At 61.0% G+C, this 56754-nt stretch carries 49 protein-coding genes and 1 tRNA gene (2 of these 50 running past the window's edge); 15 read left to right on the top strand and 35 right to left on the bottom strand.

The annotated features are described in order from the left end of the window. The 3 genes in view from AC0Z5Z_RS21780 to AC0Z5Z_RS21770 are tightly spaced (each overlapping or abutting the next) and all read right to left on the bottom strand, a layout consistent with a single transcriptional unit that may run on beyond the window. On the bottom strand, positions 1-919 hold the 5' portion of the coding sequence (locus tag AC0Z5Z_RS21780) for an efflux RND transporter permease subunit (protein WP_056787048.1). Its footprint begins 2135 nt before the window's first position; 919 of the gene's 3054 nt are visible here — the first part of the coding sequence; it begins with the start codon at positions 917-919; its stop codon lies beyond the left edge, outside the window. After that, positions 916-1980, bottom strand: a complete 1065-nt coding sequence (locus AC0Z5Z_RS21775) for an efflux RND transporter periplasmic adaptor subunit (protein ID WP_041477460.1) — start codon at positions 1978-1980, stop codon at positions 916-918. Before AC0Z5Z_RS21775 ends, AC0Z5Z_RS21780 begins: the two co-directional genes overlap by 4 nt. Beyond that, on the bottom strand, positions 1977-3080 hold the full coding sequence (locus AC0Z5Z_RS21770) for an efflux RND transporter periplasmic adaptor subunit (RefSeq protein ID WP_056787047.1): 1104 nt from the start codon (positions 3078-3080) through the stop codon (positions 1977-1979). The genes AC0Z5Z_RS21775 and AC0Z5Z_RS21770 overlap by 4 nt, the downstream gene beginning before the upstream one ends. Positions 3081-3226: 146 nt before the next feature. Between AC0Z5Z_RS21770 and AC0Z5Z_RS21765 the strand changes: the two genes are divergently transcribed. Next, positions 3227-4387 (top strand): AAA family ATPase, encoded by a 1161-nt coding sequence (locus AC0Z5Z_RS21765; RefSeq protein ID WP_485611622.1) that lies wholly within the window; start codon positions 3227-3229, stop codon positions 4385-4387. A gap of 830 nt (positions 4388-5217) precedes the next feature. Here AC0Z5Z_RS21765 and AC0Z5Z_RS21760 read toward each other — a convergent pair. The 8 genes from AC0Z5Z_RS21760 to AC0Z5Z_RS21725 form a co-directional block, all read right to left on the bottom strand. After that, on the bottom strand, positions 5218-6015 hold the full coding sequence (locus AC0Z5Z_RS21760; RefSeq protein WP_041477458.1) for a MetQ/NlpA family ABC transporter substrate-binding protein: 798 nt from the start codon (positions 6013-6015) through the stop codon (positions 5218-5220). Positions 6016-6182: 167 nt separating this feature from the next. Next, a complete protein-coding gene (locus AC0Z5Z_RS21755; protein ID WP_423521723.1) occupies positions 6183-7115 on the bottom strand; it encodes a sigma 54-interacting transcriptional regulator in 933 nt (310 codons plus the stop codon). 51 nt (positions 7116-7166) lie between these two features. Further along, positions 7167-7748, bottom strand: a complete 582-nt coding sequence (locus AC0Z5Z_RS21750; protein ID WP_041477456.1) for an alpha/beta hydrolase — start codon at positions 7746-7748, stop codon at positions 7167-7169. A gap of 362 nt (positions 7749-8110) precedes the next feature. Then, the gene (locus tag AC0Z5Z_RS21745; protein WP_015092994.1) at positions 8111-8512 is read right to left on the bottom strand and encodes an ExbD/TolR family protein; all 402 of its coding nucleotides are present in this window, start codon (positions 8510-8512) and stop codon (positions 8111-8113) included. 1 nt (position 8513) lies between these two features. Further along, entirely contained in the window at positions 8514-9239 is a 726-nt protein-coding gene (locus AC0Z5Z_RS21740) for a MotA/TolQ/ExbB proton channel family protein (protein WP_041477454.1), read from the bottom strand. A gap of 45 nt (positions 9240-9284) precedes the next feature. Next, positions 9285-10094, bottom strand: coding sequence for an energy transducer TonB (locus AC0Z5Z_RS21735; protein WP_252879223.1), 810 nt, complete (start codon positions 10092-10094; stop codon positions 9285-9287). Between the two features lie 272 nt (positions 10095-10366). Continuing rightward, positions 10367-11710, bottom strand: a complete 1344-nt coding sequence (locus AC0Z5Z_RS21730; RefSeq protein ID WP_056787033.1) for an aryl-sulfate sulfotransferase — start codon at positions 11708-11710, stop codon at positions 10367-10369. Between the two features lie 22 nt (positions 11711-11732). Next, on the bottom strand, positions 11733-14093 hold the full coding sequence (locus tag AC0Z5Z_RS21725) for a TonB-dependent receptor (RefSeq protein ID WP_485611621.1): 2361 nt from the start codon (positions 14091-14093) through the stop codon (positions 11733-11735). Between the two features lie 165 nt (positions 14094-14258). On the opposite strand from AC0Z5Z_RS21725, the gene AC0Z5Z_RS21720 reads away from it, so the two are divergent. Both AC0Z5Z_RS21720 and AC0Z5Z_RS21715 read left to right on the top strand, forming a co-directional pair. Next, positions 14259-15203 (top strand): LysR family transcriptional regulator, encoded by a 945-nt coding sequence (locus AC0Z5Z_RS21720; protein ID WP_423521732.1) that lies wholly within the window; start codon positions 14259-14261, stop codon positions 15201-15203. A 178-nt stretch (positions 15204-15381) separates the two neighbouring features. Beyond that, on the top strand, positions 15382-16998 hold the full coding sequence (locus AC0Z5Z_RS21715) for an alkaline phosphatase family protein (RefSeq protein WP_485611620.1): 1617 nt from the start codon (positions 15382-15384) through the stop codon (positions 16996-16998). Between the two features lie 198 nt (positions 16999-17196). Here the strand turns inward: AC0Z5Z_RS21715 and AC0Z5Z_RS21710 are convergent, their stop codons facing one another. Next, entirely contained in the window at positions 17197-18105 is a 909-nt protein-coding gene (locus AC0Z5Z_RS21710) for a TauD/TfdA dioxygenase family protein (RefSeq protein WP_056787022.1), read from the bottom strand. Positions 18106-18287: 182 nt separating this feature from the next. Here AC0Z5Z_RS21710 and AC0Z5Z_RS21705 point away from each other — a divergent pair, with 182 nt between their 5' ends. Beyond that, the gene (locus AC0Z5Z_RS21705; protein ID WP_095181123.1) at positions 18288-19208 is read left to right on the top strand and encodes a LysR family transcriptional regulator; all 921 of its coding nucleotides are present in this window, start codon (positions 18288-18290) and stop codon (positions 19206-19208) included. A gap of 101 nt (positions 19209-19309) precedes the next feature. Here AC0Z5Z_RS21705 and AC0Z5Z_RS21700 read toward each other — a convergent pair whose 3' ends face one another. Then, positions 19310-20323 carry an ABC transporter substrate-binding protein gene (locus AC0Z5Z_RS21700; RefSeq protein WP_485611619.1) on the bottom strand — a complete coding sequence of 338 codons (1014 nt, stop codon included), beginning with the start codon at positions 20321-20323 and terminating at the stop codon, positions 19310-19312. A 395-nt stretch (positions 20324-20718) separates the two neighbouring features. On the opposite strand from AC0Z5Z_RS21700, the gene AC0Z5Z_RS21695 reads away from it, so the two are divergent. Genes AC0Z5Z_RS21695 through AC0Z5Z_RS21685 form a run of 3 tightly spaced genes read left to right on the top strand, consistent with a single transcriptional unit; the run spans position 20719 to position 24754 of the window. Continuing rightward, positions 20719-22317 carry an ABC transporter permease gene (locus AC0Z5Z_RS21695; RefSeq protein ID WP_095181124.1) on the top strand — a complete coding sequence of 533 codons (1599 nt, stop codon included), beginning with the start codon at positions 20719-20721 and terminating at the stop codon, positions 22315-22317. Next, positions 22314-23129, top strand: coding sequence for an ABC transporter ATP-binding protein (locus AC0Z5Z_RS21690; RefSeq protein ID WP_264364339.1), 816 nt, complete (start codon positions 22314-22316; stop codon positions 23127-23129). The genes AC0Z5Z_RS21695 and AC0Z5Z_RS21690 overlap by 4 nt, the downstream gene beginning before the upstream one ends. Positions 23130-23143: 14 nt before the next feature. Beyond that, positions 23144-24754: an arylsulfatase gene (locus AC0Z5Z_RS21685; RefSeq protein WP_485611618.1), complete on the top strand. Its 1611-nt coding sequence runs from the start codon at positions 23144-23146 to the stop codon at positions 24752-24754. A 178-nt stretch (positions 24755-24932) separates the two neighbouring features. Here AC0Z5Z_RS21685 and AC0Z5Z_RS21680 read toward each other — a convergent pair whose 3' ends face one another. Beyond that, complete coding sequence (locus AC0Z5Z_RS21680; RefSeq protein WP_485611617.1) at positions 24933-26003, bottom strand: fatty acid desaturase; 1071 nt, start codon at positions 26001-26003, stop codon at positions 24933-24935. A 100-nt stretch (positions 26004-26103) separates the two neighbouring features. Between AC0Z5Z_RS21680 and AC0Z5Z_RS21675 the strand changes: the two genes are divergently transcribed. Beyond that, the gene (locus AC0Z5Z_RS21675; RefSeq protein ID WP_252868593.1) at positions 26104-27108 is read left to right on the top strand and encodes an AraC family transcriptional regulator; all 1005 of its coding nucleotides are present in this window, start codon (positions 26104-26106) and stop codon (positions 27106-27108) included. A gap of 3 nt (positions 27109-27111) precedes the next feature. Here AC0Z5Z_RS21675 and AC0Z5Z_RS21670 read toward each other — a convergent pair whose 3' ends face one another. From AC0Z5Z_RS21670 to AC0Z5Z_RS21655, 4 genes are all read right to left on the bottom strand, one after another. Next, positions 27112-28335, bottom strand: coding sequence for a type II toxin-antitoxin system HipA family toxin (locus AC0Z5Z_RS21670; protein ID WP_252879215.1), 1224 nt, complete (start codon positions 28333-28335; stop codon positions 27112-27114). Next, positions 28328-28576 (bottom strand): helix-turn-helix domain-containing protein, encoded by a 249-nt coding sequence (locus AC0Z5Z_RS21665; RefSeq protein ID WP_016772238.1) that lies wholly within the window; start codon positions 28574-28576, stop codon positions 28328-28330. Before AC0Z5Z_RS21665 ends, AC0Z5Z_RS21670 begins: the two co-directional genes overlap by 8 nt. Positions 28577-28687: 111 nt before the next feature. Next, on the bottom strand, positions 28688-30076 hold the full coding sequence (locus AC0Z5Z_RS21660) for a heavy metal sensor histidine kinase (RefSeq protein ID WP_485611616.1): 1389 nt from the start codon (positions 30074-30076) through the stop codon (positions 28688-28690). After that, positions 30066-30746, bottom strand: coding sequence for a heavy metal response regulator transcription factor (locus AC0Z5Z_RS21655; RefSeq protein ID WP_041477440.1), 681 nt, complete (start codon positions 30744-30746; stop codon positions 30066-30068). Before AC0Z5Z_RS21655 ends, AC0Z5Z_RS21660 begins: the two co-directional genes overlap by 11 nt. A gap of 136 nt (positions 30747-30882) precedes the next feature. Between AC0Z5Z_RS21655 and AC0Z5Z_RS21650 the strand changes: the two genes are divergently transcribed. Continuing rightward, entirely contained in the window at positions 30883-31368 is a 486-nt protein-coding gene (locus AC0Z5Z_RS21650; RefSeq protein WP_041477439.1) for a GlcG/HbpS family heme-binding protein, read from the top strand. Between the two features lie 11 nt (positions 31369-31379). Beyond that, entirely contained in the window at positions 31380-31790 is a 411-nt protein-coding gene (gene uraH / locus AC0Z5Z_RS21645) for a hydroxyisourate hydrolase (protein WP_042610175.1), read from the top strand. Between the two features lie 160 nt (positions 31791-31950). Here uraH and AC0Z5Z_RS21640 read toward each other — a convergent pair whose 3' ends face one another. Continuing rightward, complete coding sequence (locus AC0Z5Z_RS21640) at positions 31951-32628, bottom strand: Crp/Fnr family transcriptional regulator (protein ID WP_258707432.1); 678 nt, start codon at positions 32626-32628, stop codon at positions 31951-31953. An 84-nt stretch (positions 32629-32712) separates the two neighbouring features. Between AC0Z5Z_RS21640 and AC0Z5Z_RS21635 the strand changes: the two genes are divergently transcribed. After that, the gene (locus AC0Z5Z_RS21635) at positions 32713-33237 is read left to right on the top strand and encodes an Mpo1 family 2-hydroxy fatty acid dioxygenase (RefSeq protein WP_236168253.1); all 525 of its coding nucleotides are present in this window, start codon (positions 32713-32715) and stop codon (positions 33235-33237) included. Between the two features lie 82 nt (positions 33238-33319). On the opposite strand, the gene AC0Z5Z_RS21630 is transcribed toward AC0Z5Z_RS21635, so the two are convergent. From AC0Z5Z_RS21630 to dibA, 6 genes are all read right to left on the bottom strand, one after another. Next, positions 33320-34309 (bottom strand): sulfate/molybdate ABC transporter ATP-binding protein, encoded by a 990-nt coding sequence (locus tag AC0Z5Z_RS21630; RefSeq protein WP_056786991.1) that lies wholly within the window; start codon positions 34307-34309, stop codon positions 33320-33322. Positions 34310-34312: 3 nt separating this feature from the next. After that, positions 34313-35185: a sulfate ABC transporter permease subunit CysW gene (gene cysW / locus AC0Z5Z_RS21625; protein ID WP_041477435.1), complete on the bottom strand. Its 873-nt coding sequence runs from the start codon at positions 35183-35185 to the stop codon at positions 34313-34315. 12 nt (positions 35186-35197) lie between these two features. After that, the gene (gene cysT / locus AC0Z5Z_RS21620) at positions 35198-36016 is read right to left on the bottom strand and encodes a sulfate ABC transporter permease subunit CysT (protein WP_016772245.1); all 819 of its coding nucleotides are present in this window, start codon (positions 36014-36016) and stop codon (positions 35198-35200) included. Between the two features lie 126 nt (positions 36017-36142). Then, positions 36143-37156 (bottom strand): sulfate ABC transporter substrate-binding protein, encoded by a 1014-nt coding sequence (locus AC0Z5Z_RS21615; RefSeq protein WP_485611615.1) that lies wholly within the window; start codon positions 37154-37156, stop codon positions 36143-36145. Positions 37157-37295: 139 nt separating this feature from the next. Then, complete coding sequence (oscA, locus tag AC0Z5Z_RS21610) at positions 37296-37478, bottom strand: sulfur starvation response protein OscA (protein WP_007917682.1); 183 nt, start codon at positions 37476-37478, stop codon at positions 37296-37298. Positions 37479-37776: 298 nt separating this feature from the next. Then, positions 37777-39696: a phosphodiesterase DibA gene (gene dibA, locus AC0Z5Z_RS21605; RefSeq protein WP_485611614.1), complete on the bottom strand. Its 1920-nt coding sequence runs from the start codon at positions 39694-39696 to the stop codon at positions 37777-37779. Between the two features lie 147 nt (positions 39697-39843). Between dibA and desA the strand changes: the two genes are divergently transcribed. Continuing rightward, positions 39844-41028 carry a delta-9 fatty acid desaturase DesA gene (gene desA, locus AC0Z5Z_RS21600; protein WP_016772248.1) on the top strand — a complete coding sequence of 395 codons (1185 nt, stop codon included), beginning with the start codon at positions 39844-39846 and terminating at the stop codon, positions 41026-41028. A 195-nt stretch (positions 41029-41223) separates the two neighbouring features. Beyond that, positions 41224-42213: a GGDEF domain-containing protein gene (locus tag AC0Z5Z_RS21595; RefSeq protein ID WP_485611627.1), complete on the top strand. Its 990-nt coding sequence runs from the start codon at positions 41224-41226 to the stop codon at positions 42211-42213. Positions 42214-42349: 136 nt separating this feature from the next. On the opposite strand, the gene AC0Z5Z_RS21590 is transcribed toward AC0Z5Z_RS21595, so the two are convergent. The 3 genes from AC0Z5Z_RS21590 to gabD form a co-directional block, all read right to left on the bottom strand. Beyond that, positions 42350-43561, bottom strand: a complete 1212-nt coding sequence (locus tag AC0Z5Z_RS21590) for an HDOD domain-containing protein (RefSeq protein ID WP_485611613.1) — start codon at positions 43559-43561, stop codon at positions 42350-42352. Positions 43562-43695: 134 nt separating this feature from the next. Further along, entirely contained in the window at positions 43696-44973 is a 1278-nt protein-coding gene (gabT, locus tag AC0Z5Z_RS21585) for a 4-aminobutyrate--2-oxoglutarate transaminase (protein WP_016772251.1), read from the bottom strand. Between the two features lie 185 nt (positions 44974-45158). Continuing rightward, complete coding sequence (gene gabD / locus AC0Z5Z_RS21580; RefSeq protein ID WP_024011131.1) at positions 45159-46601, bottom strand: NADP-dependent succinate-semialdehyde dehydrogenase; 1443 nt, start codon at positions 46599-46601, stop codon at positions 45159-45161. 433 nt (positions 46602-47034) lie between these two features. On the opposite strand from gabD, the gene AC0Z5Z_RS21575 reads away from it, so the two are divergent. Continuing rightward, positions 47035-47111 (top strand) — tRNA-Arg (locus tag AC0Z5Z_RS21575). Positions 47112-47188: 77 nt separating this feature from the next. Here AC0Z5Z_RS21575 and AC0Z5Z_RS21570 read toward each other — a convergent pair. Further along, the gene (locus AC0Z5Z_RS21570) at positions 47189-47458 is read right to left on the bottom strand and encodes a hypothetical protein (protein ID WP_016772252.1); all 270 of its coding nucleotides are present in this window, start codon (positions 47456-47458) and stop codon (positions 47189-47191) included. A 46-nt stretch (positions 47459-47504) separates the two neighbouring features. Beyond that, complete coding sequence (locus AC0Z5Z_RS21565) at positions 47505-48065, bottom strand: YbhB/YbcL family Raf kinase inhibitor-like protein (protein ID WP_016772253.1); 561 nt, start codon at positions 48063-48065, stop codon at positions 47505-47507. 139 nt (positions 48066-48204) lie between these two features. On the opposite strand from AC0Z5Z_RS21565, the gene AC0Z5Z_RS21560 reads away from it, so the two are divergent. Next, positions 48205-49728, top strand: coding sequence for an FAD-dependent oxidoreductase (locus AC0Z5Z_RS21560; protein ID WP_485611612.1), 1524 nt, complete (start codon positions 48205-48207; stop codon positions 49726-49728). Between the two features lie 110 nt (positions 49729-49838). Here AC0Z5Z_RS21560 and pgaD read toward each other — a convergent pair whose 3' ends face one another. From pgaD to AC0Z5Z_RS21535, 5 genes are all read right to left on the bottom strand, one after another. Next, entirely contained in the window at positions 49839-50360 is a 522-nt protein-coding gene (gene pgaD / locus AC0Z5Z_RS21555; protein WP_252885119.1) for a poly-beta-1,6-N-acetyl-D-glucosamine biosynthesis protein PgaD, read from the bottom strand. After that, positions 50357-51712, bottom strand: a complete 1356-nt coding sequence (pgaC, locus tag AC0Z5Z_RS21550; protein ID WP_095181141.1) for a poly-beta-1,6-N-acetyl-D-glucosamine synthase — start codon at positions 51710-51712, stop codon at positions 50357-50359. Before pgaC ends, pgaD begins: the two co-directional genes overlap by 4 nt. A gap of 1 nt (position 51713) precedes the next feature. Next, entirely contained in the window at positions 51714-53711 is a 1998-nt protein-coding gene (gene pgaB / locus AC0Z5Z_RS21545; protein ID WP_485611611.1) for a poly-beta-1,6-N-acetyl-D-glucosamine N-deacetylase PgaB, read from the bottom strand. A 12-nt stretch (positions 53712-53723) separates the two neighbouring features. After that, positions 53724-56204, bottom strand: a complete 2481-nt coding sequence (pgaA, locus tag AC0Z5Z_RS21540; protein WP_485611610.1) for a poly-beta-1,6 N-acetyl-D-glucosamine export porin PgaA — start codon at positions 56202-56204, stop codon at positions 53724-53726. Between the two features lie 237 nt (positions 56205-56441). Continuing rightward, positions 56442-56754: the 3' end of a YdgA family protein gene (locus AC0Z5Z_RS21535; protein WP_016772258.1), read on the bottom strand. 1193 nt of this gene lie beyond the right edge of the window; only the last 313 of its 1506 coding nucleotides appear in the window; its start codon lies off the right edge, out of view — the gene reads right to left on this strand; the stop codon is at positions 56442-56444.

Below are 56754 nucleotides of genomic sequence, written 5' to 3'. Positions count from 1 at the left end.
GCTCGTGCAGCGCTTTACCGAACTCCTGAACGTTGCCACCCTTCTGCATGGCAATCGCCAGGCCGATCGCCGGTTTGCCGTCGAAGCGGAATTCCGGTGTCGCCGGGTCGACGTAGCCACGGCTGATCTCGGCGATGTCGGCCAGACGATAGAAGCGATCGTTGAGCTTGAGATTGACCTCGGCCAGATCTTTCTCCGACTCGAACTGGCCCGAGGTGCGCACGGAAATCCGCTCAGGCCCCGCCTCGATCACCCCGGCCGGAGTCACCGCGTTCTGCGATTGCAGGCTCTGCACCACCTGGCGCTGGTCGATACCTAACGCGGCAAGTTTGCGCGTGGAGAAGTTCAGGTAAATCGTTTCGTCCTGCTGGCCGACCATTTCGATCTTGCCCAGCCCCGGCACGTTGCGGATCTCGGCCCGCGCCTGTTCCACGTAATCGCGCAACTGGCGCATGGTCAGGCCGTCGGCGGTGAAGGCGTAGACCGAGCCGTACACGTCACCGAACTCATCGTTGAACCCCGGCCCCTGAATGCCCTGGGGAAACTGGCCGCGAATGTCGTCGATCTTCTTGCGCACCTGGTACCAGATTTGCGGAATGTCCTCAGCGCTGGTGGTGTCGCGCAGGTACACGTACACCGTCGACTCGCCGGGGCGGGTGTAGCTTTTCACGTAATCGAGGGAATCGAGCTCTTCGAGTTTTTTCTCGATGCGGTCGGTGACCTGCTTGAGGGTTTCTTCCTGGGTCGCGCCCGGCCATTTGGTCTGGATCACCATGGTCTTGATGGTGAATGACGGGTCTTCTTCGCGGCCGAGATTGAAGTAGGAGAACACCCCCATCAGCAGCCCGACGAACATCAGGTACCAGACGAATGACTGGTGCTTCAAGGCCCATTCGGAGAGGTTGAAAGAGCCTTTCATTGACTGTCCTCGTCAAGTTTTACCGATTGTCCGGGTTTGAGACTGTTGACGCCGGCGCTGACCACGCGCTCGCCGTTTTGCACGCCACCGGCCAGCACCACGCTGTTGTCGCCACGGCTGACCACGCTGACGTCGCGCGGGTTGACGGTTTTATTCTGCGTGTCGATGACCCAGATCCGGGTTTTACCGTCGGCTTCCTGCAACGCCGTCACCGGCAGTTCGATGCGCGGCTTGATCGCCGAGCTGAGGGTCACGCTGATCGCGGTGCCGAGGCGGAAACCGTCCGGTGTATCCGACAGGGTCAGGCGCGCGCGGCGGGTGCGCGTGGCGCTTTGCGCCTGGGGTTCGATCTCGCGGATGATCGCCGTGGTATTGATGCTCGGGTCGAGCTGCGCGGCCACCGAGAACACCACGTCGCTGGGCAACTGATCGACCAGCGTATCAGGCAGGTCGATCACCGCTTCCTTGATGTCCGGTTGTGCCAGCGTCACCACTTGTTGCCCAGCGGTCACCACTTGCCCGGCTTCGGCGTTCCACGCGGTGACCACGGCTTTGTGATCGGAGCGCAGCTCGGTGTAGCTCAGTTGATCCTTGCTCTGGCTGACCGCCGCGCGGGCCTGATCGAGCGAGGCCTGAGTGGTTTTCAGATCGGTGTTGGCGACGTCCAGTTGCGCCTGCGCACCGACGCCGCGATCGAACAGCGCTTGCTGACGACGTGCATTGGCCTGGGCGTTGATCAGTTGCGCCTGGATTCTCGCCAGATCGCCCTGGGCCGAGCGCAACTGGTTCTGCTGATCGGACGGATCGAGGGTGGCGAGCAAGGTGCCCTTCTGCACCTCGGCGCCGACATCGACGTTGCGACTGGCGATGCGTCCACCGACGCGGAAACCGGTGTTGCTCTCGTAACGCGCCTGAATGCTGCCGGCAAAGCGTCCGAGGCTTTCTTCGTTGAGCGCTTTGACCGTGACCGACAGCACCGGACGTACCGGTTCCGGCGGGGTTTCCTTTTCCGAGCAGGCGCCCAGCAGCAACGCCATGCACAACAGGCCGAGGCGCTTCATGGCTGCGCTCCCGGTTGCAGATCCTTGTAGGTGTTTTCGGCAATCTCGACTTTCATGCCGGGGTGCAGCAACTGGCCGCCGGCGACAATGACTTTCTCGCCGCCCTTGAGGCCTTCGCTGATGATCACTTTGCCGGTCAGGTAACGACCGACCGTGACCGTATGCAACTGCGCTTCGCCTTTGTCATCGACCAGCCACACCGCCGGGTCGCTGATGTTTTTTGTCAGCGCCGACCAAGGCAGTTCCACAGCCGATTTGCCGGTGCCTTTGGCGGTGGCGCTGACCACCGAACCGAGTTGCATGCCCGGCGGCAGCTTGTCGAGGCTGACCTTGACCTGCACGGTGCCCGATTGCGCCGACACCGACGGCGTGATTTCACGCACGGTGCCGGTGGTCTTGATCTCGGGATTGTCGAGCAGGCTGACCACGATCGAACGATCGGACGGACGCTCGGCCAGCAGCGATTCGTAGACATTGAACACCGCGTCGCGGTCGCCATCGCGGGCTAGACTGAAAATCGGCGCGGTGGCCTGCACCACCTGGCCGACTTCGGCCTGGCGCTCGGTGATCACCCCGGGTGCATCGGCGATCAGCGCGGTGTAGCCGAGCTGGTCCTTGGCGTTCGCCAGTTGCGCCTGCGCCGCGCTCAATGCGCTCTGACTGCTGCGCAGCGCGGCTTGTGCCGAATCGTATTCGCTCTGGCTGGTGTAGCCCTTGGGCAGGAGTTTTTGCTGACGCACGAAAGCGGCTGCCGCTTGCTTCACGCGGGCCTGTTCGGCGACGACCTGGGCCTGAGCGGAATCGACGTTGGTCTGCAGATCTTTCGGATCGAGTTTGGCCAGCACCTGCTTGGCCGTGACGCGGTCGCCGACATCGACCATGCGCTGGATGATCTTGCCGCCGACGCGAAATGACAGCTGGGTCTGCACCCGCGCCTGCACATCACCGGTGAGGGTCACCGCTGCGGCGTAGTTGGCCGGTTCGACCTCTTGCACAAAGACCCGTGGCAAGTATTCCTCAGCAGGCTTCTTGTCGCCGCAAGCGGTGAGCAACGCCATGGCGCTCACGGCCATCAGCACTTTCAATCCGGGACCCGCCATGCACACTCCTTGGCCTTAAATGCTGCTGTCGAGACGATACGACTTCAGAGCTTAGAACAGGGTTCCACGGTTGCGGACGCCAACACCAGATTTATCTCATTAAAGGTATGCTGCCCGCGTATCGCAGTGACCCGGAGAAGGATTTCATGCTCAACACCCTGGCGGTGGCCAATTACCGCTCGATCAACAAACTGGTGATTCCGCTCGGGCGCCTGAACCTGATTACCGGGCCTAATGGCAGCGGCAAGTCCAACCTCTACCGCGCCTTGCGCCTGCTGGCGGAAACCGCCCAGGGCGGTGTGGTCAATGCACTGGCGCGTGAGGGCGGGCTGGAATCGACGTTCTGGGCCGGGCCGGAAACCATCAGCCGACGCATGCGCAACGGTGAAGTGGCGATCGAGCCGACGGTGCGCCAAGGCGTGAAAAGGTTGCGCTTGGGATTCGCCGGCGACGATTTCAGTTACGCCATCGGCCTGGGCCTGCCGGAGCCGAGCACTTCATGCTTTTCCCTCGACCCGGAAATCAAGCGTGAGTGCATCTGGGCCGGCCCGGTGTTTCGCCCGGCGAGCCTGCTGGTCGACCGCAACGGCCCGATGATCCGCGCCCGTGAAGGTCGCGCCTGGGATGTGCTGGCGCAACACATGCCGAACTTCGACAGCCTGTTCGATCAGGTCGGCAATCTGCGCAGCTCGCCGGAAGTGTTTCAGATGCGCGAATTCATCCGGCGCTGGCGCTTTTATGATCACTTTCGCAGCGATGCCGACGCGCCGGTGCGTCAGCCGCAACTGGGCACGCGCACGCCCGTCCTGCACCACGATGGCCGTGATCTGGCGGCGGCCTTGCAGACAATTATCGAGATTGGCGATCCGCAAGCACTGAGCGCGGCGATCAGCGATGCGTTTCCCGGCGCGCGGCTGAATATCGCATTGTTGGCCGGTGGCCGTTTCGCTATCGAGTTTTATCAGGAAGGCTTGTTGCGACCGCTGTCAGCGGCAGAGCTGTCGGACGGCACTTTGCGTTATCTGCTGCTGATCGCCGCCCTGCTGACCCCACGACCGCCATCGCTGATGGTGCTCAACGAACCGGAAACCAGCCTGCACCCGGACCTGCTGCCGGCGCTGGCGCGGCTGATCATTCGCGCTTCGGAGCAGTGTCAGGTGTGGGTGGTGTCACATGCGCGACGATTGATCTCGGCGTTGCAGGAAGACCCGGAATGCAATTGCATCGTGCTGGAGAAGACGCTGGGCCAGACCGGGATTGTCGGGCAGCGGGTGCTGGATGAGCCGGCGTGGCAGTGGCCGGATTGAGGGTGCCAGCGAAAAGCCCCTCACCCTAACCCTCTCCCAGAGGGAGAGGGGACTTCACCGAGTTGTTTGCGAGAGTTACGCCGACCTGAAAGCCTGAAGTCGAACCTGATTTTGAAAAGCCCAGACATCGGCTCCCTCTCCCTTGGGAGAGGGCTGGGGTGAGGGGCGAGCCTCACCGCTGATCCAACGGGCAATCACCCCAACCACTTGCCCCCTTCACCAATCACACTCTCAGGCCGGGTGTCATCACTCAGCTCTTTGCGCACATATTGGGTGACCGAATTTTGCTTAGCCCATCTGGGCTGCCCACATTCATCTCGCTTAAACATTATTCTGCGGGTTTGCCGGGAAGGAATAAGACGGCTATTTTTCCTTGCGCTGTAGGACGGATCTTTTTTTCAGGAAAGACCTCCAAGGACCCACAGCTTTTGGCCAGACTCTCCGGCCCATCCACCACAAGGAAGAACAACATGGACGTAAAAGTGCCGCAGCGGCTGGATCCGCAGGACATTGTGAAATTGCTCAGGGCGTTGCGCCGGGCGTTGAAGACTACAGCGTAAGTCGAAAGCCCCTCACCCCAACCCTCTCCCGAAGGGAGAGGGGGCCGACCGTGGTGTCTTTCGTCGTACATCGACCTGACGAACCGAGTCGATTATGGATTCAGCGACGCACGAACAGGTCGGCGGGCCTCTACAGCATCCCCCAATCGGTCCCCTCTCCCTCTGGGAGAGGGCTAGGGTGAGGGGCTTTTCAAGACACACAAAAACGCCGATGACCATCACTGGCCATCGGCGTTTTCACGTCTGAAGCGGATTCACTCAAGCGTCAGATCAGAACGCCGGCAATACCGCGCCGCTGTACTTCTTCTCGATGAAGGCTTTGACTTCCGGGCTGGTCAGGGCCTTGGCCAGTTTCTGGATCGCGTCACTGTTCTTGTTGTCCTCACGGGCCACCAGGAAGTTCACGTATGGCGAGTCAGCGCCTTCAATCACCAGCGCATCTTTCTGCGGGTTGAGCTTGGCTTCCAGCGCGTAGTTGGTATTGATCATGTCCAGATCAACTTCTTTCAGCACGCGCGGCAGCAGCGCCGATTCCAGTTCCTTGAACTTGAAGTTGTGCGGGTTCTTGGCGATGTCTTTCGGCGTTGCCAGAGCGTTTTTCGGATCTTTCAGTTCGATCAGACCGGCCTTCTGCAGCAGGATCAGCGCACGGCCGCTGTTGCTGCCTTCGTTCGGGATGGCGATGGTGGCGCCATCCGGCAGTTCAGCCAAGGTTTTGTACTTGCTCGAGTAGCCACCGAACGGTTCAACGTGTACGCCCTGCACGGTCACCAGGTACTTGGATTTGTCATCCTTGTATTTGCCCTGGTTGAAGCTGTCCAGATACGGCTTGGTCTGGAAGTAGTTGGCGTCCAGACGCTTCTCGCCAACCTGTACGTTCGGCTGCACGTAGTCGGTGAAGACCTTGATTTCCAGATCGACGCCTTCTTTGGCCAGGGTCGGTTTGATCAGCTCAAGGATTTCAGCGTGGGGCACCGGCGTTGCGGCAACCACCAGTTTCTCGCCGGCGTTGGCGAAAGAAGCCGTCAGCGCAGCCGCCAATGCGGTAAACAACAGAACCTTTTTCATGCAGTGTCCTTATCGAAAATCACGGTCGTCATCGACGACGGCATTTAATACGTGTGCCAGTGAAGTGATATCGCTGGCGTGAGGCGGACAATACCCGGATTTTTTATTCCCGGACAATAACGTTTATTCAGCTTCATATTCCATTTTGTTCATGCTGAAGAAAATGCTTATACCGCCTCGCTCAAGCGAATCAGCCAATCTTTCAAGGCCTTACGCTCTGCACTGCTACCGCCGATGTGGGTCTGCCTCACCAGACGTTCGATCTGAACCTGCGGCGCAGACGCGTCAGGCAGGTTCAGATGTTCCGGCAGGATCTCGTCGCCGGTGCTGACCAGCAGAGCGAAATGAATGACGTTTTCCAGTTCGCGAGTGTTGCCCGGCCAACTGTGTTGTTCGAGCACATGTTGCGCCGCTTCGCTGATCAGCGGTACGGGCAGGTCAAGACGCTGGCTGTAGATGCCAAGGAAATACTCGGCGAGCGAGAGAATGTCGCCAGTCCGCGCGCGCAACGCCGGCAGCTCCAGATGACCCTCGCTGAGATAGTGATAGAGACGCTCGTGGAATTTCCCGGCGTCCACGGCCTGGGCCAGATCGATGCTGGTCGCCGCCACCAGACGCACATCCACGGGGCTCGGCTGATGCGCACCGACGCGGGTGACTTCGTGATTTTCCAGCGCCGCGAGCAGCTTGACCTGAATCGGCAGCGGCAAATCGCCGATCTCATCCAGGTACAAGGTGCCGCCGTTGGCCGAACCGAACCAGCCGGCGCGGCTGCTGGCCGAACCGCTGTAACTGCCGGCGGCGTAGCCGAACAGCTCGGCGTCGGCGTAGGTCGGGCTGATCGCGCCGCAGTTCACCGAAACGAACAGACCGCTGCGGTCACTGGCGCGATGGATATGCCGGGCGAGCAGCTCTTTACCGGTGCCAGTCTCACCGCGAATCAACACTGAAATCGAACGGGGAGCCAACTGCTCCAACTCCTCGCGCAATTGCCGCGAGCGTGGGTCGACGAACACCAGCGCCTTGGCGCGAATGCTCAGGGGGCTCTTTTCCGCATCGGGAAAGGTCAGCAAGGGCTGACCGAAGGTTTCAAAACTCATGGCAGGCTCCCGCCCAAAACCGCCAGCCGACGGGGGCGTTGAAAAATTAGATCAGGCGCGACGGCGGGCGTGGTCTTCCAGACGGTTTTGCAGGCGATAGAGATAGGCGAAACCCTGCTCCCAACGCTGATGCCCGGACTTGACGTTGATGTGCCCGGCACCGGCAAGAATCCCCGCCTCCGCCCCCCAGTTGCGTGCCAGTTCGAGCGCGCGCGGGGCACTGACGGCGGCGTCGTTGTCGGAGCTGACGACCTGACTGGGAAACGGCAAAAGATCCGTCGGGATCGGCGCGAAATTGCGCAGTGCCGGCGCACAGGCAGGACGCTCGACATCGGCCGGCGCAACCAGCAACGCCCCGCGCACCTGACGCAGGTATTGCAGCGGCGCAGTCGCCGCCCAGTGGGCAACGGTGATGCAGCCGAGGCTGTGAGCGATGAGAATGACCGGCGTGCTGTCGGCGGCAATCGCTTCGGCCAGCGCGGCGACCCAGTCCTCACGACGCGGCGTCAGCCAATCGGCCTGTTCCACCCGTGCGCTGTTCGGCAGGCTGTTCTGCCAATGGCTTTGCCAATGATCTTCTGGCGATCCTTGCCAGCCCGGCACAATCAGGTAGCGGATTGATTCGTTGCGCATGGGGAAGCTCTCCTGCGTCGTGTCTGTTCCGGGTCGAGTATAGGGAGATGAGTTATATTCGTTAAGGAATAAGAAGCTATTTATTAAGACCTGTATCGAATATGTGATCTGTGTAGGGCATGAGATTCTTCCCCCTCACCCCAGCCCTCTCCCCCAAGGAGCGAGGGGGAAAGGGAGCTGATCTTCAGGCTCTTCAAATCTTGAGTTCGACTGGATTTCTCATATCGGTGTATAGCCGCCAGACAACCCGGTCAGTCCCCTCTCCCTCCGGGAGAGGGCTAGGGTGAGGGGCTTTTCAAAAACTGAACGCAAAAAAAGGGCCGCACCCTGCCAAGGAGACGGCCCCGGAAAAACGAAATCTGTCACCGCGCAGTAATCACCGACAACTTGGTAATCCCCGCCCGTTCGATCGAAGCCATGGCTCGCGCCACTTCGCCGTAATTCACCCCGTCATCGGCCTGCAATTGCACGCGCACCTCCGGGTCCTTGGCTTTGGCCGACTTGAGGTTGAGTTCGAGCAAGTCGGGCTGAATCTCGTCCTTGTTGATAAACAGTTTGCCGGCGCCGTCGATGCTCACCACCAGCGGATCCTTCTGCTCGACCGGCGCCACCGCTTCGGTCTTCGGCAGGTTGATCGGGATCGCGTTGGTCAGCAGCGGCGCGGTGACGATAAACACCACCAGCAGCACCAGCATCACGTCTACCAGCGGCGTCACGTTGATTTCACTGAGCACCTCATCCGTGTCTTGCGTGGAGAAGGCCATATCAGGAGGCCTCCTTCACTTTTGCCGCGTTGCCCGACGTTGCCACCTTGTGTGCGGTCGGGTGGATCAGCACGCGGAACGCGCTCTTCTGCGCCAGGCTGTAGAAGTCGTGGGCGAAGTCATCGAGATCCGCGGCGGTCAGTTTCAGCCTTCGCAAAAAATAGTTGTAAACCAGCACCGCCGGCACCGCGACGGCGATCCCCACGCCGGTCGCGACGAGTGCCGCACCGATCGGGCCGGCCACCGTTTCCAGGCTCGCCGAACCGGCGGCGCTGATGCCTTTCAAGGCCTCCATGATTCCCCACACCGTGCCAAACAGACCAATGAACGGCGAGGTGCTGCCGATACTCGCGACAACCGCCAGACCGGTTTCCAGCGAACGCCGTTCGCGGACGATCTGCTGGCGCAAGGCACGCTCGAGGCGATCCTGATGGTTGATCGCCTGGCTCAGATCATTCGCCTGCGGCGCCTCGCCCACCTGGATCGCTGCATAGCCAGCCTGCGCCACTCGCGCTGCGGCGCCGGGCTGGGTTTCGCTCAACTCTGCCGCGGCATCCAGACTCGACGCCGCCCAGAAACGTTTGTGAAAGCGCCGATCCTGCGCTTTCAGACGACCGAACTGCACAGCCTTGAGCAACGCCAGGCCCCAAGTGGCAACGGAAAAAACCACCAGCAGCCAGATCACCGCGCTTTCGATGGATTCCAGTGGAGATGCCAGTAACGTCATGATGTGTTCCCTCGTGTAAACATTTCGCGCGAATTTGGTTGCGGTTTAATGAATCTTGAAATCGATGGGCACGCTGACCCAGCCGTCCTGGGCGACATCACCCTGCTTGGCCGGAACGAAACTCCAGCGCTTGACGGCATTCAGCGCCGCATCGTCGAGCTGTTGCCGACCACTGCTTTTGGCAATCTGGATCTCGCCCGGTTTGCCGCTGGCCAACACATGCACCCGTAACAACACCGTGCCTTCCCAACCGCGCCGCTGGGCCAGCGACGGGTATTCCGGCGCCGGATTTTTCAGATACGCAGCGTTGGCTGAAGCCGGGGTAACGGGCGCCGGTGCCGGTGGCGCAGGAGGCGCTGGCGCGGCGACCGGGGCTGCGGGTTTCGCTGGCGCTGGCGGTTGCTCTACTGCCTTCGGCGCCGGTTTGGGCGGCGGTTTCACCACCGGTTTGGGTTTGGCGATCGGCTTGGGCGGCGGCGGTTTCACCGCCAACTCGTCCTCCACTGGCGGTGGCGGCTCGACCACGGGCGCCGGTGGTGGCGCCACCACAACCGGCGGCGCGGGCGGAGCCGGGCGTGAAAACTCGATGGTCATCGGCGGAATTTCCGGCGGTACCACCGGCAGCACCGGCGTCGGTTTCTGGCTGACCCAATAAATCACCGCACCGTGCACAATCAACGCGAGCACACCGAGCAGAAGGGTTTCGCGCCGACTCAAAATGCCCTTGGGCGCACGCTGCAAACGCAACTGCCCCAACGGCACCCGGTGCGGCCGGCCAAGATCGACCAGTTCGCCACTCGGCGTGTGCCGCCACAGCAATTCCCCTGCGCTGGCGGCGGTCTGGACATTGCCCATTGTTCAACTCCCTGCGGTCTCTTTCCGTTCTACGAGCCAAAGCGATCGTCTCGCCATTCGTGAAGCCCCCACGGCGTAGTCGACGGGGCAATCATTGGGCCTGAACGCTTATCACCGAAAGTAATCTTTGAAGTTATGTATAGATCTGCATGGAATATACGAATCGGTCTTTTTCACCGAGGCCACGCGCTACAAGGGCTGCAGCGATGAGCCGTAAATCGCATGCCTTTGCGGCATGAAAAGTATTCGTCCACGGCATCCATCCGCGCCCTTCAACGGCTGGCATTGGTTTGCTGCACGCCGACAGCGGGCGCGATCACTGCAGTCTCTGAACGCGGTGTACCGGCAGGCACCCAGTCATAGCTCACCGGCAGCGCTCGATACACCCAGTTGCTGATTGCATCGCTGCCCGGCGCTTTGCCCAGATACGGGCTGACGTATTCCCAAACGTTTTCACCACTGGCGGTTACCTGGAAAAACCGTCCGTTCATGCCTTCGTCGATCAACGTGTTGCCGTTGGGCAACCGCCGCGCACTGCTGATGAACGAGCTATAGAACGCCCAGCCCGGCTGCTTCGTATTGGCCGCGCTGTACTGCCAGACGATTTGGTTTTTCTGTGGGTCGATTTCCAGCACCCGCGAGCCGGATATCAACCCAAGGGTGACGTTTGGATAGCCCGCCGAGCCCTGGTTATCGAACACCAGCAGATTGCCGGCGCCGGGCAGCCCGGCGGGGATGATGTGCGCGTCATGCTGGCCGACGAACTGATCGACCGGACGCGGCAGTTTCTGCGCGGTTTTCGGATTGATCAGCGGCAGATTCGGCCCCAGCCGCCAGACCACTCTGCCGCTGCTTTTGTCGATGATGGCGATGAAGTTGGCGTTGCGTGAATCGATCAACAGATTGTCCGGACTGAAGCGCTTGTCACCGGCGTCGAACCACTTGTTCGGCCCGACCAGACTGAGGTTGTTGATGTGCAGGTAATCCGGATTGTCACTGGCGCGCACCAGTTTCAATTGCTCGGCAGTGAAGCCGAATTCGCTCAGATGATCCGAGGCCAGCCACTGCCATTTCACTGCACCGTCGGGGCTGACTTCGTAGATCACATCATCGATTACTTCGGGCGCCTTGAAGCCTGTGACCTTGTGCACCTTGTTCGCCAGCACCACGGTGTTGCCATTGCTCAAGCGCCGCTGATCGTGATGTTGCTGCGCCGCGCCACCGGGAGCCTTGTCGCCCCACTGCCAAACCACTTTGCCGTCCCAGTCGAGTTCGCCGACGCTCTGGTTGCCCAGGCCATTGCCCGCCGAGCCGAGCTTGCCGGGGTCCTTGTCACTCAATTGCAGCAGCACATGGCCGCGTTTACCGCCGACCAGTTGCGGGTCGATGATTGCGGACGGGAAACCTGCCTGCGGCCAGGTCTTCACTTCGTTGCCGTTCATGTCGATCAGGTGCGTCTGTTTGTCGGCACCGCTGAAGATCACGTACTGGTTAAACGCCTTGTCTGGGTCATAACGGGTGACTCCAGTCGGGTACACACTGGGCGCGGCGAAAGCACCGCTGCTCAGGACTGCGCCGGATAGCAGCAGGGGTAAAGCGCTTTTGATGGGCAACATGGTGCAGCTCCTTGAAGGCAAATCAGAAGTCGTAGCGACCGGTAACGCCGAGGGTGCGCGGGGTGCCGAGCAGGCCTTCATAGCCGCCGTTACCGCCGGTCCACAGGGTCGTGTAGTAGGTTTTGTCGAAGGCGTTCTTCAGCCACAGCGAGACATCCCACTGGCCCTGATTGAAATCACCGCGCAGGCCGGTGGAAAGGTTGACCACCGCGTAACTGGGTATCTGCCCGTAATCGGAATCCTCGACCGTGCCCACCGCTTTGGAGCGAAACGCATAGCTGCCGGTGACGTAGGGTTCGAAGCCGTTATCCAGATTCCATTTGTATTCGCCGTTGGCGTTGCCGATCCATTTCGATGCGCCGACCACTTGATGACCGCTGAGGTCGCAGGAGGCCGGTGCGCCTGGGGCCTGGCTGACTTCCGGCGGGCACGGTGCATCCTTGTACGAGAGGTAGCTGACGTCGTTGTACGAACCGTTGAAATTCAGCGTCAGCCCACGCAGCGGCACCACGGTGCTTTCGAACTCGATGCCGCGCGAGCGCACCGAACCGGCGTTGGTCAGGTATTGCACGCGGTTGGCGGCGTCATAGGCATTGGTCTGGTACGCGTTGACCTGGGTCCAGAACACGTTGGCGTTGAGTTGCAGGCGGCGGTCCCACAGGGTGCTTTTGAAGCCGAGTTCGGCGTTGTTGGCGCGCTCGGTGCCGATCAATAGCGAGTCGGCACCTGCGGTCGGAGCAGAGCCGACCGCGAGGTTGACCCCGCCGGATTTTTCGCCATGGGACAGGGTGGCATAACCGAGCACATCATCGGTGATGCGATAGCTCAGGTTGAGCAGTCCCGAGGGGCTGGAGCTGTACTGATTCAAGTCACCGGAATCGTAGGCGCCGGCACGTCCACGGCGCGCAGTGGCTGCCGCGCCCGCCACCGCCACACCGCCGAGCGGCGCGTTGCGGCTGACCGAAGCGTTTTTCTCTTCGTAGGTGCCACGCACCCCGGCGGTGAAATCCAGGCGTTCGCTCAGGTGCCAGGTGCCTTGGGCAAACAGGGCGAAACTGTCGGTCTTGATATGGCCGTTGCCGACGCTGGTGACATTGGCCAGGGCGCCGGCCGGCGTGCCGTTCCAGATGTCGGCCTGCGGGCCGTAATAGGCGAAGGATTTGTTGTCCAGGTCCGAGCCGAAATAGTAGGCACCGACCACGTAATCAAAGAACTCGCCCTTGGGCGAGGCCAGGCGAAATTCCTGTGAATACTGTTTGTCTTCCACCGAAACGCCGGCGTTGTAGCTGGCCGGCACGTTGAGGCCGTCGTCATTGCGCGGGGTGAAATTCCAGAAGCGGTAGGAGCTGATCGAAGTCAGGGTGAAATCGCTCGGCAACGTCCAGTTGGCTTCCACCGAAGTGCCGCCCTGATGCACGGTGACGTGCTGGTCATTGTCGAGATTGACCTTGCGATGCCGGCCGTTGACCAGCGTCGCCCCGGCCGCGCTGGCCCGCGATTCATACAGATTGACGCCGTTGATGGTCGGCCCGGTGTTGTACAGCACGCGGGTGCCGGCACTGGAATCTTCTTCGTTGTAATCGCCGATCCAGCGCAGATTGAAATTTTCATTGGGCTTGAACAACAGCTGCGCGCGGAAGCCCTCGCGGGAGCCGCCGTTGAGGTCGTGGCCGTCATATTCGTTCTTGATGTCGCCGTCACTGCGCGTGCGATAGGCGGAAAAACGTCCGGCCAACTCATCATTGAGCGGCCCGGAAATCGTGCCCTTGGTCTGGAAATAACCGTCCTCGCCGACCGATGTTTCGATGCTGCGCTCAGGCGTGAAACTGGGCGCGCGGGTGCTGATATTGATGACCCCGGCGGTGGTGTTCTTGCCGAACAGCGTGCCCTGCGGCCCGCGCAAGACCTCAAGCTGCTCGATATCCATCAAGTCGAACACTGCCATACCCGGACGGCCCAGATAAACGTTGTCGATGTACAGGCCAACGCTGCCTTCCAGGCCATCACTGGCCGGGTTGTTACCGAGGCCACGGATCGACACGCTGGACTGCCGCGCATGCATGTAAGCGACGTTGACGCTGGGCACCAGTTGCTGCAAATCCTGAATCCGGTAAACCCGTTGCGTCTCCAGATTCTGCCCACTGACCACGCTCATTGGCGTCGGCACGTCTTGCGAACTTTCTTCGCGGCGGCGCGTGGTGACGGTCACGGTTTCCAGCTGCGAACCGTTGGCCGCCGCTGTGTCTGCGGGGACGGGCGGAGGGGTTTCGGCTTCGGCGGCATAGCCGTGAGTCCAGCTGGCGCTGCCTGCCAGCAACAGCGCCAAAGGCAGGCGTTTGAGCCGTCGGGGAGATGGGGGTAACGCGAGATTCAACGGACTCATGGCGCGGCTCCTGGTCAAAAAACACACAGACATCTTCAGTGCTGCATATTCTTTTCAGTTATTTATTTATGGATTTACAAATATTTACTGCATAAGAGATTGCCTTTATAAGGAGTCGACCTAATGCATATCCAATGCATTTCCCGGATATTTTTTATGTGAAAAATGCATATCGACTTGCGCCAATTGCGTCACTTCATCGCTCTGGTTGAGCAACGCAGCTTTGTCGCTGGCGCGCAGGCGGTGAACCTGTCGCAGTCGGCATTCAGCCGCAGCATCCAAGCACTGGAACACAGCGTCGGCTGCCAGTTGGTCGACCGTGGGCGCAAGGAATTGCCGCCGACCAAACAGGGCCATGTGCTGCTCGAACATGCGCGGCGACTGGTCAGCGGTGCGCAGCAGATGGCCAATGAGATCAGCCAGTTCAATGGCCTCGAGGCCGGGGAGTTGCGCTTTGGTTGCGGGCCGGCGCCAGCCGCTGGATTGATCCCCCGCGCGATCGGCGCGTTCATCGGCCGCTACCCGAAAGCGCGAGTGCAATTTCAAGTCGATGACTGGCAGAGCCTGAGCAAACGCCTGCTCAGCGAAGAGTTCGAATTCTTCGTCGCCGATACCCGACAATTCGAGGCCGACCCGGATTACCAGACCCACCGCCTGCGGGCGCGCAAATGGCATTTCTGCTGCCGCGCCGGGCATCCGCTGACGGCGTTCGAGCGCATCACCGCCGAGCAGTTGCTGAGTTATCCACTGGCCGTAAGCATTCGCCCGCCGAACCTGCGCAAGGTCATCGTCGACCTCAGCGGCCGCCCTGATTTCACCCCGAATGTGGAATGCGAAAACGGTTCGACGCTGTTGAGCGTGGTGCTGCGTTCGGAGGCGATCGGAATTGTCGGCGCGTATTCCGATGCGCTGCATCTGGCCAAGGGTGAGCTGGTCTGTTTGAAGATCGAAGGCCTGGCGGATGATCTGGAGGAGCTGTACACCCGCTATGGGATTGTCAGCCGCGCGGGGTATCGGTTGTCGCCACTGGCCGAGGCGATGATCGAACAGATCAAGGCGATTGATGCGGAGGATGAGGAGGTGTGTTCGCTGGAGAATTTCGCGGTCTGAGCTGGCCCCTTCGCGAGCAGGCTCGCTCCCACAGGAATACGCATTTCAAATGTGGGAGCGAGCCTGCTCGCGAAGAGGCTGATGCAATCGCTGCATAAAAACCATTCCCCAAATGCACTTGCCGAAAACCCCCACCGACAGCGAAAACCCTCACCTGTCCCACTGACCGGTGAACCCCATGCCCACCCCACCCAACCCCGTGCGCAACGTGCTGTACATCATGTGCGATCAACTGCGCCGCGATTACCTGTCCTGTTACGGCCACCCGCATCTGCACACACCGAACATCGATCGCCTCGCTGCCCAAGGCGTGCGTTTCAGCCGTGCTTACACCCAGGGCACAATCTGCGGCCCGTCGCGGATGTCGGCCTACACCGGGCGCTATGTCAGCAGTCATCAAGTGGCCTGGAACTCGGTGCCGTTGCCGCTGGATGAATTGACGATCGGCGATTACCTGCGACCTCACGGCATCCGCACCGCGCTGGTCGGCAAGACCCATGCGACGGCCAATGTCGACGCCTTGCAGCGGCTGGCGATCAACCCGCAAAGCGCGCAAGCCGAGTTGCTCAATGAGGTCGGCTTCGAACCGTACCTGCGCCACGACGGCATCTACCCCGACGATCCGTCATTCGACGACAAGCGCGAATCCGCGCCCTATACCCAATACCTGCGCGCGCAGGGCTTCGATGGCAAGAATCCCTGGCACGACTGGGCGAATGCCGCCGAAGGCGAGAACGGTGAAATCCTCAGCGGCTGGAAAATGCGTCATGCGAATTTGCCAGCACGAATTCCCGAGCAACACTCAGAGACTGTCTACACTACAACTCGGGCCATCGACTTCATCGCTGAGCAAGGCGATAAATCCTGGTGTTTACACCTCTCGTACATCAAACCACATTGGCCATATATCGTACCGTTGCCATACCACGCCTTGTACAGTACGAAATCGATTCTGCAACCGATCCGCGCGACGCTCTCCGAAGCCAGCAAACACCCCGTATACACTGCCTTTCGCCAACATGAGGAAAGCCGCAACTTCTCCCGCGATTCAGTACGATTGAATGTAATCCCCACCTACATGGGCCTGATCAAGCAAGTGGATGATCAGTTGGGGAGACTGTTCGATTTTCTACAGAGCAACGGGCGCTGGGATGACACGTTGATCGTGTTCACCAGCGATCACGGCGATTTCCTCGGCGATCATTGGCTCGGCGAGAAGGAGTTTTTGCTGGAGCAGGCGGTGGGTGTGCCGTTGATCGTGCGCGATCCTCGGGGGGCGGCGGATGTCACTCGCGGCACTGTCGATGAGCGCTTGGCAGAAACCATCGATGCGCTGCCGACATTTCTTCAAGCACTGGGATTGCCGGCAGCAGAGCATCGGCTTGAAGGGCGTTCATTGATCCCGTTGCTGCACGGGGAAAATCCCGATTGGCGCCGCTATGCAATCAGCGAATACGACTACGCCTTCCAGGCCCCGGCGCGGGAACGTCTCGGCCAGCCGATCGACCGTTGCCGCATGACCATGGTGCGCAGCGAGCGCTGGAAATACCTGGCGTACGACGGGTTTAGACCGCAGCTGTTTGATCTGTTGAATGATCCGCAGGAGCTGAATGATCTGGGTGAGGACCCGGCATACGCGGCGGTGCGCGAGGAGCATGCCGGATATCTGTTTGAGTGGATGAGGGGGTTGAAGCGGCGGACGACGATCAGCCATCCGGAGATCGATTTGCGCGGGCAGCGGTTTCGTTATGGCGAACCGGAAACCGAGAAGGTTGTTCAGATTGGTGTTTGGTAGCGGGAAGAGCCCCTCACCCTAACCCTCTCCCGGAGGGAGAGGGGACTGAATGGGGGATATTTCAGAGGTGCACCGACCTGATCCAGCTTCACCGAATCCATAATCGATTAAGGTCTTTCAGGTCGATGCATAACGCGAGATAACTCGGTCGGCTCCCTCTCCCTCTGGGAGAGGGCTGGGGTGAGGGGCTCTTGATCTTCAATCACGACCTTTGATGGTCTGGCTGCGCTGCCCATTCACCCCCACCGGCACCTCGCCCTTGAGCGTCACCCGGCGCACCACGCGATCCTGGGTGCCGTAATCATCAATCGCGTAATGCTGCGTCGAGCGGTTGTCCCAGATCGCCACATCTCCAGCCTGCCAGCGCCAGCGCACGGTGTTTTCCTGGCGGATCACATGGCTCTGCAGCAAGCCGAACAGGTGTGCCGAATCGGCCTGTGAATAACCTTTGATGCGTTTGACGAAATGCCCCAGCAGCAAGCTCTTCTCGCCGCTGATCGGGTGCACGCGCACCACCGGGTGCTCGGTTTCGTAGACGGTCGAGGTGAAGACTTTGCGATAGCGCTCCAGCTTCTCTGCCGAGACGTCCGGCTTCGCCCCGGCGTAGTCGTACTCGTTGCTGTGCACAGCGGTCAGTTTGTCGGCCAGCTCACGCAGCTCGCTCGGCAAACCGCTGTAAGCGGTCGCGGTGTTGGCCCACAGCGTATCGCCGCCGAATGCCGGCGCAACCACCGAGCGCAGGATCGATGCTTTCGGATAGGCATCAACGAAGGTCACGTCGGTGTGCCAGGAATTGGCGCGCTGGCCCTCGGCGCCGTCCAGCTCCAGAAGGTAGCGAGTGCCTTCACGCACCGGCACGGTCGGGTGCGCCACCGGTTCGCCAAGCAGATGGGCAAAGGCTTCCTGACGCTGATCGTCGAGTTGCGTCTGCTCGCGGAAGAACAGCACTTTGTATTCGACCAAGGCTTGCTGGATGGCTTCGACAGTGGCGGCGTCCAGCTCACCGGACAGGTGAACGCCGCGGATTTCGGCACCGATACGACCGGCCACCGGGTGAATTTCCAGCGCGTGAGAAACGGGTTTTACAGCGAGTGCGGCATTGCTCATGGGAAGACCCTCATCGACGGCTTGCGGTTTTGACGGCAGCGAAACAACGCTCTATCTATATTCCATTTACATCTAATAGATAATCACATGCTTCGTTGACGGAATAAGAGCTTGCATTTAAAACCTCAAGCAACCCTCGTCGCAAATGCCTTCGAGCTATTTTTAGGATGCCGGAAAAGCATATGGATCTTCGCCAGTTGCGCTACTTCATCGCCCTTAACGAACACCGCAGTTTTGTCCGTGCGGCAGACGCCATGGGCATCACTCAACCGGCGTTCAGCCGCAGCATTCAGGGGCTGGAGCAGGAATTCGGTTGCGTGCTGGTCGATCGAGGCAACAAGGATCTGCGCCCTACGCCCGAAGGCCAGGTGGTGCTGCAACACGCCCTGAGCCTGGTGCAGGGCGCAGCTTTGCTCAGCGCCGAAGTGACGCAGATGACCAAGCTCGACGCTGGCGAAGTGCACTTCGGCTGCGGCCCGGCGCCGGCAGTGAAACTGGTGCCGGATGCGGTGGCGCAGTTCATCAATGCGCACCCGAAAGTGCGCACCTGTTTTCAAGTGGATAACTGGGAAAAACTCAGCCGTGCGCTGAGCCGCGAAGAGATCGAATTCTTCATCGCCGACATCCGCCATTTCGAGTCCGACCCGAATTTCCAGACGCAACCGCTGACGCCCAAGCGCGGCGTGTTTTTCTGCCGACCGGGGCATCCGTTGCTGGCCAAGGAAAGCCTGTCGACCAACGACATGTTCGACTACCCGCTGGCCGCCACACTGATCCCGCCGGGCATTCGCAAGCTGCTGGCGAACCTGAGCGGGCGCATCGATTTCTCGCCGACCATCGAGACCGAGCACTTTCCGGCACTGGTCAAAGTGGTGCTGCAATCCAATGCGATAGGTGTCGGTACCGAGGAGGCGTTTGCCGAGGATGTCGCCAAGGGCTCGCTGGTGCTGCTGCACTGGCGCAACCTGCCGCAGAACCTCGAAACGATGAACGCGCGCTGCGGCATCGTCAGCCGCACCGGGTTTCGACTATCACCAGCAGCGAGGGCAATGATCGAGACGTTGATCGCGTTGGATCGGCAGGACGTCAGCGTCGCTGTCTGAAACCCTTTCGCGAGCAGGCTCGCTCCCACATTTGGCTATGAACCCGGTTCCAGTGTGGGAGCGAGCCTGCTCGCGAAGCGGCCAGTGCAGACGCTGGAGATCTAAAGCCTGGCTGCAGAAAGCTCTGGCGCCACCCAATCACTGACCTTGAACGGCTTGCGGATCAGCTTCTGCTGCGCCGCCAGGTCGACCTTGTCCTGCAGGCCGCTCAAGAACACCGGATCCAGTGTCGACGGGAAAATCTCACTGAGATTCTGGTCCTTCAGATCCTGAGCCAGAATCACCGGCGGATAACTGGCCAGCCCTGATACCAGCTGCACATAGGCGTCCTTGTTGCTGTCCTGCGTCAGCCACTCGACCGCTTGCTGCTGCGCCTTGAGCAGTTTCGCAATGACCTCAGGATGGGCGTCGACAAACTTGCCATTACCCAGCAGCACCGCCTGCACGCTGCCAGCGCCGCCAAGGTCCTTGGTGTTGAGCGGCAATTCCGCCAGGCCTTTGGCTTGCAAGGCACTCAGCGCGGAGCTGCCCCACGAGGCATCGATCTGCTTGGCCGCGAGTGCCGAAACCGCCGCGTTGAAATCCAGATTGATGACCTTCAGATCCTTCTCGCTCAGGCCCTGACTGGCCAGCGCCGCATCGAACGACAGCTGCGTCGCCGTCCCGCGAAAGATCGCCACGCGTTTGCCCTTGAGATCCTGCAAGGTCTTGATCCCCGAGCCGGGCACCACGCCGAGGTATTGCTTGACCCCACGCGCCGTCGCGCTGAGCAGGCGCGTGTCCAGACCGTTGGACTTGCCGATGATGGCGGCCAGATCACCGAGATAGGCCAGATCGACATGCCCATTGGCAAACGCCTCATTGATCACCGGCCCGGCGCCCTTGAAGAAACTCCACTGGATCTTGATGCCCTGCTCGGCGAAGGCCTTTTCGAAGATCTGCTGATCGCGCAGCACATCGACGATGCCGCCGCCGCTGTGTTGAGTGCCGGCGCTGAGGTCGGGCACCGCGATGCGGATTTCCTTGAGTTCTTCGGCTTGGGCGCCAAGCGCAAGAAAGCCTGCAAGCGCCGGGGCGGCCAGCAGGCTGATGATTCGTTTGAAGGGAAGGTTCATGGGTGCGGCTCCTTGATCGCTGAGGAGCTGAAAGTAGGCTGACTGGCTACATTCGCTTAAATACTAAAAATTCACATTTTTATATCTTTATGAGCTAAGCAAGGGGTTGTGCGGCGTGCAGCGCGATATGCATTAACAGCATCGAAAATATTCTTCGAATGCATTGGATGCGCGTAAGCAGGCAAGCCTTAAATGGATTCGCTTATCTCCCGATAGCATCGAAAGCAACTTTGTTAGATCAGTTTCATATATGACGAAACCCAGTGTGGGAGCGAGCCTGCTCGCGAATAGGCCATACCAGCCGACATCAGTGCTGCCTGAAACAGCCATTCGCGAGCAGGCTCGCTCCCACATGAAAAGCGGTTCGCCATGCAACCCGACAACGGAGGTCACCCATGGCCCGTCAATCTCTGCTCAGCCTGCCGCTGGCCGCGCCGCCGCTGAAAAGCCGTCGCACCTGGCCGAGCCTGAATCAACGCCTTTTGCCCTGGCTGCTACCCGTCAGCCTGTTCGTCCTGTGGTGGCTGGCCGCGCGCAATCAGTGGATGAGCGAGCAGATCCTGCCGGCGCCATCGCTGGTGTGGAGCAGCGCTGTGGAACTGGCCCAAGGCGAGTTGTGGAGTCATTTGTGGATCAGCCTGCAACGGTTGTTCTGGGGCTTGTTGGCAGGCGTTTCGACCGGCGCGGTGCTTGGCGCCGCACTGGGCTTCAGTCGACGTCTGGAGCGCCTGGTTTTTCCGACATTCGCTGGATTGGCGCAGGTGCCGACGCTGGCGTGGATTCCGCTGTTCATGGTGTTCTTCGGCATCGGCGAAGTGCTGAAACTGGTGGTGCTGATCAAGGCCATTGTGGTGCCGGTGACCTTGCACACACTGGTTGGCGTGCGCGATGCGCAACCGAAACTGCGCGAAGCCGCCGCCGTGTTGCGCCTGCCGCCGCGTCTGCTGATTCGTCGTCTGGTGCTTCCCGCTGCGCTGCCGGCGTTCATGGCTGGCGTGCGCCTGGCACTCGCCGCCGGCTGGACCTCGTTGCTGGCGGTCGAGCTGCTGGCCTCCAGTGAAGGCATCGGCTATCTGATGGTCTGGGCGCGGCAGCTGTTCATGCTCGACATCGTGTTCGTGTGCATCGTGGTCATCGGTCTGATCGGTGTGGCCATGGATCGCGGCATCGGCCTGCTCGACCGCAGACTGGTGCACTGGCCGCACCCGGCCACCGCGCACATCACTCGCGGCCCGCGCTATCAGGGCTGGCAACGCCTGCAACCGTGGCTGTTGCCGCTGGGCTTGTTGGCGCTCTGGCAACACGCCAATGATCAGCAGTGGGTCGACGCGAATATTCTGATCAGCCCTGCGGCTGTGCTGAGCACGACGTGGGACGGACTACTCGACGGCACGCTGGTCAACGGCATGGCGCTGAGCCTGAGCCGCACCCTGGGCGGCTTGCTGATCGGTGGCGGCCTCGGTTTCGCCCTGGGCTTGCTGCTCGGCCTGTCGCGTTTCAGCGAACGCCTGCTCGGCCCGACACTCGCCGCACTGCGGCAGATTGCGATTTTCGCCTGGGTGCCGCTGCTCACCGCGTGGTTCGGCCTCGGCGAACTGGCCAAGTGGGTGTTCGTCGCTCTCGCTGCATTCTTTCCGCTGTTCGTCGCCACCCAGCGCAGCGTCGCCAACCTCTCGCCGCAACTCAACGAAGCCGCGCAAGTGCTGCGCCTGAGGCTCGGCCAGCGCCTGCGTCGACTGGTGCTGCCCGGTGCTGCGCCGGGGATTTTCGCAGGGCTGCGATTGAGCCTGATCTACGCCTGGCTCGGCACCATCGGCGCTGAATATTTCATGCCGTCCAATGGCGGCATCGGCAGCCAGATGATCGGCGCGCAGCAGCTGTTGCGCATGGATCTGATCATGGCCGGCATGCTGCTGGTCGGCCTCACCGGCGCCCTGCTCAACCTGATCGGCCAACGCCTGGAAATTCGCGCGACCCGCTGGAGACACGCATGAACGCACCGATTGTCAGCTTCAACCACGTAGGCAAATCCTTCGCCGTCAACGGTTTCGAACTGGAGGCGATTCGCGAATTCAACCTGGACATTGCCGAGGGCGAATTCGTCGCCATCGTCGGCTCCAGCGGCTGCGGCAAATCCACTTTGCTGCGTTTGCTGGTCGGCCTCGACACCGAGTTTCGCGGACAGATCAGTGTCGATGGCAAGGCCGTCAGCGGCATCGGCGGCGAGCGCGGTATCGTCTTTCAGGAACATCGTCTGTTTCCGTGGCTGACGGTCGCCGACAACATCGGCCTCGGTCTGGTCAATGAACCGCTGAGCGGAGCGCAGAAACAACAACGCATCAAAGACTTTATCGAGCTGGTCGGCCTCAGCGATTTCACCGCGGCCTATCCGCATCAACTCTCCGGCGGCATGGCGCAGCGCGTGGCGATTGCTCGCGGTCTCGTCGCCAGCCCGCGAATCCTGTTGCTCGACGAACCCTTCGGCGCCCTCGACGCACTGACCCGCCAGCAAATGCAGGACGAGCTGCTGGCGATCCGCGAGCGGGCACAGATCACCACGATTCTGGTGACCCACGATGTCGAGGAAGCGATTTTTCTGGCCGATCGCGTGGTGGTGATGGAGCCGCGTCCGGGGCGGATCAAGCAAGTGGTCGACATCGCCCTGCCGCACCCGCGCCAGCGCAGCAGTTACGACTTTCATCAGCTGCGCGAAGAACTGCTGCACGAGCTGACCAGTGATGACCATTACCAACCGAGCGCACCGGTGCAGATCCGCGATCTGCCGCTGACGTTCATTGCCTGCTGAACAGGAGTTTCGCGATGCCGCAACGTCCCAACTTTCTAGTGATTCTGGCCGACGACCTAGGCTTTTCCGACATCGGTGCGTTCGGCGGCGAAATCGCTACGCCGAACCTCGATGCGCTGGCCGAGAACGGCCTGCGCCTGACCGATTTCCACACCGCACCGACCTGCTCGCCGACGCGCTCGATGCTGCTGACCGGCACCGATCACCACATCGCCGGCATCGGCACCATGGCCGAAGCGTTGACCCCGGAACTGATCGGCAAACCTGGCTACGAAGGCTACCTGAATGACCGCGTTGTCGCCCTGCCCGAGCTGCTGCGCGAGGCCGGCTATCAAACCTTGATGAGCGGCAAATGGCACTTGGGTCTGAAGGCTGAACTGGCGCCCCATGCGCGCGGTTTCGAGCGTTCGTTTTCACTGTTGCCGGGCGCTGCCAACCACTATGGTTTCGAGCCGACCTACGATGAGCAAACGCCGGGCCTGCTGAAATCCACCCCGGCGCTGTACATCGAGGACGATCAGTTTATTGACGAGTTGCCAAAGGATTTCTATTCCTCCGACGCCTTCGGCGACAAGCTGCTGCAGTACCTCAAGGAACGCGATCAGACCCGGCCGTTCTTCGCTTACCTGCCCTTCTCCGCGCCGCACTGGCCGCTGCAGGCACCGGCCGAGATCGTCGCGAAATACCGTGGCCGCTATGACGCCGGCCCACAAGTGCTGCGCCTCGAACGCCTGGAAAAACTCAAGGCACTGGGTCTGATCGAGGCAGACGTCGAACCGCACCCGCTGATTCAGCTCAGCGCGCAGTGGGACGCGATGAGCGATGAGCAAAAGCAGATTTCCGCACGAGCCATGGAGGTCTACGCGGCGATGGTCGAGCGCATGGACTGGAACATCGGCCGGGTCGTCGATTACCTGCGCCAGCAAGGCCAGCTCGACAACACCTTCATCCTGTTCATGTCCGACAACGGTGCCGAAGGCGCGCTGCTGGAAGCGTTCCCCAAATTCGGCCCGGAGCTGATGACCTACCTCAACCAGCATTACGACAACAGCCTCGACAACATCGGCCGGGCCAATTCCTACGTCTGGTACGGGCCGAACTGGGCGCAAGTGGCAACCGCGCCGTCACGCTTGTTCAAGGCTTTCACCACCGAGGGCGGGATCCGCGTGCCGGCGCTGCTGCACTATCCACAATTGCCGCTGAAAGGGCAGATCAGCCATGGTTTCGGCACGGTGATGGACATCACCCCGACCATTCTCGATCTGGCTGGCGTGCGGCATCCGGGCAAACAGTGGAAAGGCAAAGCCGTGGCGCCACTGCGCGGCAAGTCGTGGCTGGGCTTCCTGTCCGGCGAGACCGCGCAGGTGCATGACGAGCATACGGTCACCGGTTGGGAATTGTTCGGACGCCGGGCGATTCGCCAGGGCTCGTGGAAAGCGGTATGGATCCCCGGGCCGGTCGGGCCAGCGACCTGGCAGCTTTATGATCTGGCGAATGATCCAGGGGAGATTCATGATCTGGCGTTGAGTCAGCCGCAGAAACTCACTGACCTGATCGGGCATTGGCAGCGGTATGTAGAAGAGACCGGGGTGATCCTCAGTGCTTCGCCGTTTCAGCCGGATTGAACCAAGATCAAAAGCCCCCCTCACCCCAGCCCTCTCCCTGAGGGAGAGGGGGAAAGGGAGCAGATCTTCATGCTTTTCCAACCTGAGGTCGGCTCGAAATTTCAGGTCGATGTATCCAGCATAAACAGCTGGATCAGTCCCCTCTCCCCTGGGAGAGGGTTAGGGTGAGGGGCATCTGTCAGGCCTCCACCGCCTCCCCGGACACCACTTCCTCATCTCCGCGCACAAACCGGTTCGCCCGGCCAAACGTGCCGAAATCATTGAAGCGCACACCCATCTCGCGCATCACCTTGTGCGCCACCGGCACGGTCATCTGACGAATGTAAAACGGCTCCTTGACCACGAAATGATGAATCCCGTGACTGCTGCCGAAGTTGAAGCAGAACGCTTGCAACGGCCACAGCCACCACGGGTTCAGCACCTGGCATTGCTGCAGCACATTGCCCGGTTCGACGTCGCCGTAGTAATGCATGTTCGAGCTGATGAAGTGCAGGCAGAAAGTGCGCAGCACGTTGGGGCCGATGATCACCACGGCGGCGATATCGATCACCTGCATCACCGACAGCGTGGTGGCCGACCATTCGATGGGCGAGCCGAGCAAATGCGCAATGCCATTGGCCGCGTGAAAGCCGAGAAACACATACCACGCGCCCCAATGCAGCAGCGCCAGCGGTGCGTAGACCTTGAGCACGCGTTTGGCGATGCTCCACTTGTGTGCCCAGGTCCTGGCGCGGAGCAGGCGGATAAACGCCGACATGACGTTATCGCCAACCATCAGCAGACGGGCAAACCCCCACGGCTCGCCATTGGTGATTGCGCGCTCTTCCATGTCGGCTTCAGTGCCGGAAACCTTGTGATGGTTGAGGTGCAGATGACGACGGATCCACGGGTTGATCGTGCTCGGTCGCGCCAGCCAGACCAGGCCCATCATCAGGTTGTGCGGCACGCGCTGCTTGCGGAAGTACATGCTGTGGATCAGGTCGTGTTCCAGCTCATGGGTCAGCGAGGCGAAAAACCCGTTGAGCAGCAGGCACACCCACCAGGCCATATGGCCAGTGATGTACAGCGCCGCCGAGCCGATCATCCCGGCCAGCGCCAACGCCAGAATCCCCGCACCGAGGGCATCCTGACGCTGAAGAATCGGGTAGCGCTCACGCAATTGCGCACCCTTGGCCAACACCACTTGGCGAATATGTGCCGAGCGCTGCGCCGCATTCAGTCGTTCAGGGCTTGCAGAAGTACCGTCCATGCTTCCATCCTCGGGTCTAAGATGAATGCATCGTGCCTTGCCGGGGTTCGATCCGCGCTAGCCAAGAACGCCAACCTGTTGACCGGACGCGCCAATCCGCATGAAGGAACCGACCTCCCTCGCCAGCTGGACCCGCGCCTTGCGCAAACAACTCGACGCGCTCGGGCTGGACAGCCTTGCCTTGTGCCAACAGGCCGGGCTCGACCCAACGCTGATGGACGACCCCAATGCGCGCTATCCGCTATCCGGTACCACGCGCCTGTGGGCGCTCGCCGTTGAAGCCAGCGGCGACCCGGCGCTGGGCTTGCGCGTGTCGCGTTTCGTCAGCCCGACCACGTTCCACGCGCTTGGTTATGCGCTGGTGGCGAGCGGCAGCTTGCGCGAAGTGTTCGAACGCATCGTGCGTTATCATCCGGTGGTCAGCGATGCGCTGGAGCTGGAGCTGAGCCGTAGCAATGACCGTTATCAATTTCGCCTGAAAATTCCGCCCGGCAACCCGGCGCCGGCCTTCGAAGCCATCGACGCATTTACGGCGATCTACGTGCGCACCTGCCGCAATCGCCTCGGCCGTGACTACGCACCGCTGGCGGTGTACTTGCGCCGCCCCGAACCGAGCGATGCCCAGCAATGGCACAAAGTCTTCCGCGCGCCGGTGTATTTTTCCGCCGCCGAGGACCGCCTGGAATTCGCCCTCAGCGACTTCGACAGCCACCTCGACGACGCCAACCCGGAACTGGCCGAGCACAACGAAGCCGTACTCAAACGCACCCTCGCCCAGCTCAAACCGCTGACCTGGGAGCGCAAGGTGCGCGATGCCATTGAAGAACAACTGCCCGAAGGCGAACCGAGCGCCGAGCGCATCGCCCAGGCCTTGCACCTGAGCCTGCGCAGCCTGCAGCGGCATCTGGCGGATGAGGGCTGTCGCTTCGACACCCTGCTCAACGAAAGCCGCGAAAACCTCGCGCTGCTGCACCTGCGTGACCCGCAGTGTTCCTTGAGTGAAGTCAGCTATCTGCTGGGATTCGCCGACACGAGCAGCTTCAGCCGCGCGTTCAAGCGCTGGACCGGGATGACGCCGGGGCAGTTTCGGGATCAGTTGCGCTGAGTTTCAACTGTTGCGCAGGCTGCGCGCCAGACCGGCCGACCATTGTTCGATCATTGCAGCGCCCACCTCTGCGAAGGCAGGATGATTTGCGCTGTACTCCGCCATTTCGCCCAGCGCTTGCTGTACACCCTGCGCGACCATTTGCAATAACTGGTTGCAACGCGCTTCACTTAGATTGCAGGCCGTACGACCAAACCTGGTAAGCATTTTATGCTTGGGCCACGCCTTCGAACCGCCCAACAGCAGTGCCATGCTATCGCTCTTGATGTACACCGACGTGGTGATGATGTCGTACGCCGGAGCCAGCCTGACCAATGCGCGCTCGCCACAATCCTCATAGAGCACGCCAAAGTTTTTCAGGTGGGCATCGCCGTTTTTCAATGCTGCCGATAAAGCGACAATCTTGAAGAAAGCTTCCAGTGCGTGCTTGAGTAATGAGGGCGAAACAAACGCCTTGATCTGCCGTGCGACTCCTTCGTAAGAGCCATCGTATTTGGCCTTCGACGGCCAGCCGTTGAGCACGCAAAAGTCTTCGAAACCGAGGTATCCGGTGTCGCTCAAGTCAAAACGCTCGATGACGAGAAACTTGCCATGCTCGCTGAGTTCGAAATGCGGCACGTCGAGGCCACAAAGTTGCGCAGCGCGCAGGCAGAAATATTCGTTGGTTGCCAGCTCGGGATACTCTTCGGCACGGAAGGCTTTGACCAGATGAGTCGAGCCTCGGTGCGTCAGTCGGTCTATTGCAGCGGCACTGTCACGCACCAACACTTTGGGCTGCACGCCTGAAACTCCGGAATACTGCCCGTAAGTCTGCAAAAGATCCTCGAACAAACCTTGCGCACCGTCATGAACCAACAATTCAGCCAGCGAGGTTTCAGGTGGACGATCAGTTGTCGATGCGCTCGCGATCGAAAGACGCCCGAGTTGATGCGGGCCGACGATACTTAGTAAAGCGAAGTCATCGAAGCCGCGCACGGCTTTGCTGAAACGCCGGACCAACTCATCGCGCAACGCACCTTCAGGAAGATTCATCTCGAATATCGGATGAATGCCGCGTTCATAACCATAACTTTCCAGGCGTGTCGGCATGGTCAGCGAAACGGCATTTTCATCAATCGCATCGTCCCGATAGCTGAACACGCTGTCGACACCTGCGTGCCCGCGCCCCAATCTTCCAACCTCATGGCCGCCGACGCAGACCTGCAAGCGGTCCAATGCCTCAGTCATGGAAGTTCACCTTGCGCAGCGTGTCGAGTGTCGGCCGTCGAGAGGCGCGGGGGATTGCGGCCAATTCGTAGCCGAATCCGTTAAGAATCGCTTCGACTTTACGCAGACCGATTTCCGAGATTGTGTTGTTTTCAATCCCCGAGATTGTTGCGCGGCTCATGCCGTATTGCTGCGCCAAAGCTTGCTGGGACAGCTTTTCAGCCTTACGCAAGCTTCTGATCAACTCGCCAATTTTTTCCATCACCGCCCCAGATGCATTGTTTACAATGCAAATCCACTAAAAAAAATTAACTGCATCATAAGCAATGCAATTAATTGAGCTTAGCGTAGATGGTCAGCCATCGCTAACGTCTTAACACCGCCCCGCAAACCCTAACTCAAACAAAGTCCCCCCCACATCACTCCTCACCCGCACCTGCCCGCCATGCAACTGCATGATCGACTGCACGATCGCCAAACCCAGCCCACCCGAATCTCCCGGTTCCGCACGTGAAGGATCGACGCGGTAGAAACGGTCGAACAGTTTGCCCAGATGCTCAGGCGCGATGACCGGGCCGTGGTTGTGCACTTGCAGCCAGCACATACCCGGTTCATCGCGGCGTTGCAGGCTGATCAGGCTGCCGGGGTCGGCGTGGCGTACGGCATTGGCCAGCAGATTGCCGAGGGCGCGTTGCAGCAGTTGCTGGTCGGCGAGCAATTCGCCGTGCATGCGGTTTTGCAGTTGGAGGTCGCGGTCATCGGCCAGGGCTTCGAAGTAATCGCAGAGCTCGTCGCCGACGTTGCGCAAGTCCAGTGTGTGCAGATTGAGCGCACGTTCGGCCTGTTCGGCGCGGGCGAGGAACATCAGGTTCTCGGCCATGCGCTTGAGCCGTTCGAACTCTTCCATGTTCGAGGCCAGCACTTCCTGATATTCGGCCGTGCTGCGCGGATGGTTCAGGGCCTGGCCGTTGCTGGCGAGCAAGGTGTGCAGAGGGGTGCGGATTTCGTGGGCGAGGTCGGCGGAGAACTGCGACAGGCGCTGCACGCTGTCGTCCAGCCGCGCCAGCATGGTGTTGAGCGCGTGCACCGGCTCGCGCAGTTCGCTCGGCGTGCCCTCGGTAGGCAGGCGTCGATCGAGGCTGCGCAGATCGATACTGCGCACCGCTTCGCTCAACTGTTGCAAGGGCTGCAAGCCACGCCGCAGCAATAACAGGCCCAGAGCAAACGCGAGCACCGCGCCGAGGCCGACGGACAGGTACAGACGCAGGCGATAACTGCCGAGCATCTGCTCACGCTCGCTGAGCACTTTGCCGGCGATCACCGTGAGGGTTTCACCGTTGGGGCCTTGGGCCTGGCCGGACAGCAAGGCCAATTCGGCGCCGTCGCTGGCCTGCCAGGTGAGCACGTCACGGCGCTGCGGCATTTGCTCTCGCGCTAATGCATTGAGCGCGGGCAGTTCACGCTGACGCGGGTTGATCGCGATCACGCTGGAGCCGTCGGCCCGGCGCACCAGCAGCAGACTGTCGAGATTACCGAGCATGTTCTGATACAACCGTGGCCGTGCCTGCAAGGCGTCGAGGCTGTCGCTGTCGGCGAGCAAGGCGCGCACTTGCTCGAGGCGACCGAGCAAGGCCATGTCGTCACGAAAGGCCAATTCCGAGGCCAGCGAGCGGTAGAGGAACACGCCGATTGCGCTCAGCACCAGCGCGCAGACCATGGCGAAGGCCAGCGCCAATCGCCAGGCGATCGACTTACTCCACATCGTCCGGCGCTTCCAGTTGATAACCGACGCCGCGCACGGTGTGGATAAGTTTCGGCATGTACGGATCATCAACCTTGGCGCGCAGACGCCGGACGGCGACTTCGACCATGTTGGTGTCGCTGTCGAAATTCAGGTTCCACACTTGCGAGGCGATCAGCGTGCGCGAAAGCACTTCGCCCTGGCGGCTGGCGAGCAGCTGCAAGAGGGCGAATTCCTTGTTGGTCAGGGCAATGCGCTGGCCGCCGCGACTGACCCGTCGGCGCAATACGTCGATTTCCAGGTCGGCGATGCTGTACGACTCGGCTTCGCGCATCGGCCCGCGTCGCAGCAGCGTGCGTACGCGCGCGAGCAGCTCGGCGAAGGCGAAGGGTTTGAGCAGGTAGTCATCCGCGCCCAGTTCCAGCCCACGCACGCGGTCTTCGATAGCGTCCTTGGCGGTGAGAAACAGCACCGGTGTGGCGCCGCGCTGGCGAATCAGCTGGAGCAATTGCCAGCCGTTGAGGCCGGGCAGCATCACGTCGAGGATGATCAGGTCGTATTCCTGCTGCTCGATAAAATAGCGGCCGTCGAGGCCATTGAGCGCCACGTCCACGGCGAAACCCGACTCGCCCAGGCCCTTGGCGAGGAAATTGGCGGTTTTGGCTTCATCTTCTACGACCAGCAAACGCATGGCACACCTCAATTGATCAGGTACACAGGCTAGGCGTGTTCGGCGCCGTTGCCCATTACAAACTTGTAATCCGCCTGACGGAGTTCTGACGAAGTGCGCCGGTTAAGGTGCAGACCTTCCCAACCGGAGCCTGCACATGACCGTCAAATACCTTGTCGCCAGCCTGATCCTCGGCCTCAGCGGCGCAGCAAGTGCCACGCCAGAACTGCCGCGCCACGCCGATCTCGACCTGAAAACCGCACGCTGGCTGGCGGACAAGGCGATGAGCAGTTGCACCGGCACGGTGTCGGTGCTCGACCGTGGCGGCAACCTGCTGGTGACTCTGCGTGGTGACGGCGTTGGCCCGCACAACACCGCCGCCAGCCAACGCAAGGCTTACACCGCGCTGTCGACCAAGACGCCGACGCGGCTGTTCGCCGAGCGCGCCCGCAGCAACCCGGAAACCGCCAACCTCAACACCCTCGATGAATTGCTTTTGCTCGGCGGCGGCATTCCGTTGTTCGCCGGCAGCGAACTGGTCGGCGCCATGGGCGTGGCCGGTTCCGGCGGCGGTGAGCAAGACGAAAACTGCGCCCGCGCCGCCGCCGACAAAGCCGGCCTGACCATCACCCGTTCCCACTAAGGAGATCCACCATGACCACCCTGCGCATGACTCTCGCCGCCCTCGGCCTGAGTGCTGTTTCCAGCCTGGCGCTGGCCGCCGGCAATCCGCTGAGCGTGCACGTGCTCAACCTGGAAAACGGCCTGCCGTCACCGGGCATCAACGTCACCCTGGAAAAACACGTCGGCGAAAACTGGCAGCCACTGGCCCAGGGCACCACCAACGAGCAAGGGCGGATCGCCGAGCTGTTCCCGGCCAAACAGCCATTCGAAGCCGGTGAATACCGCGTGGTGTTCAAGACCGGCGAGTACTACCAGAAGATCAAGCACGAGACGTTCTTCCCGGAAATTCCGGTGATCTTCCAGGTCAAGCAGACCGATCAGCACTACCACATACCGCTGCTGCTGAGCCCGTACGGTTTCTCGACCTATCGCGGTTCGTAAAATAAACACAGATCCTTTGTTGGAACTGGTTTCTGTGGCGAGGGGATTTATCCCCGTTGGACTGCGCAGCGGTCCCATTTTTCAGGGCCGCTTCGCGCCCCAGCGGGGATAAATCCCCTCGCCACAGGTGCCAGTTCCGACATTGGATCGGTTTCAGTTTTCAGATCGTGGCCAAGGCACGCAATCTCACCGCATCGAGAATTTCGATTTCGCCGTATGCGAGCCCGATAATCCCCTGCCCCTGCAGATCCTTGAGGATCTGATTGGTGGTCTGCCGCGACAGCGACAGCATCGCCGCCAGCTGCTCCTGCGGCAGTTGCAGCGTCCGGCGTGGTGCGTCGAGTTCGCCGTAGCCTTCGGCAATCATCAGCAGCCGATGGGCGAGACGCGCCGGGGCTGGCAGCAGGCTCAGCTGTTCGAGATTGATGAAGGCCAGGCGCAATTTGTGGCTCATCAACAGCGCCAGATGCCGCCAGTACTGCGGCTGTTCGTCGAGCAATTTGAGCAACGCCGCTTGCGGAACATTCAGCAAGGTGCACGACCCGACTGCATAGGCATCGTGAGTGCGAGGCTGGCCATCGAACAGGCAGATTTCGCCGAACCAGTGCGGCGCCTCCACCAGACTCAACAACGCCTCCTTGCCCTGCTCGCTCACCGCGCCGATGCGCACGGCGCCATCGAGCACTGCATACAGACCGCACGGCGCATCGCCACGCTGGAACAATCGTTGTCCCGCCGTCAGCCGCCGCTCCCGAGCCAGCGCCAGCAGGCTATCCTGAAAAGATGCAGGCAAATGACTGAACCACTGGCCGCTGAGTAACTGTGCACGAATTTGCATAACCACTCCTGGAGTGTCGCCTGCCCGACAGAGCGAACGCGGATCCCGAGGGATGATGCATTCAACCCCACTGGAGGAACAACAATGAAAAGCCTCGTCGACCATCTCAGTCAATACGCCGCCTACCACCGCGACCCGCGCAACATTGCCAGCCACTTTATCGGCATTCCGCTGATCGTGGTGGCGGTGGCTGTCCTGCTGTCACGGCCGCAGTGGGAGCTGGGCGGGCTGTGGATATCTCCAGCCGTTGTGGTGGCGCTGGCCTCGGCGTGGTTTTACCTGCGTCTGGAGTTGAAGCTTGGCGTGTTGATGACAGTACTGATGGGGCTGTCGGTGTGGGCCGGGCATGCACTGGCGCAGCAGAGCACCATGGTCTGGCTGAGCAGCGGCCTGGCGATGTTCGTGATCGGCTGGGTGATCCAGTTTGTCGGGCATCACTATGAAGGGCGCAAACCGGCGTTTGTCGATGACATCAGCGGGCTGATTGTCGGGCCGTTGTTCGTTGTGGCTGAGTTGGCGTTTCTGCTGGGGATACGGCAGGAATTGAAACAAGAGATCGAGTTGCGGGCGGGGATGGTGCGGGTCAATCCGAATCGCGCTGCTGTCTAGATCGTATTCGCGAGCAGGCTCGCTCCCACATTTGGAATGAGTTTTCCCTGTGGGAGCGAGCCTGCTCGCGAAGCTTTTGCCTTTAAATATTGGCGACTTTCTGCCAGACCTTCGGCTTGAAGAACAGGGTTTCACCCTTGGCCAACCCGATCAGGCTGTCGTGGTCTTTCACCACTTCCGCTTCGATCAGATCCGTCTGCCCTTCCACCTTCAGTGTCACCCGCGTCGTCGCACCCAATGGGCGGATATCGCGCACTTCAGCGGCATGGTGATCTTCCAGCTCATGCTTGGACAACGACACTTCGTGCGGGCGGAACAGCACGTGGTTGTCGTCGCTCAACAGCAAGCGGTTCGAATCGCCGAGGAAGTGATAGACGAAATCGCTGGCCGGGTTTTCGTAGACGTCGCCCGGTGAGCCGATCTGCTCGATCACACCCTTGTTCATCACCACGATGCGGTCGGCGACTTCCATCGCTTCTTCCTGGTCGTGGGTCACGAACACCGAAGTCAGGTTGATGTCTTCGTGCAGCCGCGCCAGCCAGCGCCGCAGTTCCTTGCGCACCTTGGCGTCGAGGGCGCCGAACGGTTCGTCGAGCAGCAGCACTTTAGGTTCCACCGCCAGGGCACGGGCCAACGCGATGCGCTGACGCTGGCCACCGGACAACTGCTCCGGGTAGCGATCCGACAACCAGTCCAGTTGCACCATGTTCAGCAGTTCGTGAACCTTGGTGGCGATCTGGCTTTCGCTCGGGCGCTGGTTTTTCGGTTTCATCCGCAGGCCGAACGCGACGTTGTCGAACACTGTCATGTGGCGGAACAAGGCGTAATGCTGGAACACGAAACCGACGTTGCGATCACGCACGTCGTGGCCGGAAACGTCCTCGCCGTGAAAAACGATGTTGCCCTGATCCGGGGTTTCCAGACCGGCAATAATCCGCAGCAAGGTGGTTTTGCCGCAGCCCGACGGGCCAAGCAGCGCGACCAGTTCACCGCTGTGGATATCCAGGCTGATGTTGTCCAGCGCCTTGAACGCGTTGAAATTCTTGCTGACGTTACGCACTTCGATCGACATGAATTATTCCTCCGCGGCGCTGGCGCGCAGGCGGTTGATACGGTTTTCGCTCCACTGCTTGAGCAGCAGGATGAAGAGCGCCAGGATCAGCAACAGGCTCGCCACGGCGAACGCGGCCACGTGGTTGTATTCGTTGTAGAGGATCTCGACGTGCAGCGGCAAGGTGTTGGTCACCCCGCGAATGTGCCCGGAAACCACCGACACCGCACCGAACTCGCCCATGGCCCGCGCGGTACACAGCACCACGCCATAAATCAGGCCCCACTTGATGTTCGGCACGGTGACGTGCCAGAACATCTGCCAGCCATTGGCACCGAGCAGGCGCGCGGCTTCCTCCTCTTGGGTGCCTTGTTCCTGCATCAGCGGAATCAGTTCACGGGCCACGAACGGCACGGTGACGAAAATCGTCGCCAGCACAATGCCCGGCAGGGCGAAGACGATCTGGATGTCGTGATCCTGCAGCCACGGCCCGAAAAGGCCCTGCGCACCGAACATCAGCACGTAGACCAGACCGGCGATCACCGGCGACACCGAGAACGGCAGGTCGATCAGCGTCACCAGCATGCTCTTGCCACGGAACGAGTATTTGCTCACGCACCACGCCGCGCTGACGCCGAACACCAGGTTCAGCGGCACCGAAATCAGCACCGCGAACACGGTGAGTTTCAATGCCGAAAGCGCGTCCGGTTCAAAAATCGCGGTGAAGAACGCGCCGAGACCGTTTTTCAGACCTTGCGATACGACGATGAACAACGGCAGCAGCAGAAACAGGAAAAAGATCAGCCAGCCAAGACCGATCAGGACTCTGCGCGAAGTGGCGCTGCCACGGCGCGCTGCGTTGGCCGAAGAGGCGGCCGCAATGGACGATTGGGACATGTTCGCGCCTCCTTATGGGGTTTCGATGCGCCGCTGCAGCAAGTTGATCAGCAGCAACAGGATGAAGGAAACCACCAGCATCAATACGCCGATGGCGGTAGCGCCGGTGTAATCGTATTGGTCGAGTTTGACCATGATCAGCAGCGGCAGGATCTCGGTTTTCATCGGCATGTTGCCGGCAATGAAAATCACCGAACCGTACTCGCCGACGCCACGCGCGAACGCCAGCGCAAAACCGGTCAGCCAGGCGGGCAGCAGTGCCGGAACCAGAATGTGGCGAAATACCTGCCATGGCTTCGCACCCAGGCACGCCGCCGCTTCTTCGACTTCACGGGGAATATCGGCCAGCACCGGTTGCACCGTGCGCACCACGAACGGCAGCGTGACGAAGGTCAGTGCGAGGGTGATGCCCAGTGGGGTGTAGGCGATCTTGAAACCGAGGTCAGCGGCGAACTGCCCGACCAGCCCGGCCGGCGCGTACAGCGCGGTCAGCGCGATACCGGCCACAGCGGTCGGCAGGGCGAACGGCAGATCGATCATCGCATCGATCACCTTGCGTCCGGGGAAGGTGTAGCGCACCAGCACCCAGGCCAGCAGCGTGCCGATGATGCCGTTGATGATCGCCGCACACAGCGCGGTACCGAAGCTCAGCTTCAACGCCGCCAGCACCCGCGGTGCGGAGATGATCGTCCAGAACTGATCCCAGGTCAGCTGGGCGGCGTGGACGAACATCGCCGCCAGCGGGATAAGCACAATCAGGCTGAGGTACACCAAGGTGTAACCCAGCGTCAGCCCGAAGCCGGGTATGACGGGGGAGATACGACGCGACATAAAAGTCCCTGGTTGAAAACGCATCAATGTGGGAGTGAGCCCTGTGGTGAGGGGATTTATCCCCTCACCACAAAAGCTCGCTCCCACATGTCATGTGCCCAGACATCAGGCCGGTTGAAGGCGAGATTACTGCGCCTGATAAATCTGGTCGAACACGCCGCCGTCGTTGAAGAATTTCGGCTGCGCGGATTTCCAGCCGCCGAAGTCCTTGTCGATGGTCACCAGTTCCAGTTTCGGGAACTGCTGGGCGTACTTGGCCGCTACATCCTTGTCACGTGGACGATAGAAGTTTTTCGCGGCGATTTCCTGACCGGCCGGGCTGTACAGATGCTTGAGGTAGGCCTCGGCGATCTGCGCGTTGCCCTTCTTCTCGGCATTCTTGTCGACCACGGCCACTGGCGGTTCGGCGAGGATCGACAGCGACGGCACGACGATGTCGAACTTGTCTGCGCCGCCGTCTTCTTTCAGCGCCAGGAACGCTTCGTTTTCCCAGGCCAGCAACACATCGCCCTGACCGTTGTTGACGAAGGTAATGGTCGAACCACGGGCGCCGGTGTCAAGGATCGGCACGTGCTTGAACAGGGTCTGTACGTATTCCTTCGCCTTGGCTTCGTCACCACCGTTGGCTTTCAGGCCATAGGCCCACGCGGCGAGGAAGTTCCAGCGCGCACCGCCCGAGGTTTTCGGGTTTGGTGTGATCACCGAGACATCGTTCTTGACCAGATCGCCCCAGTCCTTGATGCCTTTCGGGTTGCCCTTGCGCACCAGGAACACGATGGTCGAGGTGTACGGCGTGCTCGCTTGCGGCAGACGCTTCTGCCAGTCGGCCGGCAGGCTCTTGCCGAGCTTGGCGATTTCGTCGATGTCACCGGCCAGGGCCAGGGTCACCACGTCAGCACGCAGGCCATCGATCACCGCACGGCCCTGCTTGCCCGAGCCACCGTGGGACTGCTGGATTTTCACCGTGTCGCCGGCATGATCCTGCTGCCAGAACTTGATGAATTCGGCGTTGTATTCCTGATACAGCTCCCGCGTCGGGTCATACGACACGTTGAGCAGCTCGTAATCCTTGGCAACGGCGGAACCGGCAAACACGGCGCTGGCCAGCGCGGCCAAAGCATAACGGCGAATCGACGACATGGTGAAAGCTCCTGGAATTCCTGGTGGTGGCTTTTTCTTGTGTATTGCTGGAATCGGGTCCCGTTGAAAGATCGCCGCCTTCGCCAGCTCCTGCACACAGCCCCCTGTAGGAGCCGCCGAAGGTTGCGATCTTTTGATCTCAGCCCGGTTGCTTACCGGGTTGCTGCAAACGGAATTTCTCTTTGCGTTCGATCTGTACGACTTGCGCGTTGTGCACAGTGATCTCCACTGCGCCGAACCGCAGATCGCGCAGGGCGCTCTGGATTTCCCGCAAGATGGTGCTTTCGTCCTGACCGTCAACGCTGCGAAGGGATGCGCTCATGGTGCTGCTCCTTTGAAGGGGATTTGCCTGGCAGTGGGCGGCACTGCGTTCGGCGTGGGAGCAATATAAGAGAGGCATGGATATTCTTAAAAAGACTATTTAAGAATGTTTATATAACCAGAAAATAATAGTAGAGAGGGCAAGGGGTTTGCGCTGATTTGAACTCGTCAAGAGAACTTGTGGCGAGGGGATTTATCCCCGTTGGACTGCGTAGCAGTCCCATTTCTTGGGGCCGCTACGCGACCCAACGGGGATAAATCCCCTCACCACAAGGTCGGTGATAGCCAGATAGGCCTATTCAGCCAATCAATGGCGTTTTCGCCCAATCAAGCCGATCCGCAGACACCGGCCGCCCAAACCAGTAGCCCTGCCCCAGATCGCATTCCTGCGCCAACAGAAATGCCGCCTGCTCAACCTGCTCGATCCCCTCGGCATGCACCTGCATACCCATGCTCCGCGCCAGCGCGATGATCACCCGGACAATCGCCACGTCATCCTCATCCCACGGCAACCCGGCGACGAAGCCCTGATCGATCTTGAGTTTCTGCACCGGCAGGCGCTTGAGCCGCAGCAACGACGAATAGCCGGTGCCGAAATCATCAATGGCCAGACGCACACCCAGCTCGCGCAAGCGATGCATCTGTTCCAGCGCCACTTCGGGATCGTCCATCACCGCGCTTTCGGTAACTTCCAGCTCCAGATACGCCGGATCCAGCCCCGTGTCGTGCAGCACCTGCGCCACCTGCTGATAAAGCTCACGCCGGGCAAACAGCCGCGAGGAGACATTCACCGCGACGAACGCCAGCACCACACCGCTCTGCTGCCATTGGCACATCTGCCGGCAGGCCTGCTGCATCACCCAGGCATCGATCTCGGCGATCAGCCCGGTACGCTCGGCAATCGGAATGAATTCTGCCGGCGACACCAGCCCGCGCTGCGGATGCTGCCAGCGCACCAGTGCCTCGACGCCAACCAGACGGCTGCTTTGCAAGTCATGCACCGGTTGGTAGTAGACACGCAGTTCCTCCTGCTCCAGTGCGCGGCGCAGCTCGAAGGCGATTTCGACCCGTTGCTGGGCATGGGCGGTCAGCTCTTCGGTGTACAGCGCGTAGCCATTGCGTCCGCTGCTTTTGGCCTTGAACAGCGCACTGTCGGCATTGCGTAACAACTGCTCGGCGCTGAGGGCATCGCTGGGAAACAGGCTGATACCGATGCTTGCGTTGATGAACAGTTGATTGCCATCTACCAGCACCGGCTCCTTCAAGGCGTCCAGAGTCCGTTGCGCCAGCGCGGCGGCCTGGGCCGGCTGTGGACAACTTTCCGCGAGCACCGCGAACTCGTCACCGCCGAGCCTTGCGAGGGTGATGCCGGGGCCGAACAATGCCTGCAACCGCGTCGCCACCGCTTTGAGCAATCGGTCGCCGACGTTATGGCCGAGGCTGTCGTTGATCATCTTGAAATGATCCAGATCGAGCATCAGCAGCGCGCAGCCACGCTTATGTGTCTGCGCGGAAGACAACGCCTGCTCGGCGCGGTCGCTGAACAGCAGGCGATTGGGCAGATCGGTCAACGGATCGTGATGCGCCAAGTGTTTGAGCTCGGACTCGGAATCCTTGATCGCACTGATGTCGGAGAACACCGCCACGTAATGGCTGAGCCGGCCGAAATCATCGTGAATCACCCGGATGGTTTGCCACTGTGGATAAATCTCGCCGGTCTTGCGCCGGTTCCAGATCTCGCCGCTCCATTCACCTTCAGCCTCGAGGGTAGCGAACATCGCCTGATAGAAGCCCGGCGGATGATGACCGGACTTGAACAGACTGGGCTGCTGGCCGATGACCTCGTCGCGCCGATAACCGGTGATCTCGATAAAGGCGCGATTGACGTGGACGATCAGGCCCCGGTGGTCGGTAACCAGCACCCCTTCGCGAGTGCAGTCGAACACGGCGGCCGCCTGACGCAGACGCTCACGGTCGGTGTGGCGCTCGCGCAAATGCGCGCCGATGCCGAGAAACCCGCACTGCCGCGCCCGTGCGAGGAAAATCAGCGCGGCGCTGATCGTCGCCAGCAGATAACCGTTGATCAGTTGCCAATGGGTCAGCTCACGGGAGTCATCGAAGAATCTGCTTAATAAATGATCAGAAACTTGCAGCCACAGGGCGGCCAGTACGAGGTAGAGCAGCGCTGCACGCAAGGCATCGCGGTAAGTCGCAGACATTCGGTCGTCCATGTCCCTACAAAAAGGTTGGAATTATAGGTCAAGAAACATTCAGCGACTTCTTATCTGAAAGGGCGACTGGTTTTATCTGTGTGCTTAGTGATAATGCAACGGCTGTTTTTATCTTTATCGAGGGCCCTATAGCCTATGTGGTACGAAGGTTTTCTTGGCTTGTCGGCCTGGTCACTGGTCGCGGTCACCCTGCTGATGACCCATGTGACGATTGTCGCCGTCACGGTCTATCTGCACCGTTACTCGGCCCACCGCTCGCTCGAGCTGAATGCGGGTCTGAAGCACTTTTTCCGTTTCTGGCTGTGGCTGACCACGGCGCAGAACACCCGCGAGTGGACTGCCATCCACCGCAAACACCACGCCAAATGCGAGACCGAGGATGACCCGCACAGCCCGGTCATCAAGGGTCTGTCCACCGTACTGCGCACCGGCGCCGAGCTGTACCGCAGCGAAGCGCAGAACCCGGAAACCCTGCGCATCTACGGCAAGAACTGCCCGGAAGACTGGATCGAACGCAACGTCTACAGCCGCTATCCGCTGCTGGGCGTGGCGATCATGGGCGTGATCGACCTGCTGCTGTTCGGCACCATCGGCATCACCATCTGGGCGATCCAGATGATGTGGATTCCGGTGTGGGCCGCTGGGGTGATCAACGGTCTGGGCCATGCTGTCGGCTACCGCAACTTCGAATGCCGTGACGCGGCGACCAATCTGGTGCCGTGGGGCATCCTGATCGGCGGTGAAGAGCTGCACAACAACCATCACACCTACCCCAACTCGGCCAAGCTGTCGGTGAAGAAGTGGGAATTCGACCTCGGCTGGGCGTGGATCAAGGTATTCTGCTTCCTGCGCCTGGCCAAGGTGCAGCGGGTCGCACCGATTGCCCACCGCGTCGAAGGCAAAGGCAGCCTGGACATGGACACCGCCATGGCGATCCTCAACAACCGCTTCCAGATCATGGCCCAGTACCGCAAATTGGTGATCGGCCCGCTGGTCAAGCAAGAGCTGGCCAAGGTTGATCATTCGGTGCGCCACCAGTTCCACCGGGCCAAACGCCTGCTGTCGCGGGAAACCAGCCTGCTGGAAGACCGTCATCACCTGCGCATCCAGACCATGCTCGAACACAGCCATGCTTTGAAAGTGATCTACGAGAAGCGCCTGGCTTTGCAGCAGATCTGGGTCAAGACCAGTTCCAATGGCCACGACATGCTGGCCGCCATCAAGGAATGGATTCACGAGGCCGAGGCCAGTGGCATCCAGTCGTTGCGGGATTTTGCTGATCAGCTGAAAACCTACTCGCTGCGTCCTGCGACTGCCTGACCGGCAACGAGGCTGTGATCTCAAAGATCGCAGCCTCATTGCACTCGTCAGCTCCACCCCCCCACCGCCCGGCAGGACTCGGTAATGGCCGGGAACTTCGCCGAAAATCACCTATCTCAATGACACTTCGCCATTCCGGCGGGTTGTCCTGTGGCCGTTGTCGACATTGCGGCGCGCCCTTTGAGATTTGTGCCGATGGTCAACAACAACCAGAAAGACACAACCTACACCCAATGGCCTGAGGCCGCGCAAACGCTGATGGCGCTGATGCATGCGCAGGGCGAAGTCGCGCGCCTGAGCGAGCGCGAACAATTGATCAGTTCGCTGCTGGTCAGCGTCAACGCCGTGCTCTGGGCCTTCAACTGGGAAACCCGACAGGTGTTGTACGTCAGTCCGGCCTATGAACGGATCTTCGGCCGTTCCGCCGCGCTGTTGTTGGCGGATTACAACCAGTGGCGCGACAGCATTTATCCCGATGATCTGGAGTACGCCGAGCAGAGCCTCGCCGAAGCCCTGCACCGAGGTGCGGTGGAAGATCGCGAGTACCGCATCATCGCGGCCGATGGCCAGATGCGCTGGCTCAGCGACAAATGCTTTATCAATCGCCAGGACGAGCCCGGGCAGCCGGTGATCATCGTCGGCATCGCCGAAGACATCACTGACAAGAAAAACATGGAAACCGAGCTGCAACGCTTGGCCACCACCGATGTGCTGACGCAAAGCAGCAACCGCCGCCACTTCTTCGAATGTGCCCACCGCGAGTTCGCCGAGGCCCGCCGCCAAGGCACACCGCTAGCCTTCCTGCTGCTGGACATCGACGATTTCAAAGTGATCAACGACAGCTACGGCCACCCCGAGGGCGACAACGTGCTGCAACGGATCGCCGAGTGTGGACGCGGCTCATTGCGCCGTGGCGATCTGTTCGGGCGGATTGGTGGTGAGGAGTTCGCTGCGGTGTTTCCCGGCTGTGCGCCGGAGATGGCCGTGCAAGTGGCAGAGCGACTGCAGCAGGAGATCCAGCGACTGCGCTTCAACCACAACGGGCAAGCATTCAGCATCACCGTGAGCCAGGGCCTGACCAACCTCACCGACGATGACAAGAGCCTGGACAGCCTGTTCGCCCGCGCGGATGCCGCGATGTACGAGGCGAAACGGCAGGGTAAGAACCGGATTATTGCGGCCTGATCCGTATTTTGTGGCTGCCGCAATTCCTGTGGGAGCGGGCTTGCCCGCGATGAGGCCCGCACTTTCAACAAAAATGTTGCCTGCGCTGGCGCCTTCGCGGTCAAGCCGGCTCCCACAGTGATTGTCGTGTTCTGATTTACTTGCGCATCCGCAGCAACTCCGGCAGCCCGATCTTGAGCAACCGCGCCGTCCGGCTCTTCGCCAGTTCCTCTAAGCCTTCATGCTCGGTCAGCCGCGCCATCTGCGCCGCCATGTGCATCACCAGCGCCTCGCGACTGTAAACGCCACCACCGAGCTGGTAGGCCGAAGCAATCAACTCGCGCAACTCCAGCGGCAGACGCCAGCGAGTGCGCAATGCCGAGCCGTAAGAAGCGCCAAACTTCGCCAACGCTTCACCGACCTCCTGCAACTCGTCCAGCTCGCCGCCGGCTTGTTGCCACTCCTGCAAGCAGCGCAGCAGCGCCAGATCGCCGAGCCGATGCAGCATGCCCGCGCAATAGCAGCGCTCCTGATCCAGATCGAGCAGGCGCGCCAGCGTACGGGCGTATTCCGCAGTGTGCAGGGATAGTCCCCAATAGCGCTCGGCGTAATCCGCCAGGCATGGATCGCTGAGCCGCGCGCTGCGTTTGAGCGCCAGCCCGAGAATCAGGTTCATGCTCTGCCCGGTGCCGAGTCGGTGCAGCGCCTGGGCCAGGGTTTGCACCGGCGCGCCGTAGTGTTGCGCGGCACTGTTGGCGGCTGCGATCAGCACGGCGGTAATCTGCGGATCGGTGCGCACCTCGTCCTCCAGCAACTTGAGGTCCAGCCCCTCGGGATTGAGGCTGCGCTTGACCGCCACTTGCACGTCGGTCATCAGCGGCGCGCCATCAGCCTGCTCGCGACGCCGCTCAAGGAACACCGAGAGCGTCATGCCCGGCGCCAGTGCCGGCACTTCGCAAACCACCGCTTCGCCAGCGTTGAGCAGCAACCCCTGCAAGCGCTCGGTCAGGTCTTCCATATTCAACGGCTTGGTCAGGTACGCCGTCGGCGCCAGCGGAATCGCTTCGCGCACACTGGCGCTGTCGTTGCGGCTGCTCGTCAGAATGAACGGCAGCGGCGGATTGCGTTTGCGCTGGCGGACGCTGCGCAGCACATGCAATCCGTCGATGCCAGGCAGCTCCCAATCGACGATGGCCAAGTCATAGGGCACCTCGCTGAGCAACGACATTGCCTGCTGGCCATCGGCACACAAATCCAGGCGCGCATCGCAGCGCACATTGAGCAGCACTTGTTTAAGCAGGTCGCGGGACCAGGGATCAGCCTCGGCAATCAGCACCCGGGGTACGGCGGGTAAATCAACGGCAGTCATGCGCGCTCTCCTTGCAATGCCTGAACCTTAGCCAATGCTGGCGATTCGATACAGCGCAAACCCGTCCGATGTGTTTCAAGGGACGAAAAAAACCCGCCGAAGCGGGTTTTTGTAGAGCGGGTCACATCAGCGGATCAGAGTTCAGAGAAGCACTCTTCGATGATCGCCAGGCCTTTGTCCAGTTGCTCGTCTGGCGACGTCAGCGGAACCAGCACACGCAGCACGTTACCGTAAGTGCCGCAGGACAGCAGGATCAGGCCCTTGTCACGCGCCTTGGCCACCACGGCAGCCACGGCAGTCGGGTTCGGCTTGTGGCTGTCGCCGTTTTCGAACAGCTCGACCGCGATCATTGCGCCCAGCGCACGCACTTCACCGATGACCGGGTACTTGGCCTGAATCGCCTTCAAACCGGTGACCAGACGCTCGCCGACAGCCTTGCAGCGGTCCAGCAGTTGCTCTTCTTCAAACACTTCCATGACTGCCAGCGCAGCGGCGCAAGCGATCGGGCTACCGGCGTAGGTGCCGCCCAGACCGCCCGGAGCGATGGCGTCCATGTACTCAGCCTTGCCGCACACGCCGGCCAGCGGGAAGCCGCCAGCGATAGACTTGGCGAAAGTGGTCAGATCGGCGGCAACGCCCATCTGTTCCATGGCGAAGAACGTACCGGTACGGCCAGCGCCGGTCTGCACTTCGTCAGCGATCAGCAGAATGCCGTGCTGGTCGCACAGCGCGCGCAGACGCTTCATGAATTCCTTCGGCGCAACGTAGAAACCACCTTCACCCTGCACTGGCTCGATGATGATCGCGGCGATGTCTTTCGGCTCGGCGTCGTTCTTGAAGATGCGTTCGATGGAAGCGATCGAATCGTCGATGCTCACGCCGTGCAGTTCGTTCGGGTACAGCGCGCGGAAGATGCCGCCTGGCATCAGGCCCATGCCCGCCGAGTACGGCACGACTTTACCGGTCAGACCCAAAGTCATCATGGTACGACCGTGGTAAGCGCCGGTGAACGCGATCACGCCGGCACGGCCAGTAGCGGCACGGGCGATCTTCACGGCGTTTTCAACGGCTTCGGAACCGGTGGTGACCAGGAGGGTTTTCTTGGCGAAGTCACCAGGAACCTTGGCGTTGATTTTTTCGCACAGCTCAACGTAGGGCTCGTAAGCCAGCACCTGGAAGCAGGTGTGGGTCAGCTTGTTCAGCTGTTCAGTCACGGCGGCGATGATTTTCGGGTGCACGTGGCCGGTGTTCAGTACAGCGATACCGCCGGCGAAGTCGATGAACTCACGACCTTCAACGTCGGTCACGGTGGCGTTCTTTGCCGACTCGGCGAAGATCGGGTGAATCTGGCCAACACCACGAGGTACGGCATTGGTGCGGCGGGCCATCAGTTCAGCGTTAGTCTTGCTCATTACAGTCCTCATTCGCCGCTCATCGGGCGGCGTGGTTCAAGGATGAAGCGGGAGAAATCGGCGGTAGCAGCATGCGATGATCGACTGCCACGGCGTTCCTGGCCGCAGAGAAAATTCCTGTTTGAAACGACGCAAAGGGACAGCGCTCTCGTGCCCCTTGCGTTTGCAGCGATCCCTTTCCCGGCTTAGATGCCCAGGCAGAGGTATTTGATTTCCAGGTAATCTTCGATGCCGTACTTGGAGCCTTCACGGCCCAGGCCCGAAGCCTTGATGCCGCCAAACGGCGCGACTTCGTTGGAGATCAGCCCGGTGTTGACGCCGACCATGCCGTATTCCAGCGCTTCGGCGACACGGAACACACGGCCCAGGTCACGTGCGTAGAAGTACGAGGCCAGACCGAATTCGGTGTCGTTGGACATGGCGATCACTTCGGCTTCGTCTTTGAAGCGGAACAGCGGCGCCAGCGGACCGAAGGTTTCTTCCTTGGCCACGGCCGCGTTTTTGGGCACGTTGGTCAGGATCGTCGGCTCGAAGAAGTTGCCTTCCATCGCCTTGCCGCCCGCCAGTACGGTGGCGCCTTTGCTTACGGCGTCAGCGATGTGTTCCTGAACCTTGGCCACGGCTTTTTCGTCGATCAGCGGGCCGGTGGTGGTGCCGTCTTCCAGACCGTTGCCGATCTTCAGTTTGGCCACAGCCACTTTCAGCTTCTCGGCGAACGCATCGTAGACCGCGTCCTGAATGTACAGACGGTTGGCGCAGACGCAGGTCTGGCCGTTGTTGCGGTACTTGGAAATGATCGCGCCTTCGACGGCCTTATCCAGATCGGCGTCGTCGAACACGATGAACGGCGCGTTGCCGCCCAGTTCCAGCGAGACTTTCTTGATGTCCTTGGCGCATTCGGCCATCAACTGGCGACCGATTTCGGTCGAGCCGGTGAAGGACAGTTTGCGCACGATCGGGTTGCTGGTCAGCTCGCTGCCGATGTCGCCAGCGCTGCCGGAGACCACGCTGAACACGCCCGCAGGAATGCCCGCGCGCTGAGCCAGTTCGGCTAGGGCGAAAGCGGAAAATGGAGTTTGCGATGCGGGCTTGAGCACCATGGTGCAACCGGCGGCCAGCGCCGGGCCGGCCTTGCGAGTGATCATCGCCGCCGGGAAGTTCCACGGAGTGATCGCAGCGGTGACGCCGATCGGCTGCTTGATCACGATCAGGCGCTTGTCCGGCTGGTGGCCTGGAATCACGTCACCGTAGATGCGTTTGGCTTCCTCGGCGAACCACTCGATGAACGATGCGGCGTAAACGATTTCGCCCTTGGCTTCGGCCAGCGGCTTGCCTTGCTCGAGGGTCATCAGGCGCGCGAGGTCGTCCTGGTTCTCGATCATCAGTTCGAACCAGCGACGCAGCTTGCCGGCACGCTCTTTGGCGGTCAGTGCACGCCAGGCCGGCAGCGCCTTGTCGGCGGCCTCGATGGCACGGCGGGTTTCAGCGGCGCCCATCTTCGGCACGGTGCCGAGGATTTCGCCGGTGGCCGGGTTGTTGACCTTGATCGTCTGACCGTTGTCGGCATCGACCCAAGCGCCATCGATGAAGGCTTGCTGGCGGAACAACTGGGTGTCTTTAAGCTGCATGTCGGCTTTCCTTAACAGCACCGCGGCCTGCGCGGAGCAAATTATGATTGTAGAAGGGCGCCTCGCAAGGCTGCCGTCAGGGAAATCAGTGAGCGGATTGTGGCGCATCTGCAGTGCACGACCGGGCGCACCTGCGCTGCAACATCCCGTCAACGAGCGTTTGAAATCTCAAACGGATCGTAGGTTCAAAGGGGGTAAAGGACAATAGGTCGTTCGAAAAAAAGAACAAAAATGCCGCTTTTCAGATCAACGCAACCAAAACCCTTGCCGCAGGAAAAACCTTAGATCAACCCCCGCAAAGCGCCAAGCGAGGGTTTTGCAGGACGTTACCGCTTTAAGGAATGCAGCGATTTTGCGCCGACACGCACACTGACAAAACCCGCCAAACCCGGCATGGACGCCCCGAGCCGACCTAGGTATGATGTCGCCCGCTGCACCAGTAGCTCAGCTGGATAGAGTACTGCCCTCCGAAGGCAGGGGTCGTGGGTTCGAATCCCGCCTGGTGCACCATGAATCAAACGAGAAAGCCCCGGACTGTGATGGTCCGGGGCTTTTTTGTGGGCGATGGCAAGATCGCTGGAACGCCGTCACTCCGTCGTCCAGTCAAACTCGTCATATTCATCGTCGTCATCCCCCTCCTCCTCAGCCTCGTCAAATACCTCGTCTTCTTCAACGAGGTCTTCTTCCGGCTGATTCAGCAGAAATTCCTTACGTGTCTCGGTTACTGCACGCCGCATTTGTTCGCCCTTTTCCGGGCAGTTGAGTAGCTGGGCGATGCGGTCGATTTTTGCTGCCACGGTGTCCTCCAGCGCATTGGCAATGGCTCGATAGTGCGCGTTTTCGCGGGGCAATGCCAAATGGCTGGGGATTCAGGGCAATCAGCCGCCCGAGAGCGGCCGAACCTCAGCGGTGATAACGCCGCACCGCGCTGCTGTTGCGCAGCACATGGCCTTTGATTTTTTCCATCAGCTCGGCGCGGGTCAGGCCGGCAGGCAGGGCGTCCGGGGCGAGGTCGAGGGCGTAGATCTGGATGATGTAGTGGTGCGCGCTGTCGCCCACTGGCGGGCACGGACCCATGTAGTGGGTGTTGCCTTTGCTGTTGGTGCCGCCGACGCCTTCGAGGGCGGATTTGGCACCGACGCCGGCCGCGATCTGGTGGGTGGTGGGTTTGATGCCGTAGTGAATCCAGTGATCGACGCCCAAGCCTTTCTGGCCATCCGGGTCGTGCATGACGATGGCGTAGCTCTGGGTACCGGCCGGGCCGGCGTTCCAGCTCAACGCCGGCGACTGGTTCTTGCCGCCGCAGCCGGGTGCGTCACTTGCCGCTGCCGAGGTGAACAGACGGTTATCCGACACGCCGGGGATGCTCAGGGTGAAGCGCTCCTGGGCCTGTGCCGGGAACTGCACGCAAAGGGTCACGGCGATGGCCGCCAGCCATGGGTTGAGAGAGGTCAATCGGGTCATTCCGGGAGCACCTTGTGCAGTGAGGCCGTCGTCGGCCCGCAAACTATAGCTGTACCGTTCGTGCCTTGGCAGTAGCAAATGGCTGAACCTCGCGCGGCGCCGCCAACTCACAAGAGAAATGCCTGCGAGGAAGCCGAACATGTCCCTGCACCGTGTCGCCCGTTTCGCCGATGTCCCGCAAGACCGTGGCCTGCAAGTCGAAATCGGCGACTGCAAGATCGTCCTGCTGCGTGCCAACGGCGAGTTGCGAGCGTTTCAGGGCCTGTGTCCACATGCCGGCGCACCGTTGGCCGAGGGGGCGTTGTGTCACGGCAGGTTGATCTGCCCCTGGCACAAAGCCGCGTACCGCGCCGAGGACGGCGGCCTGTGCGAACCGCCATCGCTGGACAGTCTCAAGCGCTATCCGCTGGAGTTGCGCGGCGATGAAGTCTGGGTCGATGACCAGCCGTTGCCCGATCCGCACACCCCGCCCGCTGACGACCCAAGAACGTTCGTGGTGGTCGGCGCCGGGGCGGCGGGTACGGCTTGCGCGGCGGCCCTGCGGGAGAAAGGTTTTGGCGGGCGCATCGTGCTGGTCGATGGCGAACCGGGTGCCGGATACGACCGCACGGTGTTGAGCAAATTTGTCCTCGCCGGGGAAATGTCGCCCAAAGATGTCCCGCCGCTGCGCGATGAGGCGTTCTATCAAGCGCAACGGATTGAACGTGTGCAAGGCGAAGTAACTTCACTCGACGCCCCAGGCAAGACGCTGCATCTGAACAACGGCGGCATCCTGCGCTACGACGCCGCTGTACTCGCCACCGGTGGCGCGCCCAATCCTTTGAAGTTGCCTGGTGCCGAGTTGGCCAACGTCTTCGTCCTGCGTTCGAAAGCCCAGGCTGAACAGATCATCAACGCCGCTCAACCGGGCCAGCGCGCGGTGATCATCGGCGACAGTTTCATTGCCCTCGAATGCGCGTCGGCCCTGCGCGAGTACGGCCTCGACGTTACCGTGCTTGCCCGCCATGCAATACCGTTCGCCAAGCAATTCGGCGAAGCGGTGGGCAAAGCGATCCGCAGGTTGCACGAAGAGCACGGGGTGAAGCTCATCAGTGAACATGAGGCCACGCAGATACTCGGCGAAGACAAGGTCGAGGGCGTGCTGCTCGACAACGGTCTGCGCCTGGCAGCGGATCTGGTTCTCGCCGGCGTCGGCGCTCACCCGGCCACTGCACCTTTTGACTCATTACCCAAGGAAGAAGACCAATCGTTGCGTGTCGATGACGGCATGCGCGTGAGCGATGGTTTATGGGCCATCGGTGATATCGCCACGTTTCCGCTGAGCGGCCAGCCAACTCGCATCGAGCATTGGCGCCTGGCCCAGCAACACGCGCGGATTGCCGCCGCCAACATGCTGGGTGGCGAGGAACATTATCTGGATGTGCCGTTCTTCTGGACGTACCACTTCGGCAAGAACTACGACTATCTCGGTCACGCGCAGGAGTGGGACGAGGTCGAGTTCAGCGGTGAGCCGGAACAGCCGCCATTCATTGGCCTGTTTGCAAAAGACGGTATCGTCGTTGCGGCGGTGGCCTGCGACAAGCAACGCGCGATGGCGCTGCTGGCCGAGCGGATGAAGCAACCTCTGCGGATCAAAGAGGCCTGGACGCTGATTCAGGCCTGACACCGGTCCTGTAGGAGCTGACGAATGCAACGAGGCTGCGATCTCTTGATCTTGTTTTTACATAAGCAAAATCAAAAGATCGCAGCCTTCGGCAGCTCCTACAGTGGAGGTCACGTCAGCCGGTTCACCGGCTCGCGATTGTCATCTTCATCGGCATGCAGAAAGATCACCCGCTGTTGCCCCAGCGGCGCCGGCAAGGCCTGCTGCTGTAACGGCCAGAAATGCGTTTCCACATGGCTGATGTCGCCGTCCTGATCGTTATGAATGGTCATCACCCCCGGTGTGCGCAGTTTCTGGAAACGCTCGTCGCACAGCTTGAAACTCTTGCTCAGACCTTCATCGCCAATCACCGGTGACGGCAAACGGCGCTGGGCGAAGCTGCGGCTTTTGCGTTGCTGGTAACGCGCCCAACCGATCAGGATCACCGCGTTGACGAGCGCCACCCACATGTAAACCTGCAAAGTGCCCAAGGCGTCGAACGCCGAATGATCGATGCGCGGGCCGCCGGTGGTTTCGACCAACGGCCATAACCCGCGTACCAGCAGGAACAGCAGGCCAACCCAGGCCAGGACGGTGAGGATCACGTCGATCACCACCAGAAAGGGCCGCTGGCGAGTGCGGATAATTTTCATTTGATGACTTCCTCCTGGTCGTCGCCCAGCGGGCGAATGCCCCGATCAGGACTGACCCAGCGCGCGCGTTTTTTGTGTTGGCTGAACAACACTTTGGGGAAACTGACCAGGGTGGTCAGCAGACTGACGAGCCAGAACACCAACGGATACCAGACCACCCAGAACATGGTCTTGCCCAGACCCGGCTCATAGCGCCGGTCAATGACGATGCTGACGGCAAACTGCACCAGGCAGACAAACGCCAGCAACAGACCGGTGAAGGCCGGTGGCATCAGGTGATCCACGGCGATCGCGTCGGGCATGACCATGAACTTGCCCATGCCCCAGAAAATCACCGAAAGCAGGAAAGTGAAGGCCCAACCGGTGGACAGGCAGTATTCGAACAGCAGCGGCCACAGGTAGCGATGGCGGTACTGCCAGATGCCGCGAATGTTCTTGAACAGCACTTCGGCGCCGCCCTGAGCCCAGCGCAGACGCTGCTTCCACAGACCACCGAGGGTTTCCGGCATGAGGATCCAGCACAGTGCGCGCGGTTCGTAGAAGATGCTCCAGTGATCCAGTTGCAGCTTCCAGCTGATGTCGATGTCTTCGGTGATCATGTCCGGGCTCCAGTAGCCGACCCGGTTCAGCGCGGTGCGGCGGAACGCGACGATCACCCCGGAGACGGTAAAGATGCGCCCGAAGACCCGTTGCGTACGTTTGATCAGACCGATGATCGAGGAGAACTCGCCGACCTGCACCCGCCCGATCAAGGTCGAACGCGTGCGGATGCGCGGGTTGCCGGTCACTGCGCCAAGGCGTGCGTTATCCAGCATCGGCGCGACCAGATAAGCCGCAGTGTTTGGGGCCAGCAAGGCGTCGCCATCGATGCACACCAGATACTCGCTGCGCGCAGCGATCGCGCCCATGCGCAGAGCCACAGCCTTGCCCTGGTTTTCCGCCAGATGCAGAACCCGCAGTCGCGGATCTTCCTTGGCCAGCGCATCGAGCACAGCGGCAGTGTTGTCCTTGGAGCCGTCGTTGATCGCGATGACTTCGATGTTCGGGTAGTGCTGGGCCAGCGCCGCGTGGATGGTATCGGCAGCGTTATCGCCTTCGTTGTAGCAAGGAATCAGGATCGAAATCAGCGGTTCGCCTTCCAGCGGCGGCGGCAGCGTGTCGTCCTGCCATGGCCAGTGGCGCTCCCAGTGCAGCCAGAAATACAGGCCGCCGGCGATCCACAACCCGGACATGAACAGTGGGTAGAAGAACACGAACGACATCAGGAACTGGCCGGTCACGAGGAAGATCAGCCCCAGCGGAACGCCAAGGACAATCGCCAGAACAAGCAGGGCTAACAGTCTATCCAGCATGTTATGGATTCCATTTGTTGGAGAGTGCAGGCCTTACGGTTTTCAGGTCTGGCAGGTTGTCGAGAAAGTTGTCCGGGTAGTAACCGAAACTGGTCGCGCCCTGGCGCTTGAGCCGGCCCATCCAGTCCGCCAGATGCACGGCGTCGATATCGGCCTGATCCTTCTGGTTCCAGTCACGCGCCTGCAATTCGAACACGGTGCGGTTGAGCGCGCCGGGACGTTTCTTCACTGTGGCGACCAGTTCTTCCAGCCACGGGCCGGACTCGGCCAGCGTCTGTTTTTCCATCAACGGCATGGCCATTGGCGCCGTCCAGTCGTAGGTGGCGAGGTAGTCATCGAGGTTCTGCGCGAACCACGCTTCGCTCTCCGGATTGAGCATCGGTTCGGCGAAGATGTTGCGTGCCGTCAGCACTTGCGGGCCGCGAATCGCACGGACTTTCGCGGTCAGTTCGTTGGTGAAGTCGATCAGGTAGCGGCTCTTGAAACGCGTCCAGCGTTGCATCGCCGCCGGATCGTCGCGCAGCGCGGCAATCGAACCTGGCAGACCTTGAGCGGCGTAGGCCTTCAGGGCATCCGGGCTGGCGTCCTCGAAATCCGAGAGCACCGCATCGTCGTGGTAGAGAATGCCGTCGACCGAGGTCAGCCGCGCCACATCTTCATAGATTTCACCGATGATCTTGCGCACTTCCGGATTGAACGGTGACAGGCGTTTGTACTGTTTCGGATCGACCGAGGTGGTGGCGGTTTTCGGGTCCCAGCGGGTCACGCGCGGCAGCTTCGAATCCAGTTCGAAACTCAGCACCGGCATCCACGCAAAGACCTTCACGTGGGCACGGGTGCGCAGTTGCCAGGCGACGCGGTCGAACAGGTCGGCGCGCATCGGCAAGTGACGGTTGGGGAAGTACAGCGAATGCACCAGACCATCGCCCTTGGGATCGGCGAAGGCTTGCAGGAACACCGTGCTGGCACCGAGGTCAGCCATGCGCTGCACCAGTTTGCCAAGGTTGATGTCCTGCTGGGCCGGGTCCGGGTCGTAGACGTTGTCGAGGTCGACATGCACCACGCGCATCGGCGCTTCGGCCTGCACCGAGACGATGCTGTTGGCGAAATGCTCGCCATCAGGATCGGAGGCGACCAGAAAGCGCGGCCCGCTCATCAGGTTATCGAGGGTGTCGAGGCCGTCGTCCAGGGTCAGGGCCATTTCATAGCCCTCCTCACCGACCACGGTCAGCGAGGTACCGTCGGCGGTGCCGTACGGCCAGACCCAGACGCGTGGTTTGTAACCGGTGGCCTTGCGGATCTTCTCGGAAATGTTTTTCACGTCGGTGCGAATGCGCGCCTGGAAATCGGCTTCGGATTCGTAGCGTTTGGTCACCGGGTCATAACGCCGGGTCGCGGCGGCCGGTTGCAGGTTGCCCTGCGGGTTGCCAAGGATGCCTTTGTGGTTGGCATCGGTGTGAGCGGCGATCTCTACCAACCCGGACTTGGAAATTTCGCGGATCTGCTGCCAGGTCAGGAAGTTCTCACGGTTACGCGGTGTGCCGGCGAAATCCACCGGTTGATTGAGCGGCGTGTCGATCCAGGTGCCGACCGGCGCCAGCAAGGCGTGCCAATTGTAGGCGCGCAACACTGGCAACACGCGGGTATAGAAGCTGGCGTAACCGTCGTCGAAACTGAGCAACACCGCTCTCGCCGGCAGCTCCGGGCCGCCCTTGCGTGCCGCCATGATCTGGTCGACGGTCACTGGTTTGTAGCCGTTCTCGCGCAGCCAGGCGAGCTGCTCGATCATGCGCTCGGTGCGCACCGCCACCACGGCCTGATCGGGATCACGGTCTTCGACATCGTGGTAGGCGATGCCGAGCACGTGGTTTTTTGGCCACGGTTGTTCACTGGCCGCGACCGGCCGCTCGGAGGGCGGCGCGAAGGCCGGGGCTTGCTGGGCGCAGGCGCTGACCAGCAGCGCTCCCAGCAGAAGGATGAAACGCGAGATAAAAGGCATCTTCAAACTCTTCTAGAAGCGGAAAGTGAGGTCGACAAGCAGACGCAGATCAGTTTCCCGATCACCGTCATAAGGCCGGTTGATCACACTGAACATGCCGCCCACATCGAACACGTCGTTCCAGGCGTACCGTTGGCCGTAACCGAGCAACGCCATGCCGCCGGTGCCGTGGTCGCGCTGACTGTAAGTGCCCGCGCCGGCCTGGAATTGCTGGCTCCAGGAAGTCTCGTAGCGGTGGTAGAGCACGTGGTTGACGTTGACCAGCGGCATCACGCTGAAGTCCGACTTCGGGTTGAAGTAGGGCACGTCGTCGGATTTCGAGTTGTGGCTGGTGCCGACTTCCAGGCCTGCGTCGACCTGGATGTTCGGCGCGGTGTAGATGCCCTCGCGCCCGGTCACCAAGGCTTCGACGCGGTTGTTGCCATCACTGAAGTGCGACGGGCTGACCGACACGCGCCACTCGCGGCTTTCGTTGGCGCGCCAGCGCAGGAACGCACTGCCGCCATTGGCCTTGATGTCGCTGTTGAGCGCGCGCAGCGGCGTTTCCGCCGAGAGGTATTCGAGGCTGCCGCCGTACTGCCAGTGATCGTTGATGTCGCGGACTATCGCCAGGCGTGCGCCTTGTTTGTCACCGAAGCCGTAATCGTGATTCGACACCTCGGCTTCGAGGGTCATGTCACGGGTGCGCCGTTCCAGGCCGACACGCTGGAAGCGATGGTGGCCGGTGCCTTCGGCGAAATCACCGGTGGCATATCCGGCCCCGGCGAAGACACGCCAGTCTTCGTTGATCGGCGGGCTGTACAGCGTGCTCTGGATACCGAAATCACGGCTGCCGCTGACCGCACCGGCATCGCCGCTGCCGCCACCGTTGGCCTTGCCGCCGTAGGCTTCGACGCGCAGTTCGGCCATGTCATGCACTTCCCGTTCGCGAGCCAGACGCTGCACCTGGCGGTTGTCCGGATAACGCGCGACCACATCGTCGACCAGCGCATCGTTCTGCCGCCATTCCTGCAACTCCATCGCGGTGCGCGCCTGAGCGACTTCCAGGCCGGCATCGCGGGGCGCCATGCTCTCGGTTTCCTTGAGCTGATTTTCCGCGCGGCGCGGCCACTGTCGGGCGAGGTAAAGATCGGCCTGGGCCAGACGCAAGCCAAGGTTGCCCGGCGCCTGATCGACCAAAGTCTGCAAACGCTCTTCACCGTGCGGAAGATCGGAACCGTAGGTACCGGCCTGGGCGGCGAGTTGCTGGGCGTCCATCCATTCATCGTTGGGGTTGCCGATGGGCAGACCTTTGAGCTCGACGCGCGGACGCTGGGCTTTCGCTGCGTCTTCGGCGACCTTGCGTGCTTCGTCGGCGCGGTCGCTTTCCAGCAGGGCGTAGTACAGCGCAGTGGTGTCTTCGAGACGATCACCGGCATCGGCGTCCGGCGCCGAAAGCACCTGGCGATACAGGTCGGTAGCAATCTCAGGCTCACGCTGATCCAGATAAGACGCTGCCACCCAGCGCAGGGCATAGGTCGGAATCTCCACGCCCTCGGCTTGCAGCTTTTGATATTCGCTGATGACGTCGGCGGTGCGCGCCCGCGCCTTGAGCGCGCCCATGCGGTCGATGCGCCAGCGCGTCACGTCGTCGTGAGCAGTGGCGTCGGGCGTCCAGGTTGCGAGCAATTTGTCGTAATCGGCCAGCGCGCGGTCGGCAATGACGTAGCGTTCCTTCTCGCTGCGGGTGGCCAGTTCGGCAAGGCGCACGCGTTCGGCGGCGAGATCACCTTCGAGCCGGCGCAAGGTCACCGGATCAATCAGGCCGGGACGTTGACTGGCCAGCCGCAGCGCCGGTTCTGGCAGGCGGGCCTTTTGCAGGGCGACCACGTACTCGCGGGCAACTTCCGGCTTGTTGCCGGCGCGGATGAAGGCCTGATCGTATTCGAAGAGTGCGTCGTACTGTTTGCCGGCGCGACCGAGTGCGTAGCCCAAGGCGAGACGGCGTGACGGATCGTCGGGTTTGGCGGCGACCAGCGCCTGGGCGCGGGTGACGGCCTGATCGGGTTTGCCGGAATCGGCCTGAGTCAGCGCGAGACCCAGTTGCAGGTCGGCGTTGTCCGGCTCCAGCGCCAGCGCCTTGTTGTACACCTGGATGGCCTGATCCCAGCGCTTGAGGTTGCGATAGGCACGCGCAACGGCAGTCAGCGCCTGCACCGGCAGAACGCGGTCAGGGCCTTGGGTTTCATAGACCTTGACCACTTCGGCATCGAGCCCGGCCCAACTGGCGATTTGCAGATGATCGCTGATCTGGCCTTCGCTGGCCTGGCCCGGCGGCACCTGACGCAGCACGGTCAACGCAGGCGTGTAATGCCCGGCCCGGGCATCGCGCACCATCTCGTCGTAGGGTGTGTCGGCCAACGCCAGCAGCGGCCAGAGCAACTGGCTGCACAGGGCGAATCGGAACAAAGGGCGTAAACCACGATGTAATACAGGGCCATCAATACGCGGCATTTGTCAGCATCCTTACATGGCCAGCCGGGTCGCAATGCCCTCCTTGCCCATTCGTAACGGTGGCCGACAAAAACAGCCTTCGGCCAAGCTTGGTGAGGCAGTCTGCACGCAAGCGAGAGCGAATTTTCACAACGCAATATTTGTTCAGAATCGGTCCATCTGTACAAAATCCGTACAGCAAAACGCCCGGCGCCTGTTCACACAGGGGCCGGGCGTCTGGGGGGGGCGCGGTTGGGTTTATTGCTCTTGGGTGACGCCGGCAAACTTGCTCATGAGGAAACCGATGAACTGCTCGACGGTCATCTTCTGGCCGTTGAATTCGACCTGATTGGCCGCGTAATGCAGTTTGGTCACCACGTTGGTGCCGTCGGCGACAGCCAGTTGCGAGCCGACCGCCATGCCGGCGAACATGTCCGCCGCTTCCTTGGACTGATCGACGATGGCTTTGGCGTCAGTCTGGCCATCGAGTTGCGCCTGCACGCTGAGCAGATCGACCAGCATCGGCTTGGATACCTGAATGTTCAGGTCGAGCAGCGCGATCAGTTGCTTG

The sequence above is a fragment of the Pseudomonas sp. 1L-E-NC-VB-C3 genome (assembly GCF_057291535.1).
Note: the sequence above shows the minus strand (reverse complement) of the source record. Positions and strands in the feature narration are given on the sequence as shown.

Bases quoted from the DNA above. Each gene is read 5' to 3' on its own strand.
- AC0Z5Z_RS21775 (WP_041477460.1), bottom strand. From the start codon at position 1,980: ATGAAGCGCCTCGGCCTGTTGTGCATGGCGTTGCTGCTGGGCGCCTGC.
- AC0Z5Z_RS21770 (WP_056787047.1), bottom strand. From the start codon at position 3,080: ATGGCGGGTCCCGGATTGAAAGTGCTGATGGCCGTGAGCGCCATGGCG.
- AC0Z5Z_RS21765 (WP_485611622.1), top strand. From the start codon at position 3,227: ATGCTCAACACCCTGGCGGTGGCCAATTACCGCTCGATCAACAAACTG.
- AC0Z5Z_RS21760 (WP_041477458.1), bottom strand. From the start codon at position 6,015: ATGAAAAAGGTTCTGTTGTTTACCGCATTGGCGGCTGCGCTGACGGCT.
- AC0Z5Z_RS21755 (WP_423521723.1), bottom strand. From the start codon at position 7,115: ATGAGTTTTGAAACCTTCGGTCAGCCCTTGCTGACCTTTCCCGATGCG.
- AC0Z5Z_RS21750 (WP_041477456.1), bottom strand. From the start codon at position 7,748: ATGCGCAACGAATCAATCCGCTACCTGATTGTGCCGGGCTGGCAAGGA.
- AC0Z5Z_RS21745 (WP_015092994.1), bottom strand. From the start codon at position 8,512: ATGGCCTTCTCCACGCAAGACACGGATGAGGTGCTCAGTGAAATCAAC.
- AC0Z5Z_RS21740 (WP_041477454.1), bottom strand. From the start codon at position 9,239: ATGACGTTACTGGCATCTCCACTGGAATCCATCGAAAGCGCGGTGATC.
- AC0Z5Z_RS21735 (WP_252879223.1), bottom strand. From the start codon at position 10,094: ATGGGCAATGTCCAGACCGCCGCCAGCGCAGGGGAATTGCTGTGGCGG.
- AC0Z5Z_RS21730 (WP_056787033.1), bottom strand. From the start codon at position 11,710: ATGTTGCCCATCAAAAGCGCTTTACCCCTGCTGCTATCCGGCGCAGTC.
- AC0Z5Z_RS21725 (WP_485611621.1), bottom strand. From the start codon at position 14,093: ATGAGTCCGTTGAATCTCGCGTTACCCCCATCTCCCCGACGGCTCAAA.
- AC0Z5Z_RS21720 (WP_423521732.1), top strand. From the start codon at position 14,259: ATGCATATCGACTTGCGCCAATTGCGTCACTTCATCGCTCTGGTTGAG.
- AC0Z5Z_RS21715 (WP_485611620.1), top strand. From the start codon at position 15,382: ATGCCCACCCCACCCAACCCCGTGCGCAACGTGCTGTACATCATGTGC.
- AC0Z5Z_RS21710 (WP_056787022.1), bottom strand. From the start codon at position 18,105: ATGAGCAATGCCGCACTCGCTGTAAAACCCGTTTCTCACGCGCTGGAA.
- AC0Z5Z_RS21705 (WP_095181123.1), top strand. From the start codon at position 18,288: ATGGATCTTCGCCAGTTGCGCTACTTCATCGCCCTTAACGAACACCGC.
- AC0Z5Z_RS21700 (WP_485611619.1), bottom strand. From the start codon at position 20,323: ATGAACCTTCCCTTCAAACGAATCATCAGCCTGCTGGCCGCCCCGGCG.
- AC0Z5Z_RS21695 (WP_095181124.1), top strand. From the start codon at position 20,719: ATGGCCCGTCAATCTCTGCTCAGCCTGCCGCTGGCCGCGCCGCCGCTG.
- AC0Z5Z_RS21690 (WP_264364339.1), top strand. From the start codon at position 22,314: ATGAACGCACCGATTGTCAGCTTCAACCACGTAGGCAAATCCTTCGCC.
- AC0Z5Z_RS21685 (WP_485611618.1), top strand. From the start codon at position 23,144: ATGCCGCAACGTCCCAACTTTCTAGTGATTCTGGCCGACGACCTAGGC.
- AC0Z5Z_RS21680 (WP_485611617.1), bottom strand. From the start codon at position 26,003: ATGGACGGTACTTCTGCAAGCCCTGAACGACTGAATGCGGCGCAGCGC.
- AC0Z5Z_RS21675 (WP_252868593.1), top strand. From the start codon at position 26,104: ATGAAGGAACCGACCTCCCTCGCCAGCTGGACCCGCGCCTTGCGCAAA.
- AC0Z5Z_RS21670 (WP_252879215.1), bottom strand. From the start codon at position 28,335: ATGACTGAGGCATTGGACCGCTTGCAGGTCTGCGTCGGCGGCCATGAG.
- AC0Z5Z_RS21665 (WP_016772238.1), bottom strand. From the start codon at position 28,576: ATGGAAAAAATTGGCGAGTTGATCAGAAGCTTGCGTAAGGCTGAAAAG.
- AC0Z5Z_RS21660 (WP_485611616.1), bottom strand. From the start codon at position 30,076: ATGTGGAGTAAGTCGATCGCCTGGCGATTGGCGCTGGCCTTCGCCATG.
- AC0Z5Z_RS21655 (WP_041477440.1), bottom strand. From the start codon at position 30,746: ATGCGTTTGCTGGTCGTAGAAGATGAAGCCAAAACCGCCAATTTCCTC.
- AC0Z5Z_RS21650 (WP_041477439.1), top strand. From the start codon at position 30,883: ATGACCGTCAAATACCTTGTCGCCAGCCTGATCCTCGGCCTCAGCGGC.
- uraH (WP_042610175.1), top strand. From the start codon at position 31,380: ATGACCACCCTGCGCATGACTCTCGCCGCCCTCGGCCTGAGTGCTGTT.
- AC0Z5Z_RS21640 (WP_258707432.1), bottom strand. From the start codon at position 32,628: ATGCAAATTCGTGCACAGTTACTCAGCGGCCAGTGGTTCAGTCATTTG.
- AC0Z5Z_RS21635 (WP_236168253.1), top strand. From the start codon at position 32,713: ATGAAAAGCCTCGTCGACCATCTCAGTCAATACGCCGCCTACCACCGC.
- AC0Z5Z_RS21630 (WP_056786991.1), bottom strand. From the start codon at position 34,309: ATGTCGATCGAAGTGCGTAACGTCAGCAAGAATTTCAACGCGTTCAAG.
- cysW (WP_041477435.1), bottom strand. From the start codon at position 35,185: ATGTCCCAATCGTCCATTGCGGCCGCCTCTTCGGCCAACGCAGCGCGC.
- cysT (WP_016772245.1), bottom strand. From the start codon at position 36,016: ATGTCGCGTCGTATCTCCCCCGTCATACCCGGCTTCGGGCTGACGCTG.
- AC0Z5Z_RS21615 (WP_485611615.1), bottom strand. From the start codon at position 37,156: ATGTCGTCGATTCGCCGTTATGCTTTGGCCGCGCTGGCCAGCGCCGTG.
- oscA (WP_007917682.1), bottom strand. From the start codon at position 37,478: ATGAGCGCATCCCTTCGCAGCGTTGACGGTCAGGACGAAAGCACCATC.
- dibA (WP_485611614.1), bottom strand. From the start codon at position 39,696: ATGTCTGCGACTTACCGCGATGCCTTGCGTGCAGCGCTGCTCTACCTC.
- desA (WP_016772248.1), top strand. From the start codon at position 39,844: ATGTGGTACGAAGGTTTTCTTGGCTTGTCGGCCTGGTCACTGGTCGCG.
- AC0Z5Z_RS21595 (WP_485611627.1), top strand. From the start codon at position 41,224: ATGGTCAACAACAACCAGAAAGACACAACCTACACCCAATGGCCTGAG.
- AC0Z5Z_RS21590 (WP_485611613.1), bottom strand. From the start codon at position 43,561: ATGACTGCCGTTGATTTACCCGCCGTACCCCGGGTGCTGATTGCCGAG.
- gabT (WP_016772251.1), bottom strand. From the start codon at position 44,973: ATGAGCAAGACTAACGCTGAACTGATGGCCCGCCGCACCAATGCCGTA.
- gabD (WP_024011131.1), bottom strand. From the start codon at position 46,601: ATGCAGCTTAAAGACACCCAGTTGTTCCGCCAGCAAGCCTTCATCGAT.
- AC0Z5Z_RS21565 (WP_016772253.1), bottom strand. From the start codon at position 48,065: ATGACCCGATTGACCTCTCTCAACCCATGGCTGGCGGCCATCGCCGTG.
- AC0Z5Z_RS21560 (WP_485611612.1), top strand. From the start codon at position 48,205: ATGTCCCTGCACCGTGTCGCCCGTTTCGCCGATGTCCCGCAAGACCGT.
- pgaD (WP_252885119.1), bottom strand. From the start codon at position 50,360: ATGAAAATTATCCGCACTCGCCAGCGGCCCTTTCTGGTGGTGATCGAC.
- pgaC (WP_095181141.1), bottom strand. From the start codon at position 51,712: ATGCTGGATAGACTGTTAGCCCTGCTTGTTCTGGCGATTGTCCTTGGC.
- pgaB (WP_485611611.1), bottom strand. From the start codon at position 53,711: ATGCCTTTTATCTCGCGTTTCATCCTTCTGCTGGGAGCGCTGCTGGTC.
- pgaA (WP_485611610.1), bottom strand. From the start codon at position 56,204: ATGCCGCGTATTGATGGCCCTGTATTACATCGTGGTTTACGCCCTTTG.